56 protein-coding genes and 1 other RNA gene (1 of these 57 running past the window's edge) are annotated in these 57,457 nt (G+C 39.7%); 24 read left to right on the top strand and 33 right to left on the bottom strand.

The annotated features are described in order from the left end of the window. Nucleotides 1-111: 111 nt before the first annotated feature. From AACZ73_RS19445 to rpmH, 5 genes are all read right to left on the bottom strand, one after another. A complete protein-coding gene (locus AACZ73_RS19445) occupies nt 112-621 on the bottom strand; it encodes a DUF2480 family protein (protein ID WP_339880462.1) in 510 nt (169 codons plus the stop codon). Next, complete coding sequence (gene tsaB / locus AACZ73_RS19440; RefSeq protein ID WP_339880461.1) at nt 618-1,307, bottom strand: tRNA (adenosine(37)-N6)-threonylcarbamoyltransferase complex dimerization subunit type 1 TsaB; 690 nt, start codon at nt 1,305-1,307, stop codon at nt 618-620. Before tsaB ends, AACZ73_RS19445 begins: the two co-directional genes overlap by 4 nt. Before the next feature lie 5 nt (nt 1,308-1,312). After that, complete coding sequence (locus tag AACZ73_RS19435; protein WP_339880459.1) at nt 1,313-2,974, bottom strand: S41 family peptidase; 1,662 nt, start codon at nt 2,972-2,974, stop codon at nt 1,313-1,315. Between the two features lie 140 nt (nt 2,975-3,114). Then, entirely contained in the window at nt 3,115-3,537 is a 423-nt protein-coding gene (rnpA, locus tag AACZ73_RS19430) for a ribonuclease P protein component (protein WP_339880457.1), read from the bottom strand. 48 nt (nt 3,538-3,585) lie between these two features. Continuing rightward, nucleotides 3,586-3,744, bottom strand: a complete 159-nt coding sequence (gene rpmH / locus AACZ73_RS19425; protein ID WP_091698287.1) for a 50S ribosomal protein L34 — start codon at nt 3,742-3,744, stop codon at nt 3,586-3,588. A 138-nt stretch (nt 3,745-3,882) separates the two neighbouring features. Between rpmH and AACZ73_RS19420 the strand changes: the two genes are divergently transcribed. Continuing rightward, complete coding sequence (locus tag AACZ73_RS19420) at nt 3,883-5,529, top strand: M61 family peptidase (RefSeq protein WP_339880456.1); 1,647 nt, start codon at nt 3,883-3,885, stop codon at nt 5,527-5,529. 53 nt (nt 5,530-5,582) lie between these two features. Here AACZ73_RS19420 and AACZ73_RS19415 read toward each other — a convergent pair whose 3' ends face one another. The 11 genes from AACZ73_RS19415 to rimO all read right to left on the bottom strand — a co-directional run bounded on the left by AACZ73_RS19415 (nt 5,583) and on the right by rimO (nt 16,743). Beyond that, nucleotides 5,583-6,311: a peptidase, M16 family protein gene (locus AACZ73_RS19415; protein ID WP_339880455.1), complete on the bottom strand. Its 729-nt coding sequence runs from the start codon at nt 6,309-6,311 to the stop codon at nt 5,583-5,585. A 6-nt stretch (nt 6,312-6,317) separates the two neighbouring features. Continuing rightward, nucleotides 6,318-8,366: a pitrilysin family protein gene (locus AACZ73_RS19410; protein ID WP_339880454.1), complete on the bottom strand. Its 2,049-nt coding sequence runs from the start codon at nt 8,364-8,366 to the stop codon at nt 6,318-6,320. 27 nt (nt 8,367-8,393) lie between these two features. Then, complete coding sequence (locus AACZ73_RS19405) at nt 8,394-9,722, bottom strand: pitrilysin family protein (protein ID WP_339880468.1); 1,329 nt, start codon at nt 9,720-9,722, stop codon at nt 8,394-8,396. Nucleotides 9,723-9,924: 202 nt separating this feature from the next. Continuing rightward, nucleotides 9,925-10,920: an adenosine kinase gene (locus AACZ73_RS19400; protein ID WP_339880453.1), complete on the bottom strand. Its 996-nt coding sequence runs from the start codon at nt 10,918-10,920 to the stop codon at nt 9,925-9,927. A 213-nt stretch (nt 10,921-11,133) separates the two neighbouring features. Beyond that, the gene (locus tag AACZ73_RS19395) at nt 11,134-12,297 is read right to left on the bottom strand and encodes a hypothetical protein (RefSeq protein ID WP_339880452.1); all 1,164 of its coding nucleotides are present in this window, start codon (nt 12,295-12,297) and stop codon (nt 11,134-11,136) included. A gap of 140 nt (nt 12,298-12,437) precedes the next feature. Next, complete coding sequence (locus tag AACZ73_RS19390) at nt 12,438-13,112, bottom strand: LytTR family DNA-binding domain-containing protein (protein ID WP_339880450.1); 675 nt, start codon at nt 13,110-13,112, stop codon at nt 12,438-12,440. Beyond that, nucleotides 13,109-14,110, bottom strand: coding sequence for a histidine kinase (locus AACZ73_RS19385; protein ID WP_339880448.1), 1,002 nt, complete (start codon nt 14,108-14,110; stop codon nt 13,109-13,111). Before AACZ73_RS19385 ends, AACZ73_RS19390 begins: the two co-directional genes overlap by 4 nt. Nucleotides 14,111-14,119: 9 nt before the next feature. Next, the gene (locus tag AACZ73_RS19380; protein ID WP_339880446.1) at nt 14,120-14,719 is read right to left on the bottom strand and encodes a hypothetical protein; all 600 of its coding nucleotides are present in this window, start codon (nt 14,717-14,719) and stop codon (nt 14,120-14,122) included. 167 nt (nt 14,720-14,886) lie between these two features. Next, nucleotides 14,887-15,141 (bottom strand): type II toxin-antitoxin system RelE/ParE family toxin, encoded by a 255-nt coding sequence (locus AACZ73_RS19375; RefSeq protein WP_339880444.1) that lies wholly within the window; start codon nt 15,139-15,141, stop codon nt 14,887-14,889. Continuing rightward, nucleotides 15,141-15,350, bottom strand: a complete 210-nt coding sequence (locus tag AACZ73_RS19370) for a hypothetical protein (protein WP_339880442.1) — start codon at nt 15,348-15,350, stop codon at nt 15,141-15,143. The genes AACZ73_RS19375 and AACZ73_RS19370 overlap by 1 nt, the downstream gene beginning before the upstream one ends. 79 nt (nt 15,351-15,429) lie before the next feature. Next, nucleotides 15,430-16,743, bottom strand: a complete 1,314-nt coding sequence (gene rimO, locus AACZ73_RS19365; RefSeq protein WP_339880441.1) for a 30S ribosomal protein S12 methylthiotransferase RimO — start codon at nt 16,741-16,743, stop codon at nt 15,430-15,432. Between the two features lie 272 nt (nt 16,744-17,015). Here rimO and AACZ73_RS19360 point away from each other — a divergent pair, with 272 nt between their 5' ends. Further along, the gene (locus AACZ73_RS19360; RefSeq protein WP_339880440.1) at nt 17,016-17,273 is read left to right on the top strand and encodes a type II toxin-antitoxin system ParD family antitoxin; all 258 of its coding nucleotides are present in this window, start codon (nt 17,016-17,018) and stop codon (nt 17,271-17,273) included. Further along, the gene (locus AACZ73_RS19355) at nt 17,260-17,556 is read left to right on the top strand and encodes a type II toxin-antitoxin system RelE/ParE family toxin (RefSeq protein ID WP_339880438.1); all 297 of its coding nucleotides are present in this window, start codon (nt 17,260-17,262) and stop codon (nt 17,554-17,556) included. Before AACZ73_RS19360 ends, AACZ73_RS19355 begins: the two co-directional genes overlap by 14 nt. Nucleotides 17,557-17,669: 113 nt before the next feature. Here AACZ73_RS19355 and AACZ73_RS19350 read toward each other — a convergent pair whose 3' ends face one another. Beyond that, nucleotides 17,670-18,764, bottom strand: coding sequence for a hypothetical protein (locus tag AACZ73_RS19350; RefSeq protein WP_339880436.1), 1,095 nt, complete (start codon nt 18,762-18,764; stop codon nt 17,670-17,672). 320 nt (nt 18,765-19,084) lie between these two features. Between AACZ73_RS19350 and AACZ73_RS19345 the strand changes: the two genes are divergently transcribed. Continuing rightward, nucleotides 19,085-21,085 carry a dehydrogenase E1 component subunit alpha/beta gene (locus AACZ73_RS19345; protein WP_339880434.1) on the top strand — a complete coding sequence of 667 codons (2,001 nt, stop codon included), beginning with the start codon at nt 19,085-19,087 and terminating at the stop codon, nt 21,083-21,085. An 18-nt stretch (nt 21,086-21,103) separates the two neighbouring features. Here AACZ73_RS19345 and AACZ73_RS19340 read toward each other — a convergent pair whose 3' ends face one another. Continuing rightward, nucleotides 21,104-22,264, bottom strand: coding sequence for a cellulase family glycosylhydrolase (locus AACZ73_RS19340; protein WP_339880433.1), 1,161 nt, complete (start codon nt 22,262-22,264; stop codon nt 21,104-21,106). Between the two features lie 145 nt (nt 22,265-22,409). Between AACZ73_RS19340 and AACZ73_RS19335 the strand changes: the two genes are divergently transcribed. After that, complete coding sequence (locus tag AACZ73_RS19335) at nt 22,410-23,105, top strand: hypothetical protein (RefSeq protein ID WP_339880431.1); 696 nt, start codon at nt 22,410-22,412, stop codon at nt 23,103-23,105. Between the two features lie 24 nt (nt 23,106-23,129). Here AACZ73_RS19335 and AACZ73_RS19330 read toward each other — a convergent pair whose 3' ends face one another. After that, nucleotides 23,130-24,317 (bottom strand): hypothetical protein, encoded by a 1,188-nt coding sequence (locus tag AACZ73_RS19330; RefSeq protein ID WP_339880429.1) that lies wholly within the window; start codon nt 24,315-24,317, stop codon nt 23,130-23,132. A 473-nt stretch (nt 24,318-24,790) separates the two neighbouring features. Next, entirely contained in the window at nt 24,791-27,739 is a 2,949-nt protein-coding gene (locus AACZ73_RS19325) for an FAD-linked oxidase C-terminal domain-containing protein (RefSeq protein WP_339880427.1), read from the bottom strand. A gap of 190 nt (nt 27,740-27,929) precedes the next feature. On the opposite strand from AACZ73_RS19325, the gene AACZ73_RS19320 reads away from it, so the two are divergent. From AACZ73_RS19320 to AACZ73_RS19310, 3 genes are all read left to right on the top strand, one after another. Further along, complete coding sequence (locus AACZ73_RS19320; protein WP_339880425.1) at nt 27,930-28,700, top strand: YdcF family protein; 771 nt, start codon at nt 27,930-27,932, stop codon at nt 28,698-28,700. 25 nt (nt 28,701-28,725) lie between these two features. Continuing rightward, on the top strand, nt 28,726-29,610 hold the full coding sequence (locus AACZ73_RS19315) for a DUF72 domain-containing protein (RefSeq protein ID WP_339880423.1): 885 nt from the start codon (nt 28,726-28,728) through the stop codon (nt 29,608-29,610). 112 nt (nt 29,611-29,722) lie between these two features. After that, nucleotides 29,723-29,887, top strand: coding sequence for a hypothetical protein (locus AACZ73_RS19310; protein WP_339880421.1), 165 nt, complete (start codon nt 29,723-29,725; stop codon nt 29,885-29,887). A 9-nt stretch (nt 29,888-29,896) separates the two neighbouring features. Here the strand turns inward: AACZ73_RS19310 and AACZ73_RS19305 are convergent, their stop codons facing one another. The 5 genes from AACZ73_RS19305 to AACZ73_RS19285 all read right to left on the bottom strand — a co-directional run bounded on the left by AACZ73_RS19305 (nt 29,897) and on the right by AACZ73_RS19285 (nt 36,376). Then, nucleotides 29,897-30,637 (bottom strand): HipA domain-containing protein, encoded by a 741-nt coding sequence (locus tag AACZ73_RS19305; protein WP_339880466.1) that lies wholly within the window; start codon nt 30,635-30,637, stop codon nt 29,897-29,899. Beyond that, complete coding sequence (locus AACZ73_RS19300) at nt 30,637-31,197, bottom strand: HipA N-terminal domain-containing protein (RefSeq protein ID WP_339880419.1); 561 nt, start codon at nt 31,195-31,197, stop codon at nt 30,637-30,639. The genes AACZ73_RS19305 and AACZ73_RS19300 overlap by 1 nt, the downstream gene beginning before the upstream one ends. Continuing rightward, the gene (locus tag AACZ73_RS19295) at nt 31,191-31,526 is read right to left on the bottom strand and encodes a helix-turn-helix transcriptional regulator (protein WP_339880417.1); all 336 of its coding nucleotides are present in this window, start codon (nt 31,524-31,526) and stop codon (nt 31,191-31,193) included. The genes AACZ73_RS19300 and AACZ73_RS19295 overlap by 7 nt, the downstream gene beginning before the upstream one ends. A 143-nt stretch (nt 31,527-31,669) precedes the next feature. Next, nucleotides 31,670-35,554 carry an AAA domain-containing protein gene (locus tag AACZ73_RS19290; protein WP_339880415.1) on the bottom strand — a complete coding sequence of 1,295 codons (3,885 nt, stop codon included), beginning with the start codon at nt 35,552-35,554 and terminating at the stop codon, nt 31,670-31,672. Then, nucleotides 35,555-36,376: an SDR family oxidoreductase gene (locus AACZ73_RS19285; protein ID WP_339880413.1), complete on the bottom strand. Its 822-nt coding sequence runs from the start codon at nt 36,374-36,376 to the stop codon at nt 35,555-35,557. Between the two features lie 253 nt (nt 36,377-36,629). Here AACZ73_RS19285 and rlmD point away from each other — a divergent pair, with 253 nt between their 5' ends. Both rlmD and AACZ73_RS19275 read left to right on the top strand, forming a co-directional pair. Next, complete coding sequence (gene rlmD, locus AACZ73_RS19280; RefSeq protein WP_339880411.1) at nt 36,630-38,036, top strand: 23S rRNA (uracil(1939)-C(5))-methyltransferase RlmD; 1,407 nt, start codon at nt 36,630-36,632, stop codon at nt 38,034-38,036. Continuing rightward, nucleotides 38,033-38,410: a hypothetical protein gene (locus AACZ73_RS19275; RefSeq protein ID WP_339880410.1), complete on the top strand. Its 378-nt coding sequence runs from the start codon at nt 38,033-38,035 to the stop codon at nt 38,408-38,410. Before rlmD ends, AACZ73_RS19275 begins: the two co-directional genes overlap by 4 nt. Nucleotides 38,411-38,484: 74 nt before the next feature. Here the strand turns inward: AACZ73_RS19275 and AACZ73_RS19270 are convergent, their stop codons facing one another. Continuing rightward, a complete protein-coding gene (locus AACZ73_RS19270) occupies nt 38,485-39,777 on the bottom strand; it encodes an aminopeptidase P family protein (RefSeq protein ID WP_339880408.1) in 1,293 nt (430 codons plus the stop codon). Nucleotides 39,778-39,897: 120 nt separating this feature from the next. Between AACZ73_RS19270 and AACZ73_RS19265 the strand changes: the two genes are divergently transcribed. The 4 genes from AACZ73_RS19265 (at nt 39,898) to AACZ73_RS19250 (ending at nt 44,432) form a co-directional block, all read left to right on the top strand. Further along, nucleotides 39,898-41,127, top strand: a complete 1,230-nt coding sequence (locus AACZ73_RS19265) for a pitrilysin family protein (protein WP_339880406.1) — start codon at nt 39,898-39,900, stop codon at nt 41,125-41,127. A 2-nt stretch (nt 41,128-41,129) separates the two neighbouring features. Then, nucleotides 41,130-41,777, top strand: a complete 648-nt coding sequence (locus AACZ73_RS19260) for an O-methyltransferase (protein ID WP_339880404.1) — start codon at nt 41,130-41,132, stop codon at nt 41,775-41,777. Nucleotides 41,778-41,840: 63 nt separating this feature from the next. Then, a complete protein-coding gene (locus AACZ73_RS19255) occupies nt 41,841-43,421 on the top strand; it encodes a LysM peptidoglycan-binding domain-containing protein (protein WP_339880403.1) in 1,581 nt (526 codons plus the stop codon). A gap of 81 nt (nt 43,422-43,502) precedes the next feature. Then, nucleotides 43,503-44,432 carry a DUF3078 domain-containing protein gene (locus tag AACZ73_RS19250; RefSeq protein ID WP_339880402.1) on the top strand — a complete coding sequence of 310 codons (930 nt, stop codon included), beginning with the start codon at nt 43,503-43,505 and terminating at the stop codon, nt 44,430-44,432. Here AACZ73_RS19250 and AACZ73_RS19245 read toward each other — a convergent pair. Both AACZ73_RS19245 and AACZ73_RS19240 read right to left on the bottom strand, forming a co-directional pair. After that, the gene (locus AACZ73_RS19245; protein WP_339880400.1) at nt 44,429-44,932 is read right to left on the bottom strand and encodes a hypothetical protein; all 504 of its coding nucleotides are present in this window, start codon (nt 44,930-44,932) and stop codon (nt 44,429-44,431) included. The two genes, AACZ73_RS19250 and AACZ73_RS19245, sit on opposite strands and share 4 nt — an antisense overlap. A 71-nt stretch (nt 44,933-45,003) precedes the next feature. Continuing rightward, nucleotides 45,004-46,149, bottom strand: a complete 1,146-nt coding sequence (locus tag AACZ73_RS19240; RefSeq protein WP_339880398.1) for a DNA polymerase III subunit gamma/tau — start codon at nt 46,147-46,149, stop codon at nt 45,004-45,006. A 182-nt stretch (nt 46,150-46,331) separates the two neighbouring features. On the opposite strand from AACZ73_RS19240, the gene ssrA reads away from it, so the two are divergent. The 9 genes from ssrA to AACZ73_RS19195 all read left to right on the top strand — a co-directional run bounded on the left by ssrA (nt 46,332) and on the right by AACZ73_RS19195 (nt 52,604). Then, nucleotides 46,332-46,734, top strand: a transfer-messenger RNA (tmRNA) gene (ssrA, locus tag AACZ73_RS19235). A gap of 255 nt (nt 46,735-46,989) precedes the next feature. Then, complete coding sequence (locus AACZ73_RS19230) at nt 46,990-47,589, top strand: TetR/AcrR family transcriptional regulator (RefSeq protein WP_339880396.1); 600 nt, start codon at nt 46,990-46,992, stop codon at nt 47,587-47,589. A gap of 62 nt (nt 47,590-47,651) precedes the next feature. After that, entirely contained in the window at nt 47,652-48,413 is a 762-nt protein-coding gene (locus tag AACZ73_RS19225) for an SDR family NAD(P)-dependent oxidoreductase (RefSeq protein WP_339880394.1), read from the top strand. Nucleotides 48,414-48,435: 22 nt separating this feature from the next. Then, nucleotides 48,436-48,651 (top strand): DUF2798 domain-containing protein, encoded by a 216-nt coding sequence (locus tag AACZ73_RS19220; protein WP_339880392.1) that lies wholly within the window; start codon nt 48,436-48,438, stop codon nt 48,649-48,651. A gap of 21 nt (nt 48,652-48,672) precedes the next feature. After that, nucleotides 48,673-49,404, top strand: a complete 732-nt coding sequence (locus AACZ73_RS19215) for a hypothetical protein (protein ID WP_339880391.1) — start codon at nt 48,673-48,675, stop codon at nt 49,402-49,404. Beyond that, a complete protein-coding gene (locus AACZ73_RS19210) occupies nt 49,385-49,792 on the top strand; it encodes a PaaI family thioesterase (protein ID WP_339880390.1) in 408 nt (135 codons plus the stop codon). The genes AACZ73_RS19215 and AACZ73_RS19210 overlap by 20 nt, the downstream gene beginning before the upstream one ends. Before the next feature lie 42 nt (nt 49,793-49,834). Further along, nucleotides 49,835-51,073 (top strand): beta-ketoacyl-ACP synthase II, encoded by a 1,239-nt coding sequence (fabF, locus tag AACZ73_RS19205; RefSeq protein WP_339880389.1) that lies wholly within the window; start codon nt 49,835-49,837, stop codon nt 51,071-51,073. Between the two features lie 221 nt (nt 51,074-51,294). Further along, entirely contained in the window at nt 51,295-51,705 is a 411-nt protein-coding gene (locus AACZ73_RS19200) for an Rrf2 family transcriptional regulator (RefSeq protein ID WP_339880388.1), read from the top strand. 59 nt (nt 51,706-51,764) lie between these two features. Continuing rightward, nucleotides 51,765-52,604, top strand: coding sequence for an SDR family oxidoreductase (locus tag AACZ73_RS19195; RefSeq protein ID WP_339880387.1), 840 nt, complete (start codon nt 51,765-51,767; stop codon nt 52,602-52,604). 162 nt (nt 52,605-52,766) lie between these two features. Here AACZ73_RS19195 and AACZ73_RS19190 read toward each other — a convergent pair whose 3' ends face one another. The 3 genes from AACZ73_RS19190 to AACZ73_RS19180 all read right to left on the bottom strand — a co-directional run bounded on the left by AACZ73_RS19190 (nt 52,767) and on the right by AACZ73_RS19180 (nt 55,245). Further along, nucleotides 52,767-53,282, bottom strand: coding sequence for a DinB family protein (locus AACZ73_RS19190; RefSeq protein ID WP_339880386.1), 516 nt, complete (start codon nt 53,280-53,282; stop codon nt 52,767-52,769). A gap of 177 nt (nt 53,283-53,459) precedes the next feature. Then, nucleotides 53,460-54,377: a helix-turn-helix domain-containing protein gene (locus AACZ73_RS19185; RefSeq protein WP_339880384.1), complete on the bottom strand. Its 918-nt coding sequence runs from the start codon at nt 54,375-54,377 to the stop codon at nt 53,460-53,462. 106 nt (nt 54,378-54,483) lie between these two features. Continuing rightward, nucleotides 54,484-55,245 carry an SDR family oxidoreductase gene (locus AACZ73_RS19180; RefSeq protein ID WP_339880383.1) on the bottom strand — a complete coding sequence of 254 codons (762 nt, stop codon included), beginning with the start codon at nt 55,243-55,245 and terminating at the stop codon, nt 54,484-54,486. Between the two features lie 155 nt (nt 55,246-55,400). Between AACZ73_RS19180 and AACZ73_RS19175 the strand changes: the two genes are divergently transcribed. Then, complete coding sequence (locus AACZ73_RS19175; protein ID WP_339880382.1) at nt 55,401-55,613, top strand: hypothetical protein; 213 nt, start codon at nt 55,401-55,403, stop codon at nt 55,611-55,613. 62 nt (nt 55,614-55,675) lie between these two features. On the opposite strand, the gene AACZ73_RS19170 is transcribed toward AACZ73_RS19175, so the two are convergent. Together AACZ73_RS19170 and AACZ73_RS19165 are read right to left on the bottom strand one after the other, a co-directional pair. Continuing rightward, complete coding sequence (locus tag AACZ73_RS19170; protein ID WP_339880381.1) at nt 55,676-56,776, bottom strand: glycoside hydrolase family 130 protein; 1,101 nt, start codon at nt 56,774-56,776, stop codon at nt 55,676-55,678. 132 nt (nt 56,777-56,908) lie between these two features. Further along, nucleotides 56,909-57,457: the 3' portion of a phosphoglyceromutase gene (locus AACZ73_RS19165; protein ID WP_339880380.1), read on the bottom strand. 546 nt of this gene lie beyond the right edge of the window; 549 of the gene's 1,095 nt are visible here — the last part of the coding sequence; its start codon lies off the right edge, out of view — the gene reads right to left on this strand; the stop codon is at nt 56,909-56,911.

Below are 57,457 nucleotides of genomic sequence, written 5' to 3'. Positions count from 1 at the left end.
CACCGTCTGCGTCGTTTGGGAGTGCAAATATCTCCCTTTTTTATTTATGGGCAAGAACCACAACAAAGAAAATTGCAAAAAATTAAGTGAATTTACGCAATACTTTAATTATCAAGACTTTTGTTTTTTGTAGAGCGGCACTGTACTACAAGGCTCTCCGTACATTATGGATTTTGCACGGCTCTGTATAAGAGAAATTATTTTGCCGTAGGCGAATAAGGGAATCGGGAAATCACTACACCCTTTCACCACAACTGGCCTATCAATGAAAGAATCTAGATCTAATTTTCTCAAACAATCTTCAACAATCATTATTTCCAGCTCCTTCAAATCTCCAATTGCATAGCCGCGAGCAAAAGAATTTAGATAGGTTGCCACTAACATAAATGCCCAATTAGGGACAATAGCATCTGCAGTACAGGTGATTGCCACCCATTTATTTTGGTACTGAGACCAATCGATTTCTTTCAGAGCTGTCCTAAAATCTTTCTCTCGCAGAATTAATTCTTGAAAAAGAAATGGCTTGAGGTCAAAAATCACTCTTTCTTCTTTTGGATAAATCTCTTCCAGATTAATCGTTATGATAGGACTACTCGATACTCTATTTACTATATCACTCATATCAACAAGGGATTCTTTTTGGACTGAAGGGCTTTAAATTCTTTCAGATAATTTGGAACGAAATAAGCCAGATCGGCAAATTCTTCTTTTTGAAACTTCTCATGAGCTAATACCCCAACATAATTTGCAGAAATAGAAACATCAAGAAAAACAGCATTAGGATGATTAATTACTTCAGATACCTTCTGTATTGCATCCCCTACAAAATATACCTTGCCCTTTTCCAAAAAGGTGGAATAGGATTTTTCATCAATGATTTCTGAGTCGAGTTCACTTATTGTATTCAAATCGTAATCGAACACTTCACGATAAACTTCCATTCTCCTTGCATCCAGCATCGCTATGATAAGTCCAGCTTCCTCTACATGAGGCTTCGCGCCACAAGCCAAGGCTTTCAAAGTGCTGATTGCAATCAAAGGTATATCTCTGGCAAACGCCAATCCTTTGGCTGCTGAAACTCCAATTCTTAGTCCTGTATAAGACCCAGGCCCTTCAGAAACAGCAACAACATGTATGTCCTCAATGGAAAGCATGCATTCATCCAGAACTGAATCTATCATCCCCATTAGCTTTTCAGAATGAGCACCCGGGAGATCTAGTGACTTCTCCGCTAACATTATCCCATCTCGATGTAGTGCAATGGAACATATAGGTGTGGAAGTTTCAAAAGAGAGAATAATTGCCATACTCTTTATTTAGATGAGGCAGTCAAAACCATCTTGATTTTCTCAGGTTCTTTCAAATATTCTTTCGCAAGCATTACCTCTTCGTCATCCTGAAGTCCAGATTCTATCATGCCTTCTTGAAAATAATACCTAGATACAATTTCCTGCGAAAGGATTTTCTTAATCTCCTCTTTATTAGTTACCAAATCTTGTTCTTTGCTATGATTCACTCTCTTTTCAAGCGAATCAATCTGTGCTTTAATTTCATCGTAATAATCTACCTTTTCGGCATTCTTGCGCATATCCTCCACCGATTTTTCCAAGTAGGTAGTATAATCATACTCTTTGCCTTCCAACCATTTCACAAAACCTTTATAGTCAGCGTCTGAAATAGAAAACTTTGAAGGATCTGCAATCTCATCGTGCTCGTAGAAATATTTGGTTCCATAATCGAAAACATGGTTCCTAGCGACTAAGCTGTAAGAAATCGGCGCATAGCTTGTTTGCTCTACTTCTTCATCAGGTTCGATGCCAGCACCATCCAAAACCTTTCTACCATTCTTAGTATAAAACACTTTTCTTAATGAGTCTGGAACAGTAACCAACTCGTTATTTTCTCTACTCTGCAAATAATCAATCGCCTGGATGCATCTTCCACTTGGAATATAGTATTTGGCAGTAGTGACTTTCATCTGTGCATTATAAGTCAATGGAACGGTCGTCTGAACGAGCCCTTTTCCGAACGACTTTCTTCCTATCAAAACTGCCCTATCATAATCTTGAAGAGTGCCTGCTACTATTTCTGAAGCTGACGCACTGTGTTCATTTAGCAAAACAATCATTGGTATATCTTTATCTACCGGCGTTTTGGTGGTCTTATAAGTGTAATTGACATTTTCGAGCTTACCAATTGTCTTTACAACCTCTTTTCCTTTTGGGATAAAAAGATTTATAATCTCTACGGCTTCATTTACCAAACCACCCGGATTCTCTCTCACATCCAGTACCAGTCTATCCACTCCTTGGCTTTTCAAATCCAATAAAGCATTTCTCACTTCTGTAGAAGCATTGGTGGTAAATTCAGCCAACTTAATATATCCGGTATGCTCATCAAGTTTGCCATAATAAGGTACATTCTTAATAGCGATCTTCTTTCTCACTACATCAAATTCCAGTGTATCTTGATTTCTTTTCACCTGAAGATGAACTGGTGTATTTGCCGGACCTTTTAGAAGCGCCGACACGTCTGAAGTCCCTAAATTGGTCACATCAGTTGTATCTATTTTCAAAATATAATCGGCAATCTTCAAGCCGACAGTTTGTGCAGGAAAACCTGTGTAAGGCATAATTACCATACTTCCTTCCCCCCTATTTCCTATCAAGGCCCCTATCCCAGCATATTCACCAGTGGTCATCATTCGATAATCATCTGAATCCTCCTCCGGAACATAAGTAGTGTAGGGATCTAGCTCCTCAAGCATGGCATTGATCCCAATTGTAACCAATTCGTCCGGATCGATATCATCTACATAATAAGAATCCAGCTCCCTGATCAGGGTAGCGAAAATGTCAATGTTCTTAGCTATGGCAAAAAGCTTGTCATTTTTAGCTTTGAATGCAAAAAATCCAGTTAGTACAAGTGCTCCCAATAGAGATATTAGAAGGGATTTTTTCAAAGATTTATTCATAGGATTATTATTTATCTTCAAGGGACAAATCAAATTTGACATGGCTTAAAATCGTCCCTCTGTATGACTTTATACACGTGTTTAATTTCATGTATTTATAGTTTTACCTGAAAGGTCAAATAGAATCTTATACCAAGTAATCATAATAGTTTTTCACCATTTCGGTCATTCTCGATTTCATGCTGTTTTTGATTTTCGTTTACTATGCTGGCAAGTTTCTTTAAAGCCAGAGTAATTTTAGTCTGAATTTCCGGGAACTCCATCAACTCGGAACTTACATAAATTAAGCCAATTGACATAGCTGGAGCAGATGGTGGGATCAACGCTTTGTTAAGCCTATATGCCTCACGCATTCTTCGTTTTACAAAGTTACGCCCGACTGCCTTTTTGATCTTCTTCTTCGAAACGGAGAAAAGCACCTGAGTGGTTCCACTCTCCTGATCCTTTTTAACAAAAAATTGGACTTTAAATGGGTACAAAAAAAAAGAGGAACCTTCGTTAAAAAGTTCCTTGATAAGTTTGTCGGCATGAAGCCGCTCACTTTTTGGGAGTCTGTAATTCATCACAAGAACTATATTCGTACGTGAACATACGAAAATCAGTGCTAAGAATTACTTCTTCAATGTCTTTTCAGAAGAAACAGTAAGCTTGTGTCTTCCTTTAGCTCTTCTAGCTTTCAGTACTCTTCTACCGTTAGCAGAAGACATTCTTTCCTTAAAGCCGTGCTTATTTTTTCTTTTTCTACGAGAAGGTTGAAATGTTCTTTTCATGATCGAATATCTTTATCTAATTGCTTTCTATTTCTTTGTTCCCCAGGATCAACCCTGAAAAGGATTGCAAAGATAAGTACCATTTCTTTAAATGCAAACAAGCTAAAAAACATTTGTTTGAATTAATAACCCTAATCAATGATAAAATACCTAATAGAGTCCAATAACCCAGTATCTCAATTCATTCAAATCACCCTATATATACCTGTTAGGCATCTTTCGCAAGTGAGACTTCAACTTCCCGCTTGGCGTGCTGGACGCTATCAGCTAGCAAATTACGTCCAAAATATTCGGAATTTCAATGTAATATCCCCTACAGGAAAGTTGATCCCAAGCTCAAAGCTTACAAAAGACCTATGGGAATTCAGTCCCGATCATGTGGGTGAGTACCAAGTATCTTATGAATATTACTGTGCCAAGATGGATGCAGGATCTTGCTGGGTGGACGATGAGCAAATCTATCTAAACTTTGTTAATTGCTGCTTTGAGATAGTAGGAAGATCTGAAGAACGCATAGATGTAGAGGTCATCTCATCACAAGACTTCCAAATCTGCACAACCCTGCTTTCAGAAAACAATCAACTTTATGCTTCCAATTTCCAGCAATTGGCGGATAGCAGCTACATAGCTTCGCAAAATTTAACTCATGATTCATTTGAATTGGGAGAAACGATTTTCCATCTGTGGTTTAATGGAGAAGTCAGTTTTGATATTGCTGACTTTAAAACAGATGTCAAACAGTTTGCTTTGAAACAAATCCAGGCATTTGGAGAATTTCCTGTTGATGAATATCATTTCATTTATCAGCTTTTACCCTACCCGCATTATCATGGCGTAGAGCATCAGCGGGGGACGGTTATTACTTTTGGACCTGCTCAAAGTCTTGTAGAGCGAAAAAATCTCAATGAATTGATGGGAGTAAGCTGTCACGAACTTTACCATGCCTGGAATGTCTGCCAGATCAGGCCAGTTGAGATTTTGCCATATGACTTTTCGAAAGAAGCTTACCATGAAGCAGGCTGGATGGTAGAAGGTGTCACCACCTACATGGGAGACCTTTTTCTGTTGAAGTCAGGTTATTTCTCATTAGAGGAATACTTCGAAACTTTCGAAAAAGTACTGAACCGAGAATCAATAAACCTTGGCTGGAAAAATCAATCTATTTTGGAGTCCAGTTTTGACCTTTGGATCGATGGATATGTAGGAGGTATTCCTGACAAAAAAGTGAGCATTTATACGCACGGTGCTTTGATCGCTTTTTGCTTGGATGCCATGCTACTAGATGAAAACTCCTCTCTTCATCAGGTCATGAAAATCCTTTGGAAAAGATTCGGGAAACCAAAAATCGGATATACAATGGAAGAAGTTTGGGAAGTCATCCTTTCGCAAACTCACCACCCTATCTATTTCAATCAATTCTATGATGATTTCATCTTAGGAAAAGAGGATATTTTTCCACTAGTAGCAAAGCATCTCTCATCGCTAGGTTTCGAACTGGACGCCAAACCCAAGAGAGATCAGTTATCTTCTAATTACGGGATCATCAAAAACGACGAAGGCCTCATCATAAAAATTCACCCGGAAAGCGATGCTTACAATAAACTTATGCTAGGTGATATAATCAAATCAAAAACAGACACTTCAAACGGTGTTGAATTATCAATTGATCGTTTTGGTAGAGAGCTTCAGGTGGCTTTACTAAACTCAGAGATCCTTTTATATAAAGACTATTTTCTGGTTGACAGGAAAAGTAATCCCAAGAGGGGTGCTTGGATTAATGGCTAAAAAAAGAGGCTGTCTTCGCAGGCAGCCTCTTGATTGCTTTATTGGTACTAGATTTAGTTAAATACAGAATCATCCAAATCCTGATTGAACTTAATAGAAGTGACTTTCGCCTCCAATGGCATTGGAATCATGTTGTTTTTAATAACCATAGTCATTGGCATCATCAAGCCATCTACATCTTCATAATCCTTATAAAGAATAGTCCCTGCAATATCGGATTTGGTCTGAATTTTTAGGCCAGTGGCTACGCTGTAGTATTCAGTCGTATTACCATCTCCTCCAGTTTCAAAAGAAAGCTTATATGCTTCTTCTCCTTCTACTTCCTCAGTTCCCTCAAATACCGCTGTAACGCCTAATTCATCCAAATACAATTCCCGGAAGACGTAAACCTGATTTTTAAGAACCGCGGCTACTTGAGCCTCTGTCAAAGCTTGCTCCTGTCCCATAGCTGATACGGTTCCAGCGCCATCTTTCACAATTGTTTTTGAAACCACATTCCCATTCATTTCAGTCAAATTAGCCATCCGCTTATTTTCCTGATCTGTAACTCCTGAGATGACTAACTGCATGCCTTGAATCTCAGCCTCCATATTCATCTCCATATTGCGGATATCTTTCATCTTTGCCTCGCCGCCTATCGCTTTTACATAATTGTCAATCACTTCCTTGACAGAATTTTTGACAATAAGCTTAGGTGGAGATTCAATTCCTCCATCATTCGCTTGGGAGCACAAAGGCGAGATTAACAGGCCTAGAGCTAGTACTAAATTACTTTTTTTCATAATCAATTAATTAAAGTCCTCTTCTGTTAACTCTGGATTCAATTCCAAACTGGTCACCTTAGCTTCCAATGGAGCAGGGATCATAGCCGATTTGATTGTTACAGACATAGGAATCAAAACACCATTTTTCTCTTGGTAATCGCTGTAAAACGTATCTCCGGAAACAGGATTTTCATTTTTTACTTTCAAACCTGATTCAACTGAATAGTAATTATTCACTGATGCACCTAAAGGTGTAGCAACGATTATTTTATAGGCGGGCGTTCCTTCTACATCTTTGATTCCATCCAAAGTAAGTGTATATCCCATCGTTTCATAATATAACTCAGGTAGGAAATACGTCTCAAGTTTAGCAGCATCGACCTGCTCATCTGTCATCGCAATAGACTGTCCCTGTACTTTGGCTTCACCTTTTCCATCGATAATTCTTGAACTTTGCATTACGTTTCCTCCGACTAAGGTATTTTGGCCGTAACGCAAATTGGCATTGTCGAAAAACTGCTCAATTGTCAACTTTTGTCCCATAACGTCTGCTTCCATTACCACTTTTGCAGTCTTAATTAAGCTAGCGGCGCTTTTACCACCAATTGCTGCTATATAATTTTCAAGAACCTTTTCAGATGTCACATCAGCATCCACAGCAGCCATTTCTTTTGCTGGGAACCCCATGTTGTCAAATAACTTCACTTCTCCAAACTGAGCCAGTTTATCTTTGATCTCCGTGGCATTTCCCACTGCAGTGATATACAACTTGTCTGGATCAATCAAATCGTCCGCGGTTTTGTTGATATCCGCTACAGTCAGCGCATTCATTTTCTGCAAGTAAGTCTCATAGTAGTCTTTTGGAAGATCGTAGCGCTCAATATTCAATGCAAAACTTGCTATAGTAGCAGGGTTTTCAAGAGATCTGCCAAATGAACCAGCAAGATTTGATTTCGCTTTGTCCAATTCTTCTTGCGTTACACCATCTTCTACTAACCTGTTAATTTCGTGAATGAATTCATATACAGCAGAATCTGTCACTTCTGTACGGACAGAAGCATTGGCAGAGAATTGCCCTACAAGCTTATCCGAAGAAAAGGATGAATAAGCTCCGTAAGTATAACCTTTGTCTTCACGAAGATTCATGAAAAGCCGAGAGGAAGAGCCTCCACCAAAAATTTGATTCAATACTCTACTCGAGATATAATCCTCGTCACCAACTTTCAATTCAATCGGCTGAGCAATATCAATTACTGTTTGCACGGATGAACTACGATCAACCAATCCAACCATATTTTTATCCAGAGAAGCAGGATTTGGGTAAGTAAAAGTAGGAACGTCTCCTTTTTCCCAAGAGCTGAAATGCTCCTTTACTACTTTCTCAGCCTCAGCTTTACTCATATCTCCTACTATCGCTAAATAAGCAATGTTTGGCTTAAAGTAAGTTTCATAATATGACTTTACGTCCTCAACAGTGACATTTTTCAAAGTTTCTTCAGTTTCTACTTCGCCATATGGATGATCTTTTCCATACACAAGAGCACTTGTCAATCTGCTGGAAATTGCCCCTGGCTCATCTTTACTGGTAGCCAACGCAGTAAGCGATTGCTTCTTTAATTTCTCCAATTCTTCTTCCGGAAAAACAGGATTATACAAAACATCCGTCATCAACTGAAGTACTTTATCCTGATGTTTTTTAAGTGAAGATGCCGAAGCGGAAGTTGATGAAAATCCAAGGTTAGCGCCAATAAAATCAACTTCTTCATCCAGTTGATCTTTGGTCCGAGTGGTAGTACCTGCCATCATCATCTGACCCACATAGCCAGTCAATCCTGCCTTATCTCCTTCAAATAAAGGATCTCTTTCCAACACCAAAGTGAAAGATACACGGGGAAGTTTATCATTTTCTACCACAAAAACTTTAAGTCCATTATCTAGGGTAAAAGTTTCTGCTTCGCCAATTTTAATCACAGGCGCTGGCCCAGCTTTTGGAAACTGACTTCTGTCCACCTGAGCAAAGCTTGCGACAGACACCAAAAGGCTCAATACAAAGGATATCGTTATTTTTAACATGTTATTTCAATAGTTAAGGTGAATCAATTACTGAGCAGATTCAGCTGGTTTAGGCAAATAATACAATACTACACGACCATCAAGAGTTAAATACTCTTTGGCAACTCTTTGAAGATCTGCTTTGGTCACTTGACCATACATTTCCATTGTCTTATTGACATAATCAGTATTGCCATAGATCACATGAGCTTCAGCAAGATTTTCTGCAACTCCAGCCATGGAAGAATTTCCACTTACAATGTTGTTTTCCATGATGTTCTGAAGCTTCTCGAAGTCACGATCAGAAATTCCTTCATCCTGTACCTGCTTGATCAGCTTATCTATTTCTGTCTCCAGGTCCTGCGGTTCCACCCCCATATTGGTAATCCCATACATGATGAAAATACCACCATCTTCCAAGTCCAACGGGATAGCTGCAAGAGCCAAAGCTTTTTGTTGCTTATCTACCAGCTCTTTGGTCATCAAGGAAGAATTTCCTCCTGTCAAATAAGTCGAAAGCATTGACATCGCATAAGAATCCTTGTCTGTCTTTGGCGGAAGGTTATAGGCTTGAATTACAGCAGGAATCTGAATGTTATCATAAACTATATCTCTGATTTCTGCAGTTTTTCTTGGCTCCTCAACATCTGGTCTATAGATCTCCTTGGTTCCTTTAGGTATTTCGGAGAAATATTTTTTCACCCATTCTTCAGTCTTAGCATAGTCAATATCACCAGCGATGGTTAACGTCGCATTATTTGGCACATAGAAGTCTTTGTAAAACTGCTGAAACTCCTCGATAGAAGCTGCATTCAAGTCCTCGATGGAACCAATCGGTGCCCAACGATAAGGATGGTCTGTATATGCTCTTTTCAGCGTCTCAACCAGAATACTTCCATAAGGACGATTGTCAATACTTTGCCGCTTCTCCTCTTTCACCACTTCACGCTGCGTCTCTACACCAGTCTCGTCTACCTTGGAGTGAAGCATTCGCTCACTTTCCATATACAATGCTAATTCCAGTTCGTTGGAAGGGAGAGACTCATAATAGTAGGTAATGTCATTGGATGTGTAGGCATTTAAAGTACCCCCATGAGCCTGGATTATATTCATATATTCTCCTCGCTCAATATTCTCTGAACCTTCAAACATCAAGTGCTCAAAAAAGTGTGCAAAACCAGTTCTGTCTGGTTGTTCGTTTTTTGCTCCAACATGGTAAAGGACCGAAGTCACCACGATTGGTGTCGTATTATCCTGGTGCATGATCACATGCAATCCATTGTCCAAATCGAATTCCTTGAACTCAATTTTGTTTTGCGCAAGAGCGGGAACACTCAGCATTCCTGCCATTAGCCCCAATGCAGTAAGTTTTCTCATCATTGTATGTTGGATTATATTCTCAATATTTAAAAGTAAAAATAAGATTATTTAAGGAGGTCTTTCCAAAAGTCAAATTGTTCGCTGAACGTCCATTATCACAATCTTACCCTAAAAAAATACTTATTATTGTAATCTAAAAATTTAGGATAAAATTTTAATAAAAAATAAGGCTCTGAAAATTAACTTTCAGAGCCTTATTTTATGGATTTAGTCTAGCTAAAATATCTTTCGCTTCATGCCATTGAAGCCTCGGGCCAAATTGACTTACAATTTTCGAACTCGCCATGGATGCTAGCTTCCCGCTTGAGGCATAACTGTGACCGTTTGTAATGCCATACATAAAGGCTCCTGCAAACATATCTCCTGCTCCGTTGGAATCTATTGCAGTGGTTGCATAAGGTTCGATATCAATAAAAGTATCTCCATCGAAGATCATCGCGCCATTTTTCCCCTGCGTGATCACAAAGTGTTTGGCTACTTTCTTCAATTCCTCACGGGCTTCAAGCAAATTATCCTTTCCTGTGAAAATCATCGCTTCTTCCTCATTTGCGAACAGTAAATCCACGCTTGCACCGATTACCTCAGTCATCGGATCTTTGAAGTACTTCACCATCGCAGGATCGGAGAAAGTCAATGCTACTTTTACCCCATTATCTTCAGCAGTTTTCTTTGCATGCTTCATCGCTTGCTTGCCATTCTCAGAAGTGATTAGGTAGCCCTCGATATATAAATACTGAGAATCTTTAATCGCTGCTTCGTCCACGTCTGCAGTGGAATAGGTCTGTGTGATCCCCAAAAACGTATTCATAGTCCGCTCAGCGTCTTCAGTCACCATCACTAGGCATTTTCCAGTGATACCTTCCGCCAAACTGCTTTCATTCAAGTTGTGAGATACGCCGGCATCCTTCATGTCTTTCATGTAAAAGTGGCCAAACTCATCATTTGCAACACGGCATGAATAATAGGATTTACCTCCAAACTGAGAAATCGCAATCACAGTATTTCCAGCAGACCCACCACATTGTTTCTTGGCTTGCTCGGTATCGATCACTGTCATCAACGCATTTTGGCGCTCCTCATCTACCAAAGTCATCAATCCCTTCTCCACGCCATTGTCAGCAAAAAACTGGTCTTTTACTTTGAATTCTATATCTACTAGGGCATTCCCTATGCCGGTTACATCGTATTTTTTCATTTTTTTTCTGTATTGGAAAATTGAAATATTTTAAAATTGGAAGAATGGGCTCAGAAGTTAGCGAAACTTCATTATTCTAAATTCAGCATTCTTTATTCGATATTACTTTTGAAAGATTATGCTTAAAACGACTTCAAAGTCTAATTGGAAGAATATCTCAATAGCATAAAAAGATCTCGTAAATCATAAATCTCAAATCGTAAATGGCAAAGGTCAATCAAATATGCGGTGTCTTTCAAATGGCTTTTCTCGATCAAACAAATAGCGGTAGGTATGATGAGTCTTGTAAATATCTGCCAAAAGCTGTTCACAAACACGCATCATCTTTGGATTGAAATCGCCAATCCAGTTCATCTCGATGGTTTTGTATTGAAAATCAGGCTTGCCGCTCATCTTGTCGTAGGTGATGATCATCGCACTCTCCACCCCTTTCCCCTGATGCTCCGGCACTACACCAAACACCAGACCAAGCATTTTGTTGGGAGGTGAGAAGGTTTTGTACCAAAGAAATTTGAGTTTACCGATCAAGTCCATCTTGCCATTCACATGCTTGAAGATCTGGTTGATTTCCGGAATCTGAATAAAGAAGGAAACGGGCTCGCCTTTATAAAACCCGAAGTAAATCAGCTTTTCGTCAATGATCGGTTTCATCTTGGCAAACATCATCTGTGCTTCTTTTAACGCAAGTGATTTCCCCATGTGCCTTGCCCAAGCCTTATTATAGACAGTCATAAAGTACTCGGGAGCTTTTTCCTTCAGCTCCCTTCCCTTCAAGTAATGGAATTCATAGTCAGGATTATCCATGACCACCTTTGCTCTTGCTATCATTTTCTCATCAAAACCTAAGCCCTGAACATTTCTCGCGTACGTAAACTGCTTGAAGTAAATCTGGAAACCGTAATCCTCGAAGAACTTTTGGTAGTATTTGAAGTTCCACGGCATATTGTAATTCGGCTCTGTGAATCCATCCACGAGTAATCCCCACCATTTGTCGCGCTCTCCAAAATTGATTGGGCCATCCATGGCTTCCATTCCTTCACTTTCCAACCAAGCCTTTGCCGTATCAAAAAGCAAAAATGCTGCTTCTTGATCGTCAATACATTCAAAGAATCCTAACCCTCCTGTAGGTTGTTTTTCCTTCATCTTAGGATTGATGAATGCAGCTACGCGACCGATGGTTTCTTGTTTGTCATTTTGCAAAATCCAGCGCTTGGCTTTGGCTCCATTCCGAAAAAGCTTGTTGGTTTCTTTATGAAAAAGCCCCTCGATATCTGCGTCAAGAGGCCGGATCCAATTTTTTTCATTTTTATATAACCTCACAGCCATCTCGATAAACTCTTTTTGATGTGCTGGCGTGGTGACTTCGATCAATTGCATTCGGGTGATTTTAGAATGCTAAATTAGGTAGATCGTCTGAAAGGGCAAAAGGTGAGTTCTCCTGCTTCTCCAGAAGCTGGACTTAATTGGAGCTTGATGCTGCTTCTGGAGAAGCAGCATAACTGGTGATTATGTATACCTCAATTCAATTGCTTTAGCAGATTCTCACGGTAACGCATACCAATTGGGATCATTTTACCTCCGATCTTGATCTGATTCCCCTCGATAAATTCCACTTTGGAAGTGTTAATGATAAATGACTTGTGAGTTCGTACAAAAAGATCCTTCGGTAATTCTGCCTCCATTTTCTTCATCGTCGAAGTAATGATCAACACCTGATTTTCCAAATACACTTTAGCATAATCTCCGAAAGCCTCGAAAAATAAAACATCCTCAAAAGCTGTTCTGTAGAGCTTTTTATCCACCTTCAGCATAATAAACTCTGGAGAATCCTGCTGAGTCTTCAGGCGTTCTTTTACTTTCTGAATGGCTTGCAAAAAGCGGTCAAAGGGAATTGGCTTCATCAGGTAATCGACAGCATTAAGTTCAAAGCCATCCAAGGCAAATTCCGGATATGCTGTAGTGAAAATTACCAGAGGCTTATTTGATAAGCTTTTATAAAAATTGATACCAGAAAGCTTTGGAAGATTGATATCCAGCAGGAGCAAGTCAACGGGATTTGACTCAATTCCTGAGATTGATTCCAATGCATCTTTGTATTCCCCAGCAAGGATTAGATCTGGATGATCAGAGATGAATTGTCTCAATACATCCCGGCTGAGCGGTTCGTCATCTATGATTGCACATCGGATCATACAAGCGTCAAGTTAACTTGAAATTCGGATTTGGTTTTTATAATCTCAAACTCATGTGATTTTGGATAGATAAGCTCCAATCTTCTTTTCACATTTTCAAGACCAATTCCTCCATATTTCCCTTTTTCCATGTCATCGATCTGGCCCAGTTTATTCTTGATTGAAAAAGAGATAGCTGTATCCACTTTCAGCTTGATTTCTATAAATTCCTGTTCAGAATCATCTTTCATTCCATGTTTGAAAGCATTTTCCACCAAAGGAAATAATAACAACGGTGCAATCACCACACGTTCTAAATCACCTTCAATTGTAAACCCAACTTTGGATCCCTCCTCTAATCTGAGTTTTTGCAACTCGATGTAATTTTCCAGCATTTCCACTTCTTTCACCAATGGCACTTTATCCTCTTCCACCTCATAAAGCATGTATCGAAGCAAATTTGAAAGCTCCAAAACAGTCTCAGAAGTCTGATCGCTTTTGGTCAAAGCCTGCGAATAAATGCTATTCAGGCTATTAAACAGAAAGTGAGGGTTAATCTGAGTTTTCAGAGAATTGAGTTCAAGAGACAATTTCTCCTTTTCAACTTGCTGCAGTGTGTACCAGGATTTTGACAATTTGATAAGCGTAGTAAGAATCAGATAAATCAAGAAAATACTCACTAAAACCTGCCACTCTGTGAAGGAAACCATATAGAACTCAGAATCCAATAGCGGAAACATTACCTCAAACGTGAGTTCATGAATTATATACGTCGCCAATAAAAGCAACGGAATGCTCAAAAAGTAAAGCAGGTATTTTCCTTGGTCGAGAAACCAAGGAATCAGTACTCTTAAATTGAAATAAACCAGAAAGAACAGAGGAACATGAAAAAGCAATGCATAAAAAACATCAATAAACTTGAAGACACTCGATATCGAAAAATAATTTCCGATCGCATAAATGGAAAGAATCCAAAAAACCGGATGCTGAAACCATTTTGAGTTGATGAGCTTGATCATAAATACTGATTAGCTGGCTTTCTTGTAAGTCTCCGTATCCTCAAACACCGATTCGTCCTCAGAATATTTGTCAATAAATTTCTGAATTTCCTTAGGCTGAGCTGTAATTAGGATCGTTCCGTCCACATTTTCATGTCTCAATCGGATCAGATTGCTTTCAAAAAGCTTGTTCAATTTTTCCAAATCAAATGAAGTCAGGTATAGTTGCTTACCGCTGAATTTCAATTTAGCAAAAGTATGAACTGGAATCATGTTAGAACCTAAACCCTCAGCTGAATATAGATCGTCAGGATACAAGTCAAGAAATAAGTCGTCCCCTATTTTGGCAATATGGCCTTTGAATTTAATTAAATCCCCACCTTCCATAATCTCAATAGCGTATTCTTTATTTTTAGATAAGTCGGTAGATTCGGATGAACCAAAAAAACTAGGCCCGGAAGAAGTATTTCTAAATTCTATATAGTCTTCATCATCCATTTCCCAACGACCTAATAATTCCGGGAAATATACTAGCGTATCATCTGTGTAAATAGGAAACAGTGAATACACACAGGAATTCAATAAGACTACCAAAAGTCCAATTGCGAGAATTGATTTTGCTTTTTGCATAATTAGAATATTTGAGTTGTTGACAGGCTCAAATTGGCTAATTAACTAAGGTCGAGAAAAAAATCTCTATGAACACAGCGAATCTCCAGACGAACAAGGGATTTTGGCGATGAAGGCACTTTATATCTTTAAATTCTGAAGCCATTTAATAAGGCTTAGACAAGATATCATTCATAGATATCCTTTCGGTGACCAACTGCAATTACCTCTATCAAAAGAATTTTATCTTCGATTTCATAGATTACTCTATAGTCCGCGACACGAATTCGGTAGGCCTCTCGACCTTTCAATTTCTTGCAACCATTTGGTCTTGGGGCGTCAGCCAAATTAAAAATTGCTGTTTTTATAGTAGAAAAATAGGGCTCGGGTATCTTAGATAGAGACTTAATCGCTGTCTTCTTGATGACGATCTGATAAGCCATTATTCCCCTTTTCTAAGAGCATCTATCATTTCAAATGCCTCCTCAATTGGAATGGAAGGATCTTTAGAATTTTTGACTTGATCATAAAGACGAACATCATCCAAATCCTCAAGCATTTCCACTATCGTTTCAAATTCCTTCACTGAAAGAACCACGGAAATTTTATTTCCAACTTGATCAGTAATATACTTTGGATTGATTGTCAACATGATGAAAGATAATAATTTTGAAATACTCTCACTAATACGTTGATTTAGCTTTTTCTGTTATTTCAAATACAAATTCCAATTACTCCTCCACATCCGCATACAGATCAAACTCTGTAGCATCAGTTACTTTCACATTTACAAAGTCCCCAACTCGGCAATAGAATTTTGAAGCATCGATCAACACTTCATTATCCACTTCAACAGAATCGTATTCTGTACGGCCTACGAAGTGACCGCCTTCTTTTTTGTCGATCAATACTTTGAAAGACTTGCCGATTTTCTCCTGATTCAAATCATAAGAAATCTGCTCCTGAATCTCCATCAAGTTGTTTGCACGCTCCTGCTTCACTTCCTGAGGAATGTTGTCTTCCATAGAATAAGCATGCGTATTTTCCTCATGGGAATAAGTAAACACACCCAATCGCTCAAATTTCATTCGCTCCACAAAGTCAACCATCTCCTGGTATTCCTTCTCACCTTCTCCTGGATGTCCAGCAATTAGTGTGGTACGAATAGCGATATCAGGCAAAATATCACGGATACTGTGAATTAAGTTTTCTTGCTTTTCGCGAGTTGTACCTCGACGCATAGCCTTCAGCACATCTGTAGAACCGTGCTGCAAAGGAATATCCAGATAATTACAGATATTCTCACGCTCCTTCATCACCTCAATAACGTCCATCGGGAAACCTGTTGGGTAGGCATAATGTAGACGAATCCAATCAATGCCATTCACATCAGAAAGTCTGCGCATCAATTCGGCAAGATTCCTCTTTTTATAGATATCCAATCCGTAGTAAGTAGAGTCCTGAGCGATTAAAAGTAACTCCTTAGTTCCGCCAGCGGCTTTATGCTCCGCTTCCTTCACCAACTCTTCAATTGGTCTGGAAATGTGTCCGCCACGCATTATAGGAATAGCGCAGAAGGAACAAGGTCTATCACAGCCTTCGGAAATCTTCATATAGGCATAGTGCGAAGAGTGCGTCAACAAACGCTCTCCTACCAACTCATGCTTATAATCTGCTTTGAATTTCTTCAAAATCGCAGGTAAATCCCTGGTACCAAAAAATGCATCGACCTGAGGAATTTCCTTCTCCAGATCGTCTTTGTAGCGCTGAGAAAGACACCCTGTCACATAGACTTTGTCCACCAAACCTTGCTCTTTGGCATCCACATACTGCAAAATGGTGTCAATTGACTCCTGCTTTGCATTGTCGATAAACCCGCAAGTATTGATAATGATGATGTTATTGTCATCCGTTTCCGACTCATGACTGGCGTTGATGCCGTTACCTCGAAGCTGGGTAAGTAGCACCTCCGAATCCACAAGATTCTTGGAGCAACCCATGGTTACAATATTGACTTTGTCTTTTTTTAACGTTCTCGCTTTCACAGTTTCCCTACTATTTGAGGGTGCAAAGGTAGACAAAAAAGTGCGAAGGGAAATTTTGAATTGGAAAATTGGAAAATTAAAAGATTGAAAAATTCTTAGCTACCGACATCTGGAGGCAAGAAGCGATTTCTATTACAAACAGATCGCACTCACTAAACTAAAGTAAGGGTCTGCTTCAACTCCCATATTTACTAAAGATTGGAGTTTAAGAATAATATAAACAATGCTATATTGCACCAATAGTATGATGATCAACGTATATAAAGGTAACTATGGGGACAATACGAAAAACGCTAACCTTCACGGATCAGCAGGATAAATGGATAAAATCTCAGATAGAAGCTGGTGAATTCACCAACGAATCAGAATATGTAAGACATCTTATCCGCTCAGATCAAGCACGTAATAGTAAATTCATTGAATTAAAGGCTGCCATTCAAGCAGGCGTAGATTCAGGGATTAGCGAGAGAACTATTCCCGAAATCATGAAGGAAGTAGAGGAGAGAATGAAAGCTGATGGGCGCTTATAAACTATCCGCACGCTGTGATGAGGATATAGCCAACATATATGAATTTGGTATAGAACATTTTGGTCTAAAACAGGCCAAAGAATACATTTTTGGTTTACATGAATCCTTTGAGTCTATCGCAATGCAGAATTTCATGGGATTAGATGCCAGCGAATTAACACCAGAACTACGAAGGCTGACATTTAAATCTCATATGATTTTTTACTACACCACAGATTATGGTGCTTTTATTATCCGAGTTCTTCATCAAAGCATGGATTATCAAAGGCAACTTTCGAAATGAAGAACAATTCCAGCCTGTAATTTAAGTTTTAACTAAACCTCTGAGGTTTTGAAAACCTCAAAGGTTTCGCTTCTCTGATAGACTTTTTGCTTGTTTCAGAATTTCAAATTCTCTTAATATCCTGTAATCTCTTTCAGCAACTCGAAAAAACCCTTCTTTCGCTCAGAGTTAATCCCCCAATCAACCGGCACGCTTTGATAGCCATCCTCAAATCCCTCGTCTTTCATTCGGTAATCAAAATATCCCCAGGAAGCATAAGCGGAAACTGCAGCTGTAAAGTTGTTTTTGGGCTGGTCAAAATTGAAGTGATCGTCCTCGTTGAATAGAATCGGCATAGGTTTGTAGCTGGATACATTTCTGGTCTTCTCAACCATTTCCACAATTTTATCAGGATCAGAAACACCATTTCCGTGTAGCAATAAAAAGTCAGAAGCCTGAACGACATTTTCTTTTGGAATAGTACCACCTCCATAGCTCGTGCTAACCAATAATCTTCTCCCTCCTTTTTCTCTGCTTTTCACTAAATCAATCAACTCATGAACTCGCTCGGGCTGAAGAATCTCATGATCATAGCGCACATTACACTCATTGTTTACCTCAATCAAGACATTTGTATACCCCTTTTCCAAAATCCAATCCAACGAATTAGTTACAGCATTTTTAACAGCTTGTTCACTTGCTAAACGATCATCCTGCCCAAAATAAAACAACCCGATAATCGGCACCATCCCTAGTTCGTCAGCTTTATCCAATATCTTCTCCAGCCTCTTGAAATACTCAGATCTCAATTCCCCAGTCTCTGTGTAAGGAGAATTGATCCAAGGCTGTCCTTGGGAATAACCAAATGGACTTCCTCCTTGTAGATTTATAGTAAAAGATAACAGCCCGTATGACTTCCAAATCTGCATATTTGCCACGAATTCATCTGTATTACGATCTGCATCCCAAGCTTTCGTGTCTGGATATTCCCAGTTTGAAACTGTTTCCGGATTCAAATCATCGAAAATCCCCTGCACCATTCTAGAGTTCATTAGCAATCCCTCAATCGGATGTCCATTCCAATTTCTTTCAGCATAAGTCAATTCACCATTGATATAGAACTTATCAGTAGAGATGCTGACTTCTGTTTTTCTTGAAGTTTGGGAAAAGGAAGCAAAAGGAGAGAAAAGATAAAAACAGGCTAAAAAAACGGCGGACTTGAGGTTCATAAATTCAGGATTTTGGGTTTTGGTAATATTTCTAATTTCCAGTTTCTTTTGGACATCAGCCTATTATCATGCGATTTATTTTATTTCATAGTCCAATATTATCTAAAGATCATTTCCAGCAACATAATCTTAAACTAAGCTTAACTCGCTTTCTGAGTTGGAGCACCCCCTTTTTTCTACTTTTGAGACGTACAGCAAACTTTTTAACTCCTTGCATTTATTTTTCGCCCCGATTCACGTCGGGGCCTCTTTGCAGGGCGCGGATTCACACTTTGCCTTTTTGCTTCCTTCCTGTAACTTAGAATGGAAATCACCATTCCATGGAAACCACTACTCCAACTTTAGCTTTCGACCGAAAGAATCTAACCGATCAAAAACTGATCGAACTCTACGAATCACTCATCATACCTCGCAGGATCGAGGAAAAAATGATGATTCTATTACGCCAAGGCAAAATATCCAAATGGTTTAGTGGCTGGGGTCAGGAAGCAATTTCTATTGGAGTAGTAAATGCCCTGGACGAAAACGAATTTATCCTTCCCATGCATAGAAATCTAGGGATTTTCACTGGGAGAAATATGCCTTTGGAGCGGCTTTTCGCGCAGTTTCAGGGAAAGCTTTCGGGTTTCACCAAAGGCCGGGATCGCTCCTTTCACTTTGGGTCAATCGAGCATCATATCGTAGGAATGATCTCTCACCTTGGTCCTCAATTAGCAATCGCAGATGGAATTGCTTTAGCGGATAAGCTTTCGCAAGAGAAGAAAGTAACAGTGGTTTTTTCGGGAGATGGTGCAAGTTCGGAAGGTGATTTTCACGAGGGTTTGAATGTGGCAGCGGTCTGGAAATTGCCGGTGATCTTTGTGGTGGAGCATAATGGCTACGGGCTTTCTACACCGAGTGAAGAGCAGTTCGCTTTCAAGCACTTTACAGAAAAAGGCCCTGGATATGGAATGGAAGCTATTCGAATCCAAGGGAATAATGTACTCGAAGTATATACTGCCATCAAAAACCTAGCTGAAGATATCCGTCAAAACCCTCGTCCGGTTTTGGTAGAAGCCATCACTTTTCGGATGAGAGGACACGAGGAAGCTTCAGGAACCAAGTACGTTCCGAAGCAACTGATGGAAGATTGGAGCAAACTGGACCCCGTGGAAAACTACGAGAACTACTTGGAAGAATTAGGCGTGTTAGATGGGAAGTCAAAAGAACGAATTAATAAAAAAGTCAAAAAAGCCATAAATGATGGGTTGGATATTGCTTTCGCTGAGGAAGTCATTTCCCCAAATTTAGAAACTGAACTTAGGGATGTCTATGCACCATTTTCGCAGGAAATAATTTCACCTTCTCCAACCTCGCCAAAATCCGAAAAGCGACTAGTTGACGCAATCTCAGATGGGCTCCGTCAATCCATGGAAAAGTATCCTAATCTCATTCTCATGGGGCAAGACATTGGTGAATACGGGGGAGTTTTCAAAATCACAGATGGATTCAAAGCTCAATTTGGATCTAGTCGAGTTCGCAACACACCACTTTGCGAGAGCGCAATTATAGGAACTGGGCTAGGACTTTCTATCAGGGGCTTCAAAGCCATGGTAGAAATGCAATTCGCTGACTTTGTTTCTGTAGGCTTTAATCAAATAGTCAATAACCTGGCAAAAATCCATTACCGATGGGGACAAAATGCTGATGTAGTAGTAAGAATGCCAACTGGAGCTGGGATGTCTGCGGGACCTTTCCATTCGCAGTCCAATGAAGCTTGGTTTTTCCATACCCCAGGCCTTAAAATCGTCTATCCATCCAACGCTTACGATGCGAAAGGCCTGCTGAATGCGGCATTCGAAGATCCAAATCCATACCTCTACTTTGAGCACAAGGGAATGTATAGATCTATAAGCGCTGAGATTCCAGACGAATATTATACGGTTGAAATTGGCAAAGCAAATTTGGCAAAAGAAGGAGGTGAAGTTTCCATCATCACCTATGGAATGGGAGTTCATTGGGCATTGAAAGCAACGGAAGAACTGGGGTTGTCAGCCGATATTTTAGATTTGAGGACACTATTGCCTTGGGATAGCGAAGCAGTAAAAACTACTGTCAAAAAAACCGGTAAAGTTATATTCTTACAGGAAGATTGCCTGACAGGTGGAATTGGAGCTGAAATATGTGCTTGGATTTCAGAACAATGTTTTGAATATTTGGATGCTCCTATCATGCGGGAAGGAAGTCTGGACACTCCAGTTCCCTTTGCTTCGACACTTGAAAAACAGTTTTTGCCTATCGGAAGGTTTAAAAAGAAATTGGAAGAATTATCTTCCTACTGACTTCCTCTGCTCAAAATCTCAAATCTGAGCTCTTAGTAAACCCAGAAACTTTCGATCAAGTTTCTCACCGTACCAGTCTTCATATTCCACGTCTTTTCGCCCGGAATTCATCACTCCAAAAGCTCCTGAAAATTCCCAAATTCCAAACCCAATTCCATTTTCTTTCAGGACAGTCAGCACATCCCCAAACCAACTTAGAAACACCTCATGGGCCGTTTCATTATAGCAGCCGCATTCTCCGCAATGCACACCAATTCCCTGATCAACTAACGCTTTCCAAGGCGCATAATACCTTCTGATTTCCTCTATATCCAACATTCTTTCTCCCTGGCTCAAGGGCCAATCTACGGGAGGAACACTTGAAGGATCTTTATACACCCAACCTGCTTTATAATGCGATATTGGAAAAGGATGATACCCACGGCAACTTTGCGCCAGCTCCAAATCCGCCAATTCCGGTACAGCAATTCCTCCCCCACCATTTCCATCAGCTATTACTAATCTGGATTTTTTCACTGATTTGATTGTTTCCAAAGCAGCTTCGGCCACCCGATGATAATCCAATACATCTACCGGACCTCCAGGGCTATGCTGATTATTGGGATCTTCCCGTTGGAAAGGTTCATTGACCAGATCAAAGCTTAATTTCTTCTTTGAGATTCCTTTGTATCGCTTTGCCCACATTTCCCAGTGTGCACAGAATGCATCCTGAGCTTCCTGATCTTTCCAGAGATTATAGGGTTCTACAAAGCCTGCATTGATGCAAAAACCAGGCGCACGATGAAGGTTCAAACTCACATGTAACCCTTGGGAAATACAGCGTTCGACTAGTTCATCCACCTTTTCCAAACGACTTTCATCAAAGTTCAGTACTTCATCTGGACGAATCGGTCTTGAGCGATCTATATCCAGATAGCTTGGATAAGAAATTGGAATTCGCGCAAAATCAAATCCCCAATCAGCAATCCATTTTACGTACTCCGGTTTGGTAGGCCTTCCGCGATCTGGATGATCTGAGAAAAAGTCGAGTAGATTAAACCCTTTCCAAGCAGGTAACTTGTTTTTGGGCTTGGCTACTTCAGCAAAAGCCTGAAGCGAGGTGCCAGCGGCGAAACTTAGTCCTGAGCCAATCAAGGCAGATTTCTTAAGAAAATCCCTGCGGGAATCTGAGGTTTTCATGGGTTATTAGTGGATTAATATCATTAAGATACTAAAGTCAGTCAAACACAAAAAATACTATACCTAGGTGGTTTGTTCTTTATTTTTTAGAAATCACCAAACAAATTCCCCCATTCTTACCGTATGCATAGTTAACTATAGTCTCATGAGGAAACTCCTGCTCCTTCTTCTTTTTTTTATAACTGCGAAAAGTCTACAAGCACAGTTTTTTATAGGCGGAGGACATCTAAATGGTGGCTTCCCAGTTTCGAAATTGAAGGAAGAGGTGAATAAAACCATCTTCCCTACGCTTTCTGGAATTCTATTGTATGAATTTTATTCTCAACCCATTCAAATTGGATTGGAATTTAACTATGGTATCTATGGCACGAAGGTCGAAGTGAGGAATGATCTGTATCCAGGATTTTTAGATGATTATAGAATCAGAAGAAATAACAACTACGCTTCAGGGATGGCAGTATTTCGCTTCCTACCCTTCCATAATAGCAAATTGACACCCTTTATTGAGATTCAAACAGGTGCTAACTACCTTTATTCAAGATTCAAAATACGTCCATCTATCTTTGAAGAGACCGTAGAAGTCGGTAAAGACCTAGAAGACTGGGCAATTGCCTATAAGATCGGGGGAGGAATCCAATTTCCACTTCCAGGAATTGAGGGAGGAAAACTGGAGTTAAGAATCAATTATCAAGATGGAGGAAGTATGAGCTTTCTGACCAAGCCAGACACTAATTACTTACCTGATAAAGGCGATGGAGAATTTGAATACAATCCGAGACAAAGCCCTCTACAGCTGATTACTGGTTCAATTGGAATAGTGGTGTATGATGCATTTAGGTAAGTTTAATTCCTGCCTTTTTTAGTATCACTTCTCCACCAACCTTAATTTGTAAAACAAATTATAATCCCGCTCCACTTCTCCGTCAGCAGCTTTGACGATTAGAGCACCGTCAGGCAAACCCAGATTAACCGATCCTGCTACTGGAAACTCATTTAGAATTCCTATTTGCTGCTCTCCTTTGACAATAATATAACGGGGATTTCTATATTTTGCTTGGGCTTTTATCCATTCTGGATCTTGGTAGTAATTTTCACCTTTCGACCGAAATTCCATAAAAATATCCTCAGGTATTGCAGTATAAAAGATGGCCAACTGGTATTCCCCAAAGGTCTTGACATCACTAAAAGAAGGATAAAGCTGATTTTCACGGTCAACATCAGGAATTTCCTGATTACGATCAGGATGAGATAAGGACACAGCTCTTTCATTGATCAACGAATTCCCATCAAAATCATAAAGAAAAAGCTGATCTCCAATTGGAGGTAGAACGGCAGCCTTATTTCTCTCAATGTCAAATGATAAAAATGGAAAACTCTGTCCAATCCATCGGTTGGTATTGCGTGGCACCCAACTTTCAGGATATAAACTCAAATACCTGATAGAATCCTGATCGGAATCGTACAAAAAACCAGTCTTCACCTGACTATAAAATCCTCCACCTATTTTGTCAGGATCTACATCTCCAGGATTGTACGAATTAACTTCTTCTCCCAATATAAAATACTTTCCATCTTCTGTCCAGGGAGTGAACGTCTGCCGGAAGAATGAAATGAAAATACCTGCGCCAAAACCTACTGCGGGACCATTTATCTGTTCTAATTTTCGAAAATCCTGGTCAAAAACATGGAAATCCATTGTTGCCGATATTTCTTTAAAAATATATCTATGCTTTCCCAAAAACCTTCCTTCCAGAATAAACTGGATTTGATTTGGTCCTTCGCCCATCAGCTCCACATCTTTAATCACTGCCCCTTTTCCATCTACCAATAAGACTTTACCTCCTCGCTGCTCCTTCACTAAGTATTGATCAAGCTCCTCCTGATAATCTAGTATGATTACATTTTCCAACACATCCACTATAATGGAGTCATATACTTCAAACTGAAGTTCAGTGAAAGGATCTATCTCGGTTGTATCGGATTGATTTTCGTTGCAGGAAAAAATTACAGTAGCAAAAAGTGCAGTAAGGGTCAGACAATTTAATTTATTCATAGTGGAGAAGTAAGCTTTGAATATTAGTCGGTTAAATGGGAGGATATAGGACAAAAAGTTTAAAAAAACATTTAGGCTTTCGGCAAACTTCCCAGATAATAAAAATGATAAATCCGTCATTGTGAGAAATTTCAAGTCCATTATTGATGGTAAATAACTATTATTTCAGTGTCAGAGGAGAAAGACTTAATGAAAGGGAACCCCAAGAGAATTATAGGTAATCTAATTCTTACTGACACATTTTTTAATTTGCCTAGATAGTAGAGCGGGTTATAATAGAATGCCAATACCAGATACGGCTAAACTATTACTGCTATTTTCCTTATTTCTATTTAATGGATAAGAATAACTGACGGGGGGTTAGACAGTCTCAGATTTTTTTAAGGACCATTGTAGGGCTTTTTATTGCATCCGCATAGACTTACTCTAGAAAAATAAATAAGGTAGTAATATGTCCGACCTTATTTATTTTCTTAAGTGCCAAGTAGCGCCTCCCATAAAATCTCCACCGGATGCTTGGCTTTCCGACCTGTCCCATCAGCAATCTGATGCCTGCAGGAAGTTCCCGGAGCTGCAATGATGGTTTCAGAATCTGCTTTTCTCACCGCCGGAAATAGAACCAACTCGCCCACTTGCTGGGAAACTTCATAGTGCTCAGCTTCATAACCAAAGCTTCCTGCCATTCCACAGCATCCACTTGGGATAGTTTCAACAGAGTAATTTATTGGCAGAGAAAGTAATTTCTGCGTCCAGACCATGGAAGAAAGTGCTTTCTGATGGCAATGTCCATGCAGCTTTATCTTTTGACTTTTAGTGGTAAACAAATCTGAAGTAATATTCCCTGCAGCTATTTCCTGAGCCAGAAACTCATCAATTAACTTCACATGGAATTTCAGTTTCTTTGCAGCCTCTACTAATTCTTTTTTAACTATTCGAGGGTATTCATCCCGGAAACTTAAAATAGCAGACGGCTCCAAACCAATCAAAGGAGTATTTCCATTAATCAGCTTATCAAAAATTGTCACGTTAGCTTCAGCATGTTTCTTAGCTTTTGGAAGCAAACCTTTGGAAAGAGCAGAACGACCACTTTCTTCATGATCAACGACTTTTACATCGTATCCTAATTTCTTCAGCAGTGAGATCGCTTTTATCCCAATCGCAGTATCGTTGTGATTAGTAAATTCATCCACGAAGAAATATATGGATTTGATTTGCTTGGTAGAAGAAGGAAGCGATTGGTAGTTTTTCTTATACCATTTTCTCAAGCTGACCTTGCTGATTTCCGGCAAGTTTCTTTTTGGAGCTACGCCCAAAACTGACTTCATCATTCCTACAGTCAAGCTATTGCTTAACATGAAGTTTGCCAGTCCACCAGTTTTAGCACCCAGCTCATTCAGCTCATTGATGTAAGCAAAAGCTTTTGATCGAAGTGGAATTCCATTAGCTTTTTGGTATTGATAAAGGAATTCAGCTTTCATGCTCGACATGTCCACATTCGAAGGACATTCAGCCGTACAACCCTTGCATGAAAGGCACAAATCCATTGCTTCCTTAATCTCAGGATGGTTAAAGGCATTTTCCTTTTTGTCCATCGTGAGAAATTCACGCAAAGTATTAGCTCTTCCTCGGGTAGTATCCTTTTCATTCCGAGTTGCCATGTAGCTTGGACACATCGTGCCGCCAGAACCTGGAAGTTTGCGACAATCACCAGACCCGTTACACTTTTCAGCGAGTCGAAGAATCCCACCTACATTGAAGAAATCCATGATCGTGTCATGAGTAGGAGTTTCCATATCCGGCTCATAGCGCAAAAACTTATTCATCGGAGCAGCATCCACGATCTTCCCGGGATTGAAAATATTCTGGGGATCCCAAGAGAATTTGATCCTGCAGAAAAGCTGATAGTTCTTTTCGCCCACCATAAGAGGAATGAAAGCGGCCCGAACTCTTCCATCGCCATGTTCCCCACTTAAAGAGCCTTGATATTTCTTTACTAACTCAGCAGAAGCTTTCGAAATCTGATAAAACTCCTCCACGTCTTTGGACTTTTTCAAATCCAAAATCGGCCTTAAATGTATTTCACCGGCACCAGCATGCGCATAGTGAACAGGCTTTTGATTAAAGCCTTCCATCATCTCATCTACTTCATCGATGTAGTTGGCAAGATCCTCGATATCCACAGCCGTATCTTCTATACACGCCACAGCCTTTGCATCGCCAGGTATATTTGCCAATAGGCCCAAACCCGCAGAGCGCAATGCCCAAGCAGAAGTAACCATCGCTGGTTCTATGATGGGATATGCATAGCCTAGTCCTGTTCCTATCAAATCATCGACCAGCGCTTTCCCTTTGGCCATTGCTTCTTCCAACGTCTGTCCACGAAACTCCACCATCAAAATCGCCTCAGGATCTCCTTCTACGAAATATCGGTTTTTGCTGTATTCTATGCTTTCTTTGGTGCAGTCCAAAATGATTTTATCCATCAACTCAACAGCTGTAGCAGGATGCTTCATGGCAGTTTGGGCTGAAACCATACTTTCATGGATGGTTGCAAAATGCGCGGCAACGACGATTTCGATCGGCTCAGGAAGTGGATCAAGGCTGATTTTGATTTCTGTAGTGAAGGCCAAAGTCCCTTCAGAACCAGTTAATAGGTTACAAAAATTGAATTTTTCCTCCCCTTCAAAAATGTCCGACTTCAACAATTCATCGACTGCGTAGCCAGTATTTCTACGATGAATAGATTTTTTAGGGAATTGCGCATGAATCTCTTGCCGAGCTTCTTCATCACTCAATTCCTCCAGAACTTTCCTATAAATATCTCCTTCCAGTGATTGCAGCTTTGCTTTTTCTTCAAACTCATCCTTCGAAAGCTCCTCAAACTTCACCGGATTTCCATCACTCAAAATCGTATCAAGAGAGATAACTTTATCCCTAGTAACCCCATATACAATTGAGGTTGTACCAGAAGAATTATTACCAACCATCCCGCCAATCATAGCTCGGTTGGCCGTAGAAGTGATAGGACTAAAAAAAAGTCCATAAGGTTTCAGGTAGCGATTCAGCTCATCACGCACCACACCCGGTTGTACACGCACCCATCGCTCTTCTACATTCAATTCCAATATTCTGGTAAAATGTTTAGATACATCCACCACGATTCCATTACCTACACACTGCCCAGAAAGTGAAGTTCCTGCAGTCCTGGGAATCAGTGAAGTGCCATTTTTGGAAGCAAAAAGTATAAGCTTCTTTATATCTGATTCGCTTTTTGGAAAAGCTACCGCCAAAGGCATCTCCCGATAAACAGAAGCGTCGGTGGCATAAAGTGTCTTTGTTAATGAATCAAATTGCAGTGTACCTTCCAACTGGACGGAAAGTTCTTGAAGCAAAGGCAATAGGTTAGGTTGGTCTGAACTCATGTTCAAAAATAACCCGATGAGATGGATTTAAAGAAACGTTGGGGAAAAGAATTTGGAAATGGACAATGATCAATGAGCAACGCTCAATTTTCAAAGCCTTACACTTGACAATTTGTAAATTGAATTTGCTCATTGAAAATTGATTATTGATCATTTCCCTCCTTTCTTTGCTCCAAATCCTTACAATTTCATGTTTTTCTACCTCTCCCAATTTCTGAGTTTTCTGGCTATGCCACTAACAATTATCTCTGTTTTATGGGTTGTTGGACTAATCTACATCAAGCGAAAGTGGGGGCAAAGATGTCTTTGGATTGGTTTGATTTTACTCTGGTTTTTCTCCAACCAGTTTATATCAAATCAGGTGATGCTGGCTTGGGAACCTGATTTCAAAGAGTTTTCTGAGATTAAAAATCATGAAATTGGGATTGTTTTAACCGGCGTGACAAACTTAAGTAAAACTGCCTATGACCGCACTTTCTTCAACAAAGGTGCAGATCGGATCACTCATGCGCTCCAACTTTATAGAATGGGGAAAATCAAAAAAATATTGATCACTGGAGGACAAGGATTCAATCCTGTCAATCCTCAATCGGAAGCTGAGCTTTTAAAGCGATTTCTTATCATGGCAGGAGTTCCATCTGAGGACGTAATGATAGAAGATCTAGCACAAAACACTGCGCAGAACGCTTCTTTTACTAAAGATTTTTTTGAGAAAAACGGAATCAATACTCAGCAGGAATTCCTTTTGATCACTTCGGCATTTCACATGTATCGAGCTAAAGGTTGCTTCGACAAAGTCGGATTAAAAACAAAAACATTCCCTACAGATTATTATAGTCATGATACCAAATTTGACCTTCCTACATTTTTATACCCTAGTCCCTCTTCTATCGAAAACTGGCACAAACTGTCAAAGGAATGGATTGGAATTTTGGTATATAAGCTAGTCGGCTATATTTGAGATATAATCCTAAAACTAACCGACTATGAAATTTGGTAGAACAGATCACCCGGAGAAAATTGACTTCACCTTACCTCCTGATCATCCTGACACCGCAGAAATTTTGAAGAAATTCAAAAGTGATGATCCATTTGAAGTTTATGTGGGTTGTGCCAAATGGAATAAAGCAGATCTTAAAGGTTTCTATCCAAGAGGCACAAAAGATGAGTTGGCTTACTATTCCCGACAGTTTAATTCTATTGAACTGAATGCTACTTTTTATAATTCACCCGACAAAAATCAAGTCGTTACTTGGAAAGAGAAGACTCCATCGGACTTCAAGTTTTTTCCAAAAATTCCCCAAACTGTAAGTCACTATCGCAGACTTAATGATGTTAAGAATTTGACCGAAGATTTTGCTGACTCGGTAAGTATGTTTGAAGAAAAGCTCGGAATGGTGTTTCTGCAAATGATTGATAACTTCAAACCGAAGTTTATAGATCGGGTTGAAAGTTTTGCCTCAGAATTCCCAAAAGGTGTTCCTCTTGCGATTGAGGTTCGAAATGAAGACTGGTTTAATGGAGAAATCTTTGATGCTTATTACGATATCCTAAAGAAAAATGATATCACGAATATTATAGTGGACGCAGCAGCTAGGCGGGATATGCTTCATATGCGTCTATCGAATGATGCTGCTTTCATTCGGTATGTGGGAGCCAACCACAAAAGTGATTACTCCCGCCTTGAAGATTGGGTCGAAAGAATCAAAATCTGGAGATCTCAAGGTCTACGTAAACTTTACTTTTTCATTCATCAAAACATCGAGAAGGAATCGCCTCTCCTTGCAGAACATTTTATCAAACTTCTAAATGCTGAACTTGGACTATCTCTTAAAATCCCTAATTCTCCAGACAATCCCCTAGGATTTTAATCAGAATGCGATTTTTGCCAATTTTCAAAATATGCTGACACAAGCTCAATGAAATGTCTTTCGGGCAATTGCTAAAGAGGAACCACTGCAAAACCTACTTAGCAATGACTTTATGCAAAAACACAATCTGGGTGCAGCGAGCACAGTGAGTACGGCTTTGAAAGCTTTGGAAAAATTAGAACTGGTTATCAAAGACGAAGGCAGTTACTTGGTACACGAAGTACAGCTGGCGAGATGGATGGCTAGTTTAGAGCATTTGTACTGCCGATATCTGTAGCCGCTCGCATCACACCAAAAGTGTGGCTTTTATACCATCCCTTAGTGCAGAATCAACTCCGACTTCATCCGCAAATTCATTCCATTTATTTACAACTGATTTTACCTGAGCTATCTTTTCCTCAGGCTTTTTAATATTCATCTTTCTAGCTACTTCCAGAAAATCAGCTTCATCGATCCCTTCCCTTTTACCGTTTACAGTCAAGGACTGTGAACTTACCCAGAGACTTCCAGGGCGATATGCATAGCAAATATCATAGGCAGGTGACAGTGACCATTTCCCACTTTGATCCATCAGGAAGGCAAAATTCTTGGTATGATCATCACAATTTCTCGCCAAGACATTAAACACCATTCGAGTAAACATCTGCTCCGCCTCGGGGTAAGAAAGCCGTAGCATTCGCATAGTTTCAAAAACCTGCTCATAACTGTAAAAACCAACTTGATTGAAGTCAAAATGATGGATGCCACATAAGCTCTGCATATGGATTTTCTGACCATTATCCATTCTGTCAAATCTCTTCGTCATAAAGTGTGCACGCCCATTCTCCTCCAGCAACCTGCATTCACTCATTTCAATGCCAGCTGCCTTAGCCATTAAATAATAAGCCATTTCTACTCTCCCAAAACCCACAGTAGCACCAAATTGAGAATCATGAACTCCATCAAATTTGATGATCCAGTAAGAAAATCCAGTTGGAGCTTTCACTTGGCCACTTTTTACTTCGCCTGTTTTTGTATTGAATGCTATTACTGCCTTAGCACGCGCTCCACCTGCTGAAGTACCAATTTTGAGAATATCAGAAGAGCAGATTGCTCCTCACTTGTCAAATTTGATTGAAAATCAGCTCTGGAGTTAAGGATTTTTCCCGCAATATTAACCAAGCTGTCAATTTCCAAAGAGCTTGCTTTCATAGACTCAGACCGAAAAGAAGGTTTGATTTCCAATGCTCCCACTCCTCGCTTTCCAATAAAACATAGTTGTTCGACAGGATTCAGACTATCGATCGCTCTGTCGTTTTGAATTAGCCAAGCGTTGATCAGTTGATTTCCGTATTTGTCAGGTAACATATCTGCAGGCAAACCTGGCAACCCTTTAAATGTGTCAAAAACATCGCCTCGGGATTTTCTGTTTTCAGGGAATTGGTAAATCCTATTTCCTTGACTCAATGGCATTTTGATTGGAGAAATATCCAAACCCGAGGAAAGGAAATTTTGGTCAAACTCAAAACTTCCCATTTGCTCAGATTCATCCCAGAGGATAGCACCGGCAAGCTTATCCCAAATCCATATTTCGGCCGCTACTACCACTCTAAAGGTGGGTCTTCTGCCGCCATACCACTATTCCTGACACGTTGACGCTCATGCTTCTTTTGAAGCTTGATGTAAGTCATTGGACTTATTACAGGCTTTATTTCAAATGACTCTAGCCATTGCAATTGATTAAGGACTCTGAGTACCTGAATCAATGTGATCAAATTCACCTTTTCACCACGCTCCAAGAGACTCAGTGTGGATCTACTCACACCAGCTTCGGTAGCCAACTGATCCTGAGACTTGTTTTGCTCCATACGATGATGCTTGACAAAATCTCCTAGCTTTTTCAAAATTGCTAAATCGCTTATTTGGTTATAATCCATGACTTAAATATCATTCATTATCTACAAATATATGACTTAATGAGTGATTTATAATACAAAAATTAAATTAAAATCAAATGATAAATCATTCATTAAATAGAAAAAAATGACTTAACGAATGACTTATAACTCAATTTTACGATTTATTGATTAAAAAACAAATTTCTACTCCACTTCCAATCGTAATTCCACCCTTTTTGGGCAAGAAGAATCGGGTGGTAAGCCAAAGCGGCTTTAGCCGTGGAGGCATTAAAAAACCGTTGATCATCTGTAAGTATGGCTATCTTATCTCCATTTGAATCACCTGAAATCAAATCCATTACTACTGAGAGAACATCAGCTGAATAAGAATTACCACTCTTCAGAAGTCTATTTTTCAAGCTCCAATCAATTTCATAACCCTTTGAAATCGGCTCAGAAGCAGAAATTGAAGCATTTTCACCCTGAGCACGAGCAAAAGCCAAAAACTCCCGCAGTAAGACTAAACCTGCATTTTTAAGTTGACTAGGACGAAAATCAGCTGAATCAATACTCGAAATAACATGCATTTTTTTCCTAGCGCGGGTGATAGCCACATTCAATCTATTTTCAGCTCCAGACTTTCCAAGCAATCCAAAGTTTGTCACCAACTTCCCTTCAGGATTTGGAGCATAGCCTAAGGATAAAATCACCTGATCAAACTCATCGCCCTGTACATTTTCAATGTTTCGAACCTTGATTACACTATTTTGAAAACCAGCTTTCCAGAGCTTTTCCCGAATCAATTCCATCTGAAAATAATTTCCCGTTACAATCCCAATAGCATCTTCAGGATAAGAACCAACAATTGATTCCACCTTCAAAACCACAGCATCAGCCTCCATCTTATTCACCTGATTCACCCAGATTCCCTCCACCTTTTCCCAAGAGAAAGCAGGTTTTCCAGCCATTGAAGTTGCATAATCCGGTAAGGTTTCCAGTTGATTTTCGTAGAAATGACTATTGGAAAAATGTATCAATGCAGGATCAGAAGAGCGGTAATGCCCCTTGAGTTGGTGCTTTTCGAAGAAATTTCCAGCCAATTCCAGTAAAGATTCTGCTTCGTATTCCAACCCTTCTTCGTCAGACTCCCATTTAACCTGATAAAAATCTGAAGGTCTCAGCTGTTTGGAATCCCCTGCAATCACCACCTGCTTACCACGAAGCATAGCAGGCAAACCTCGCTCAACTTGGCACTGAGAAGCCTCATCAAAAATCACCAAATCAAACTCCTGATTTAAAGGAAACAAAGCTGAAACAGTCTCTGGGCTCGCAAACCAACAGGGCAACAAACGAAAAACCTCCTTTCCTATTTCTTCCACCAGTTTCCGAATCGGCCAGCGCTGCCGCTTTTTGCTTACCTGATGAAGCAAATCCCGATAAGTCAGTCGATTTCCTAAGCGGTTAAACTCCAAGTCAGAAGTAACTTGTTCTCGAAGTCTTAGCAAGGCAATGTGCCTAGCGATCTTCCTTTTTTCAAGAATCGAATCCTTCAATTCAGCCAACTCATGGACCATTTTTAGACTTCCAGCATCCGCTAAAACAGGATTCTTCACCTCCAATTGAGCTATCCAAGCCAAATACCAGGAATTCCAAAACACCAAAACCTGCTCACTTAAATTCAAGTCGGCAAATTCAGTTTCAAGCTTTTTTGCAAGTGCAAGAGTAACTGAGTCAGAGCTTTCCAAAAACCTATCAAAAGCAACTAACTCAGAAAATGTCTGATTAATCTGGATTTCAAACTTGTCAGTAGAAAAGTCATTTTTAAGAATTTCCAAAATTTGTTCAGCCCTCAAATATGCCCTCCAACTAGTAGAATTGAGCTGAAGCGATTTAGAGAATTCATCTAGTTTTTTGAGCAGCTGCATAAAGTCATCAGAATTCCAGTTTGCCACTGAATGAACTTCTGGCTGACTTTTCCATGATTCCACCCAATCCAAAATCGGGGTTATCAATTCAATCCCATTCTTCAACCCTTCAATTGAAAGCTCACTACTATTCAAACCTTCAATTATCGGAAGGCTTGAAAGCTCAATTTTCAAGGATTTGAGAATGTCTAATTCAGTTTGAATATTAGATACAGATGCTTCAGTAAAGCTTAGATCGGCTCTCTTCAGAATATCAAAAGTCAGTGGAAACTTACTTTTACTCAAGTTCACCTGAATTTTCCCAAGCCATGAATTTGCTTTAGGTTGTAACGAATTCAATTCATTTTCTAAAGCAGAAATAGTCTCATTGCTTGCCGATATCCCAAATGAAAGCTGTTGTAACTTACTAATAGCCTGATCATTCCAGTCTCTAATGGTAGTCAAGTCCTTTAAAATAGCAGGATCGAAAACAGCTGAAATACCTAAATCAGGCTTTTCCAGTTGCTTAAGGGAAGAACTTAACCGTTCTACCTTTTTGCAGAAATCACCTTCCGAAATTATTAGCTCGGATAGCTTATCAAAGTCAAATTCATTGTTCAGGTGAATAGTCTTTTCTCTAAACCCTGAAATCTCTTTCAGGACCTGATTGATCCTAGGGAAAACGGAGGGCTCAAAATGGGTAAAAGAAACTCTGTTTTCCCAAAACGAGCCAGCAAACTGGACTTTATAAGAATGGTGAATTTTATAATTCTTTTCAAAATCCAGAGCTGTCTGATAATCCAACTTTGTTAATTCCGAATGCTCAAAAAATGGCCTTTTCAAATCAGCATTCAAATACATTGCCTTTACTGGAATGCCAGCAGCATCGGTATCAAAAAGTGCAGATCTAAACCTCTCAAACTTATCCGAAAGCCTAGAAATCGTCTTGGAATACTGCGAAATTTCACGCTCAAGTTGTATTGAATCAATCCCTCGATTTTGCTCCTGATAAGCCTCTATAGATTCAATTTGAGCTTTTATATTCTGAAAGAGGACTTTCTGATCTGCCCGAAAATCATGCACCAATCCCAAGAAATCACCAAAACCAGCTTTCGATAATCTCTCAAACACTACATCCAACGCAGCTCTTTTTTGGGAGACCACCAATACTTTTTTCCCTCGGGAGCAATAGTCTGAAACCAGATTTGCAATCAATTGAGACTTGCCCGTACCAGGCGGACCTTCTACAACAAGACTTTTGCCTTGTCGAACTTTCACTAAAACATTTTCCTGAGAAGCATCAAGTGGAAAAACAGGGAAAAGCTGGTCTTCTCTGGGAATTGGCTGATTTTCATCGTTTGCAAAAAACTGAGTAAATAACTCTTCCAGACTTAACTCGCCAAATTCCTTCTCCAGCTTTTCGTAATCAGTGAAAAGAAAACTTCCTTTTTGAGCAAATAACCCTAACAAAGCATAGCTTTTCAAGGCAATCCTTCCATCCTGAAATTGATTAGAATCCAGACTAAGTTGGGAAACTGGAAATGGAGCCAACTGGTCTTCAAACAGCGATGAACTCAGTTGAATCGAGAAATGATCATTAAGAATCTTTGAAAACCGAGTTCGGAACTCAGTTGTATCTGCCGACAATTCCTGCAATTCTTGATTCAATGAATCCGCCTCTAATGCTTTTCCATATGCATGGCTATACGCCAAAAGAAATGCAGGATTCCATTGCCAACCGTCAGTTTTTGAAAGAAACCATTGCCCATTTTCAAGTTGCAACTTTACTCCCAAAAGCAGTAATGGCGCACGCAAAACCTGCCCATTAATAAGCTTCCCTTCGACAAATGGCCAACCAAGAAAAAGTGATTGTTCACCAGTCTCTTCTTGTGTCAATTGATCACGAAAGGAAAGTCTGGATAATGCTTTCGAAAGCGTATTTACACCCGCGATACGGGGATCAAATTCAGAAATTAATGTGATGGGTTTCTTAGATGAAATAGACTTCCTAATAATTTCAAAGCTATTTTCGCCATTTAAAAAATCTAATTCCTTCAGATCTACAACTCCAAAACCTTCTGACTTGGATAAATAAAGCGACCTGTTTTTGGAGGAAAGGTCAACAAGACGGTTTCGGTAAGTCTGAAAGATTGACTCAGGCATTTAATGAAAAGGTGAGTCTTTTTCCTTTTTCAATTGATTATACACAATATGATCCAACCTGCCCGGCATCCACTTATTAAGGAATTTCAACAGCTTTCCTTGGGTAGTAAGCGTCAAATCACGCTTCCTTTTCAGTGTAGCATTCAATATCTCTTCGGCAACTTCATCCGAGCTCATCATTTTCGATTCGTCCCTAGGCGATTCTCCTTGCGCAGTACCATGGGCTGTGAGTGCATTTTTCCGAATATTGGACGCAGTGAATCCTGGGCAAGCCACTAAAACATGAACTCCCTTTTTCATCACTTCTGTTCTAAGAGATTCAAAAAAACCATTCATTGCGTACTTACTTGCTGTATAGGCAGTCCGAGCTGGCGTACCACGAAATCCGTTGATTGAGGAAATGCCAATGACGGTTCCTTTATTCTCGATTATGGAAGGCAAACAAAACTTGGTTGCATAGATAGTACCCCAAAAGTTGGTTTCCATCACTTTATGAAACACTTCGAAATCAACATGTTCGAAAAGTGCACGCATAGAAATACCCGCATTGTTTATCAGGATATCTATTTTTCCAAATTCGGATAAAACGGTTTCCGCCATTCGCTTATTATCAGCTATCACTCCTGCATCAGCTAAAATCGCTAATACAGTTATTCCCTCTCCTTCCAATTTCGCCTTTGAGTCATTCAGCTTGTCCTGATTTCTGCCCGTTATAACAATTTTAGCCCCAACTTTTCCGAAGGCTAATGCGCAAGATTCCCCAATGCCAGATGTGGCACCCGTTATTATAACTACTTTATCTTTAAGACTATCTTCTTTCATCGATCGTGCAAAGATACTGAATTTGTAATTTTTAAATTTCAAGTTCGAGTATCGAAAAAACCTCTAGGATTGATTTATATTAAAAGTTCAACCAAACAGTAATTCCTAACCGAACAAGTTTTAACCAATATTTCGATTTTTAAGTTTTCGAAGGAAATATTTTTTTAAGCCACGGTTATAATTAACAACGATATAGATTTCAAGTTGGATCTAGGGCTCACTATTACGGGCAAATTTCCCTAATTTTGCGCCCATGTCGCGAAAAATGAAAAATAAAGTGATTACCAACCTACTTATCGAGCGTATTGCTTCGGAGGGAAAATGCTTGGGACATCATGAAGAAAAAGTGGTTTTTGTAACTGGCGTTGCACCTGGAGATGTGGTAGATGTAAGAATCACCAAAGGGAAAAGCTCTTTTATGGAAGGCGAGCCAGTAAAATTCCATGAATTTTCCAAAGAAAGAATTGAGCCTTTCTGCTCGCACTTTGGCACTTGCGGCGGCTGCAAGTGGCAACACATTAATTATGACTTACAGAAAACCTATAAGCGTCAGCAGGTATTGGACCAATTTCAGCGTATAGCCAAAGTGGAGATGCCTGAAGTACTGCCAACTTTGGGTTCTGAAAACACTCGATATTATAGAAATAAGCTAGATTTCACTTTTTCAAATAAAAAGTGGCTAACTATTGAGCAAATCCAATCGGGAGAAGATTTTGATAGGAATGCACTCGGCTTCCATATCCCAAAGATGTTTGATAAAATCATTGATGTGGATCATTGTTACCTTCAGGGAAGCATTTCCAATGATGTCAGAAATGAGTTGAGAGCTTTTGCCTTAGATAATAATTTAAGTTTCTACGACATTAGAAATCAAGTTGGACTACTTCGTAATCTTATCATCCGAACCACGAGCACAGACCAATTTATGGTCATCGTGCAGTTTGGTGAGGAAGATCCTGAAGGAATTCAAAAAGTGATGGAGTTCTTGCATGAGAAATTCCCTGAAATCACCTCACTTCTTTATGTGATCAATACCAAAGGAAATGAGACTTTTCATGATTTGGAATTGGTCACTTTTGCAGGTGAAGCATTTATTGAGGAGGAAATGGAAGGATTGAAATTCCGAATTGGACCGAAATCTTTTTACCAGACAAACTCCGAGCAGGCGTATGAACTGTACAAAGTCGCCCGCGATTTCGCAGACTTAAAAGGTGATGAAGTAGTATATGATCTTTACACAGGAACTGGCACTATCGCCAATTTCGTTGCCAAGCAAGCTAAGCAGGTAATCGGTATTGAGTATGTAGCAGCTGCAATTGAAGATGCAAAGCTCAACTCTCAAATTAACGGATTGGACAATACGCTGTTCTATGCCGGAGATATGAAAGACATGCTAAATGATGAATTCATTGCTAATCATGCCGCACCTGACTTGATCATCACTGATCCTCCAAGAGCAGGAATGGATGAAAAAGTTGTACAGATGCTTTTAAGATTGAATGCTCCCAAGATCGTTTATGTCTCTTGTAATCCTGCCACGCAGGCTAGAGACGTAGCTCTTTTAGATGAAAAATATAAAGTAGAAAAGGTACAGCCAGTGGACATGTTTCCACAGACTTACCATGTAGAAAATGTCGTACTCTTAACTCTAAAATCATGATTTCAGATTTCAACGATCCAGAATTAAGTGGAAAATACCTAGGAACCATCACCGCTGATTTTGTCAAAATCTCTGATGCATTGAAAGAGGCTTCCTACCAGATCAGAACTCGAAAATTCTCCGATTACCCGATTTTCCCTATCTCCAAAGAGATGCAGCCTATAGGCAAAATCTTTGTTGGAAAAGAAGAAAAAGATCTTGATTGGAATTACTTCATGACCTATGTCGATGAATTTGTCCAGCGCAAACTAATTGCGGAAGAATCACTTCCTGATTTTGAAAAAGCCTACAAGGACCCAGACGAATTCTGCTGCTTGTTTGTGATGGATGGAGCTTTTACAAGTTTTGTATACATCCCATATCCGAATGATTAATTCCAGATTTTAACAACAAAAAAGCTTTACCTATTAACTGGGTAAAGCTTTTTTGTTTTGGTGTAAAAATCCAATTAACTATTCATCAAATCTTCGATTTCCTCAGCTTCTATTGGAATATTGCGCATCAAGTCGAAATAACCTTTCTCTTCCTCAATCACGATGTTATTTTCCAATCTGATGCCCAAGCCTTCTTCCTGAATATAGATTCCTGGTTCTACTGTAAATACCATTCCTGGTTTTATTGGTCCATGCATCGTCCCTACATCATGCACATCCAGTCCCAAATGATGGGAAGTACCATGCATAAAGTACTTTTTGTAAGCAGGCCAAGCTGGATCTTGATTTTTAATGTCAGTTTGATCAATCAGACCCAAGCCTACCAATTCACTTTGCATGATAAGACCTACTTCCTTGTGGTAATCCTGAATGTTTGTACCAATTCTCAAAATATTAGAAGCCTCTTTCTGCACTCTCAAAACAGCGTCATAAACTGCTCGTTGTCGCTCTGTAAATCTCCCGCTTACTGGAATAGTACGCGTCATATCGGCATTGTAATTACCGTATTCAGCGCCGACGTCCATAAGCAGCAATTCACCTGCAAGACACTCTTTGTGATTTTCTATGTAATGAAGTACGCAAGCTGAATCTCCTGAAGCGATGATAGGCTGGTAGGCAAAACCATTGCTTCGGTTTCTCACAAATTCATGTAAATATTCCGCTTCGATCTCATATTCTGTAACTCCCGGTTTTACAAAAGGAAGGATTCTTCTAAAGCCTTTCTCCGTAATGTCACAAGCAATCTGTAGCTGGTCTATTTCTTCCTTTTCTTTCACACCACGTAGCTTATGCATGATCGGCGCAGAACGGTGATAGGTGTGAAGTGGAAATCTCTCCCTGCACTTTTTGATGAATCGTGCATCTTGCGTTTCTACTACGACACCAGCGCGTAAATGCTCATTGGTATTTAAGTAAATGTTAGCGCAAAGCGCCATTACAGTGTTAAAGACCTGATCGAAATTACTTAACCACTGAATATTCTTAATTCCCGAAGTTGCTTCGGCTTCCTCCTTTGTATATTTGTGACCTTCCCAAATAGCGATGTGCTCATTTGTTTCGCGCAGGAAAAGCACTTCACGCATGTTAGGGTTTGGACAATCGGGAGCAACTAGAAGAATGGTCTCTTCTTGGTCAATTCCAGTTAAGTAAAACAAATCGTTATTCTGACGAAAGCGCATCGTTCCGTCAGCGTTGGTTGGCATGATGTCATTAGAATTAAAAATCGCGACACTGCTTTCAGCAAGCTTGTAGCAAAATTTCTCACGATTTTTAATATATAGAGAACTGGAAAGGGGTTGATATTTCATAATTTTTTTCTGCTTCTAAGGTGGAAAGTTACAAATTCTCAAGCGAAAATCAGGTTTGAAATTCAGCTGGAACCATTTTCCTGCTTTACTTTGTATATTACCGAGAGGGTAAATTAAAGCATGGAATTAAACATTAAAGAACTAGGTAACGGCATTCGTATTGTTCATCAGGAAGTTACCCATACCAGACTAGTTCACTGTGGATTTATATTAGATATCGGAAGTAGAGACGAAAGCAAAGAGCAAGAGGGCTTAGCTCATTTTTGGGAGCATATGGCCTTTAAAGGAACCAAAAAGCGAAAAACCTTTCATATCCTTAACAGACTGGAATCTCTCGGTGGAGAACTCAATGCCTATACAACAAAAGAGAAAGTTTGCTTTTATGCCTCTATTCTAAAAGAGCATTACGGTAAAGCTTCAGAGTTACTTTTCGACATTACTTTCAACAGTACTTTCCCGGAAAAACAGATCGAAAAAGAGCGTCAGGTTATTCTGGAAGAGATGGCCATGTATCGCGATTCCCCAGATGACGCTATACAGGACGAGTTGGACGAACTGGTTTTTGAAAATCATGCGTTGGGAAGAAATATTCTTGGAACAGAACAGACGGTAGGAAGCTTCACACAACAGGATTTCTTTGATTTTATTTCCACTCGCTTAGATACTTCCAGACTGATATTTTCGGTTGTTGGAAATATTTCATTCAAAAAAGTCCTGCAAGGAATAGAAGGCCCTCTTTCTCAAATTCAAACCAAAAGAAGCCTCTATGTGAGGAGTAGTTTCAATAATTATTCTCCCAAAGTAAAGTCTCAAGAGCGGGACGTGAGTCAATCACTTTGCGCTATCGGCCGTCCAGCTTTTTCTCTTTATGATCCAAATCGATTTAAACTTTATCTCTTAAATAACATACTTGGAGGACCTAGCATGAATAGCCGGCTTAATCTGATGCTGCGAGAAAAACATGGCTATGTCTATAGCATTGAATCCAACTATCATCCATTTTCGGATGTTGGCTTCTTTGGGATCTATTTTGGTACAGAAGGAAAAACGCTAAAAAAAGCCCGGTCACTAGTGCTTAAAGAAATGAGCAAATTATCGAACGTAAAGCTGGGAACGCTACAGCTTCATATGGCTAAAGAGCAGGCTATTGGTCAAATGGCGATGGCCGAAGAAAATTACTCTGCATTGATGCTCGTGTACGGTAAAAGTCTTCTCGATCATGGAAAAGTAGATCCATTGGACAAAATTTTCACTCAGATCAAAAACACCACTGCAACAGAAATTCAGGATATCGCTCAAGATATTTTCAATCCTGATATGCTTACTTTCCTAACTTATACTCCTCAATAATCATGGAATTTATCGATCCATCACTTTTAACTTACTGTGAAGACCATACTTCGAAAGAAGACGATTTACTGATGAAAATCACTCGTCAGACACAGGCAAAAATCATGATGCCAAGGATGATATCTGGTCATTTGCAGGGGAAAATGCTGGAGCTTTTCACCAAAATGCAAAACCCCAAAGCCATTCTTGAAATCGGCACCTATACTGGCTATTCAGGTATTTGTATGGCGAGAGGATTAAGGACTGGTGGCAAATTGATTACCATTGACATCAATGATGAGCTTGAAACGATGGTTCGAGGATTTTTTGAAGAAAGCGGATTGACTAGTCAAATCGATTACCGACTAGGAAATGCACTGGAAATCATCCCGACACTTCCAGGACCTTTCGACATGGTGTTTATTGATGCTGATAAAATCAATTATAGAAAGTATTACGATTTGATCATTGACAAGATGAATTCTGGAGGAATTATCCTCGCAGATAATGTACTTTGGTCAGGCAAAATATTAGTAGAAAAAGGCCAGAAAATTGACAAGGATACTCAGGCAATTCTGGACTTCAATGCCATGATTCAAAACGATCCACGCGTTGAAAATATCTTACTTCCAATCCGGGATGGAGTGATGATGGCAAGAAAAATCCAGTAGATAACAAAAGGGGAACCATTTTTGCTAAAATGAGCCTGAAACTACGATGAAAGCCCTTTTCGAATGAAAATCAACAGTACAACCTACCTCTTTTTCATCCTAACACTTTTTACCAGCCATCACCTACTGGCTCAAATACCACAAGTTCCCGCTGAATTAGAGTTTGCTGATCTAATCGTAAGAATAAATCCCCAAGCTAGAAGAGAAATTCAGCTTGATGTGGATGCTCAATACCGAAATCCTTCTTATTTCAAAGTAAAGCAAGATCGTGTGAATCTTTACATGCCTATCATCGAGAGGGAGCTTAGAAATTCAGGAGTTCCCGTGGACTTGAAATACCTGGCAATCCAGGAAAGTGGCTTAATAGGAAATGCAGTATCCACTTCAAATGCGGTTGGCTTTTGGCAGTTCAAGCAAGGTACGGCTGAAGAAGTCTTTCTTAGAGTAGATAACCAAGTAGATGATAGAAAAAACATTGTATCCTCGACCAAAGGCGCTGCACTTTATCTAAAAAAGCAGAATAATTCCTTTGACAACTGGATGTGTGCTTTAGTCTCCTATCAAATGGGTTTGGGCGGAGCAAAAGCTTATTTTGGCACTCAATATAATGGAAAGCAAGTAGTGGATGTAGATAGAAATACACATTGGTATTTCAAGAAGTTTTTGGCTCACAAAATTGCATTTGGAAGCTCAAATTTCACACTCGCAGGCAGTGGACATTATTTGGTAGAAGAGCGTGTTCAAGGGCCGACTACGCTTAGTGCTCTAGCCAAAAAATATGGCGTATCAGAACAGCATTTAAAAGATTACAATCTTTGGGCCAATAATGGTAGAATCCCTGGAGATAGAATATATACGGTTATTTATGTAAAAGACGGTTCTCTGCCTGTGCAGCCGGCAATTATCACCGAGTCTCGTCCTAGCACCCAAAATTCAGGCTCTGCCACTTCATCACCCAGCTACACTCAGGCTAATTCTTATCCTAGAATTGGAGGAAATACAACTAAGGCCTCACTTCCTGATCAAATTACAGTTAACAACTTAAATGGAGTTCAGGCTGCGCAATCCACTACACAGCGTACTTTTTCTGACCGTGTTGGTATCAAAGAAAACAAATTCAGAAGGCTAAATGATTTGGATAAAGGAGAGCGGATTGAAGCTGGTAAATATTACTACACAGAGAAAAAGAATGCAAGTGCACAAGTTGCCACACACATCGTAAGGCCAGGTGAAACGCTTTGGAGTATTTCCCAGAAATATGGAATTAAGCTGTCTGCGCTAAAATCCAAAAACAGAATAAGAAAAGACAATGAGTTAAAAGCAGGAATGGTCTTGAATTTACAAGAGCATAGAAAGCGTGGAGATGAAATACCTAGAGTGAACTTAACTACACCTGCTCCGACGAGGCAGGTAGTCTCCTCTTCCCAGACTTCAACTGTTACTCAACCAGCTCCAGTCACATCCACTCAAAATAGTTCGGGAGCTTCTTCATCCAGAGTTACGCATACCGTTTCCAGTGGCGAGACGTTATATGCTATCAGTAAAAAATATGGCGTGACTATCAACCAATTGAAAGACTGGAATAATATCGGAACTCAAAACATCATATCCATTGGGCAGAAATTGGTTATCTTTCGCCCCTGATCTGCAATCCCCCACGCTTTTTAAATGTTAAAGTATTTCCTCATTTTTGGATTATTCACACTATGCTTTAGCCACTCTCTTATGGCTCAGGACAGGCAGTACATACCTGATACAGTCCTGATCAACGGTGATACTTTACTGATGTTGGGTGATTCACTTTTGATAGAAGAGCCGGTAAAAGAGATCTTTTGGAAAACTGGAGGAAACTATAATTTAAATATCCAGCAGGTTACTTTGTCCAACTGGGCAGCTGGTGGAGCCAGTACATTCGCACTGAATTCGGGTCTCACCCTATATGCCAACTATAAAAAAGACAATAAGGTCTGGGATACTCAGATGACAGTCAGCATGGGCTTCAATAGGCAGGACGACAGATCCTATAAGACCAGAAAGACTAATGACAATTTTACGTTCGTTAGTAATTATGGTAGGGAACTTTCGGAGTTTTTTTATCTCTCTACTCAGGTGGATGCAAGAACCCAACTGCTGGCTGGCTATAAATACACCACTGCAAATGACGTAGTTTCCAGGTCCAAAATATCTGACCTCTTATCACCTGGCTACATTCAGTCTTCCACTGGTCTTAATTATCGTAAAACTTATGAGGACAAAAGTAAAATATCCGTAATCCTATCTCCATTCACAGGTAGATTTACAATTGTGCTGAACGACTCTCTGAGTACGGCCGGAGCATTTGGTGTGGAGCCGGGAGAGAATGTACGTGCTGAAGCGGGGGTGTCCATTGCAGCCTCAGTAACAGATATAAAGCTAATGCAAAACGTCACCTGGAAATCTGACATCAACCTTTTCTCTAACTACGAGGTATTTGGAAATATGGTAGTCAACTTTAACTCCATGATCAGAATGCAAGTAAATAAGTTTATATCTACCCGTATAGAAACTGTACTAATCTACGATGAGGAGGTTTTCATAAAGCAAGATGATGGCACATCCAAGCAAGCTGTGCAGCTTCAAAACCTGATTAACTTTGGGATATCTCTGGATTTTTAGAAGTCAGTTTCCAAGCCAAACCTGCGCTGAAACTCTCCCAAAGCAGCATGCTTTTCCTTTAAAAAATTGAATTTATCTGTACTCGTATAGAGCTTATTTCTTTCGGATTCCAGCTCTTCCTTTAGCTCAATTTCTACTTTGAAATGATTAACATTCCCAATCTCCCTTATAATTCTGACTAATTCGGGTTTCATTTTTAATGCAAGTTCCTCTTGCACATGCCCCATCACATCGAGAACTACAGCATCGCCCTTCATCTTCATAGCTTGCCCAAGTATGGCCAGTTCCATGCTTTTACCAAGTTTCTGAAAGTGATCTTTTACCTGGCTGAACATGTCATCCAGGATTTCTTGATTTAGGTCTCTTCCTTCTACTTTCACCTCAATTACTTCCTCGCTTACCTGAGATCTCACCTGGTGAAGCTCTTCCTTTGCCTTTTGCTCAGCTAGTTGTTTGGTATGCTGAAGATTTTTTGGAATAGAAATAGTCTTCTGTAACAAACTAGGTTTGGCAGTAAAGGACGAGGTAGGAAGAGGAATGGGTTCTTTCAGTGGCTCAGGTACTGAGTCTGTCAGGCTTTTTTTTTTGCGTCTTCAACAGCCATCATCGATAAGCGAAAAGCCTGAGGAAGTTTTGCCATTTTCATCAAAGCCAACTCCACATGTAAACGCTGGTTCTTAGATGTCTTGTAATGAATATCGCATTGATTCGCGATGTTCAGAGCGGAAAGCAAAAAGGAAGCAGAAGCCGCTTCTGTCTGCTGCAAGTAGCGCTCTTTGGCTGATTCAGAAACCTCAATCAATTCCACTGTTGCGGGATCTTTAGCTACTAATAAGTCTCTTAAGTGCTCGCAAAGACCGACGATAAAGTTGTGTCCGTCAAAACCTTTTTTAAGGATTTCATCAAAAATCAGTAGAACTTTGGAAAGATCTTCACCGACCAAAGCATCCAGAACTTTGAAATAATAATCGTAATCGAGAATATGTAGATTGCCTATAGTCTCATGATAAGTCACTTTCTTCCCTGCGGAATAGGTCACAATCAAATCAAACATGGAAAGTGCGTCCCGTAAAGCACCATCAGCTTTTGTTGCGATCAATCGAAGAGCTTCTTCTTCATAATCCACTTTTTCCTTCTCAGCAATGTATTGGAGATGTCCGGCGATGTCTTTAATCTGAATTCTATTGAAATCAAAAATCTGACATCTGGAAAGGATAGTGGGGATGATTTTATGTTTTTCCGTAGTCGCCAATATAAAAATGGCATATTTCGGAGGCTCTTCTAACGTCTTCAAAAAGGCGTTAAAAGCCTGATTGGAAAGCATGTGCACCTCATCAATGATGTACACTTTATACTGTCCTTTTTGCGGAGCATAGCGTACTTGATCTACCAGATTTCGGATATCATCTACGGAGTTGTTCGAGGCAGCATCGAGTTCGTAGATATTGAAAGAACTGTTGTTTTGGAAAGAAACGCAAGACTCACATTTGCCGCAGGCTTCAAAATCAGCCTGAAGATCTTCACAGTTAATTGTCTTGGCAAGGATGCGGGCACAGGTAGTCTTCCCCACCCCACGTGGACCACAAAACAAAAAAGCCTGAGCTAGATGATTGTTTTTGATAGCATTTTGAAGCGTGGTGGTAATATGCTGCTGCCCAACTACGCTTTTAAAATCTGCCGGTCTGTATTTTCTTGCCGAAACGACGAAATTTTCCATCACCGCAAGATATAAAAAACTCTATACTCGGGAAGCCCAAAAACCTCCATTTTCAGACAATTTCCGCTAATACTTTGATTTACAAACCCATGAAAATTTAAATTCTTACATGTTTTTCAGCTGCTCGAAAACTATTCATTGACGGAACCAAAATTGTATTACTTTTGTCATCCTATTTAAATGGGGCTGACCGGTTTTGACAGTAAGTGTAAAGATCGGGCTCGCATGCAGGCTGGAGTATGTACGGCCTTGAAAAATTCATACGCACTATAAATGGCGAAGAATCTTACGCTATGGCTGCCTAATCTAACCTTTATCGGATAGATCACTTGAAGGGTTGAGTTACGAGAGTAATTCCCCGGCCACATCTCACCGCCCGTTGTCTGATCCGGGTGGATGTGAGGTGTCGACTTGATCGGACTGCTGCTTGTGATGCTATTATGCAAGCCTAAGATTCAGTAGCTAAGTCGGAACTAGGTGTGTTACCCAGCATATTTCGATCGAAAAACCAACCGGTAACTAAGCATGTAGACGGTACGTTGTTTCCTTATCTGGACGCGAGTTCGAATCTCGCCAGCTCCACCTGACGGCACAAATCCAAATTTGAAGGATTTGTGCCTTTATTTTTTGATAATAGTCCATTAATCATTAACCCCAAAGGATCACCCGTCAAGTTTTATAATTATCCTTTTTGGGACGTTCAATTTTATTAAGGAATTATTCAAAGAGCATTTTTCGATAAGTTATTTTCCCAATGTTGAAACTTTAACTCAAAATATACCGTTTGGTATATTAAATGCCTATCTTGCCTATCTATTCGATAAATGTCTTTCTAAAAACATGTCAAAAGCAGATCTTACTCGTCAATTCATTATAGAGAAAACTTCAAACCTTTTTAACAAAAGTGGTTATGCAGGTACTTCTATGACAGATATTACTTCTGCCACCGGTTTGACAAAAGGAAGCATCTATGGCAATTTCAAAAACAAGGAAGAGGTAGCAATTGAGGTGTTTAGGTACAATTCAGGTCGCTTGGCAGTGAAAATGAGTTCGGCAATTGGATCTGAAAAAAGTGCATATAATCAACTTGTTGCTTTCACTGATTTTTATAGAAACAACTGGGATTCAATGTTAGAAAAAGGGGGATGCCCGCTACTTAATTCTGCTACAGAGATGGATGATGCACTGCCTTTTATGAAAACAGAGGTATTACATTCATTTAAAGGACTTACAGAACGGATTACTAGAATAATTGAATTTGGTATCCAACAAAAGGAATTCAAAGAGAATATTAGTATTAGTAGTGCAGCATACGCCTCATTGTTTCTCATGCTGATAGAAGGAGGTATCCTATTGGCTAAAACCTTTGAGAAACAGGACTATCTTAATCAAGCTTTAGATAGAGTGCTCAAAATTATTAATGATGAAATAGTAAAGTAAAAAAATTTAACCTAAAATATACCGATTGGTATTTTATTTTAATTTTAATTAATCTCATACACATGAAAACAACAAACAACACGGTTTTAATCACTGGAGGAAGTGCTGGAATCGGATTCGAAATCGCAAAATTATTGTCTGAAAAAGATAATACGGTCATCATCACAGGAAGAAACTCTGAGCGTCTTCAACAAGCTGCGGCTAAACTGCACAATGTAACCACAATTGTCTCAGATGTAAGTATTTCAGAAGATGTAGACAAGTTGGTGGATAAACTAAAGTCCGACTACCCTAGCCTAAACATGGTGATTAATAATGCAGGACGGGCATTGCTATACGACTTGGCCGATACTGATAGCAATGCCTTTGCAAAAGCAGAAGACGAAATGCTGACTAATTACCTTTCAGTAATACGATTGAATGAAAAACTTTTACCCTTGTTGAAAAAGCAAGAATCCGCAGCCATAGTCAATGTCTCTTCTGTGGTTGCATTTGTCCCTGGTTTTTTGGCCACTTATTCTACCAGCAAAGCTGCACTTCATTCCTACACACAATCCCTTCGTTTGGCGTTGGAAAAAGACAGTAAAGTTGAAGTTTATGAATTGATGCCTCCATTGGTAGACACTGAATTTTCTGCTCCAATTGGTGGAAAAAATGGAATTTCACCTACAGTAGTGGCAGAACAATTTATAGCAGGATTGGAAGACAGTGTATATGAAATCCGGGTGGGAAATACAGAAGATTTATATCAGCTGTTTCTTTCTTCACCTGAAGAAGCTTTCAATTATATGAATAAGTCCAGGGTTCAGGATATTCATTCTTAATTTTAGAGTGAAGGTAAATTCAATGAAACAAAAAATTGCGTTTGCATTAATTATGGGGATAGTGACGACAGGAATCATTTCCTTCACCCTGATAGCCATTAATCTGGGTTGGCCTTTTATTTACCTAGGTATTTGGATAAAATCCTGGGGAGTAGCCTATTTGATAGTGATTCCTGCCATCCTCATAATTTCTCCTTTTGTTGAAAAATTGGTGCGCATTCTCCTTCCTGAAAAATAAATAGAAACTGAAAATAACCTCATGACACAAAGTTCGCCCAATTATATCATGCTCACGTTTGGGCTGACTACAATAGCCACCATGTTTCTGTTTTTTTGGACCGTTAGAAAATCCAGGTCTGAACTGACAAGAAAAAAAGGGCCGATCCTCATTTTAGCTTTGACGGGTTGGCTGCTCTTGCAGGCTATCTTCACTCTAAAAGAATTCTACACGAGTGAATTAATGTCATTTCCACCAAAAATCATGGTGCTGGGCATACTGCCGCCAATTTTGACAATCACCCTGTTATTTACATCCTCAAAAGGAAGAAGCTTCATTGATAGCTTGCCCCTCAAAAATCTAACTTATTTACATACTGTCAGAATTCCTGTAGAAATTCTCTTATACTGGCTTTTTCTAACTGGGATGGTACCGGAACTAATGACTTTTGAAGGCAGGAATTTTGACATCCTCGCAGGAATTACAGCTCCTTTCATGGCTTATTTTGTGTTTGAAAAGAAGAAGTTGGGCCGACAAACTTTGTTGATATGGAATTTCATATGCTTGGGGCTTTTGGCAAATATTGTGATCAATGCTTTGCTTTCAGCACCTTTTCCATTTCAGCAATTCGCCTTTGAACAACCCAACACTGCCATTTTGAACTTCCCATTCAGTTGGCTTCCCACATTTGTTGTTCCTATGGTGCTATTCGGACATTTAGTTTCCATTAGGCAATTGATCAAGAACGGATTAAATGACAACCTTGAAAAGTGATATGACCCCACTAGAGCATTTACAAAACCTGATTGGAAAAGAATTTACAGATTCACCTTCTCCATTTATGCGTTGGCTGAAGCCCGTGGTTAAAAGCGTGGAATTAGGTGCCATGGAATTTGAATATCTGATCCGGGCAGAATGGTTAAATCCAATAGGGAATCTGCATGGTGGCGTTACTGCGGCAATTGCGGATGATATTTTAGGAGCAACTATGTTCTCTCTGAATGAACGCTACTTCTATACGACCATCAATAATGTAATTGACTATTTCTCCACCGCCAAGTTGGGAGAAACCATCGTGGCGAAAACAAAAGTTCTCAAAAAAGGAAAGCAGTTTATCAATGCTGAATGCGAGATCTGGAATTCAGACCAGGCTGATTGCTAAGGGTTATTCCAATTTATTCAAAACCGAAGTAAAAAAATCTTAATGAAACGAGTAGTAGTAACAGGCTTAGGCACTATCAATCCTTTAGGAATAGATGTACCTACATTTTGGAAGAACAGCCTTGAAGGGAAAAGCGCCACGGGTATTATCACCCGTTTTGATGCGACAAAATTCAGGACCCAAATTGCAGCAGAAATTAAGGAGTTTGAACCCCAAAAATACTTAGATCGAAATGAAATAAAGCGCAGTGATTTATTCACGCAGTATGCTTTGTACAGTGCTTCTCAGGCTTTGGAAGATTCAGGATTAGATATAGGGAGCTTGGATCCTTTCGATATCGGTGTTATTTGGGGAGTGGGACAAGGCGGGATGGAAAGCTTTGAAAATGAGGTGGAAAATTATGTTACTGGAAACCACACGCCCCGCTTTAGTCCTTTCTTTATCCCCAGACTAATTGTGAATATGGCATCTGGTATGATATCGATGAAGTTTGGACTGCAAGGAATTAACTACACGGCAGTTTCTGCCTGTGCCACTTCCAATACATCCATCATGGATGCGTTCAATTATATCCGATTGGGAAAAGCCAAGGTATTTGTGACAGGGGGATCTGAAGCCCCTATTACTAAAGCATCTATCGGAGGATTTTCCGCTATGAAAGCGATGTCATCGAGAAACGAGGACCCGCTAACTGCAAGCCGGCCATTTGATAAAGATCGTGATGGATTCGTGATGGGTGAAGGGGCCGGTGCACTGATTTTGGAAGAATACGAACATGCAAAAAAGCGTGGAGCTCACATATATGCTGAGCTGGCTGGAGCTGCCATGACCTCCGATGCCTACCATATGACCTCACCTCATCCTGAAGGTTGGGGAGCTACCAAAGCAATGCAACTGGCTTTGAAGGAAGCCGACATTGATATTACAGAACTGGATTATTTGAATCTGCATGCTACATCTACGCCAGTAGGTGATATAGCGGAATTAAAAGCCGTGGACAAGACGTTTAAGGGATCAGATAAGTTGTGGGTGAGTTCTTCCAAATCCATGACTGGACATTTACTAGGTGCCGCCGGAGCTATAGAAGCCATTTTGGTAATAAAAACAATCAATGACAATATTATCCCACCTACCATTAATATTGAAAATCTGGATCCTGATATCCCCAAAAATATACACATTGTGATGAATGAGCCTTTAGAGAAAAATGTAAAAACTGCAATGAGCAATGCTTTCGGCTTTGGCGGGCATAATTCTACAGTAGTATTTCGGAAAGTATAATCCCTTAAATCTATTGAAAGAAGCCACTTCCTTTCTGATAATTATTACTCTTCCTCTTTACCTTTTATAAACTTTTAGAACATACAAAATTCAACTGTTCTGTCATAAAGAGCTGAGTAAATTCATCCAGAAAACCGCTCCAGTACCGAATCAAAAATCTACAAAATTTAATTGTAATAATATTTATTACATTAAGGATTACTCTTACATTTGTTACGACTATGAATAACACCAGATTTTCAACAGCCCTTCACATCTTAACCCTGCTCGCGGACAATGGAGAGGAATGGTTGAGTTCGGAATGGATTGCTGGAAGCCTCAATGTCAATCCGGTCATCGTTCGAAAAGAGCTTGGGGTATTGATTCAAGCGGCTTTAGTAAAAAGCAGGAAGGGTAAAATAGGTGGATACGCCCTTCTTAAAAGTAGCGCAAACATTACGCTAGCCGAGATTTACAGTCTAGTGAAAAATACCGATGTATTGGGTAAAAAGAATTTGCTACCCAATCCTAACTGTTCAATTGGAAAGGATATCAATCAAAAACTTGATGGATTATATTCTTCCATAGACCAATTGGTAATCAATGAATTACAAGGAAAGAGCTTGAAATACTTTGTAGAAACCTTTCACTGATATTTTTTTACCTTTTAATGTAACAGATTTTATTACAGTAACTATAAAACAAAACGATTATGAAAATTGGAATCACCGGAGCAACCGGACAACTTGGAGAATTAGTAGTAGAACAATTGAAAAGCAGAACCAATTCTGCAAACCTCATAGCGCTAGTTCGCTCCCCAGAGAAAGTACAAGGTATAGAAGCCAGGGCTTTCGATTATAACGAACCTACATCTATGGCAAAATCTTTGGAAGGTATTGAAGCCCTACTTTTGATTTCCGGAAATGAAATAGGACAAAGAGCCAGACAACATGGAAATGTGATCAATGCAGCTAAAGAAGCTGGAGTAAAGTGGATCGTATACACCAGTATTTTGAGAGCTGATTCTTCTACTATAAGTCTCGCAGCTGAACATCTGCAGACCGAAAAACTACTACAAGAATCCGGTATTCCATTTACTTTACTAAGAAATGGATGGTATACGGAAAACTATGCAGGTTCTATCCCGGGGGCAGTCGCAGCAGGAGCTCTTCTTGGAAGTGCCGGTACGGGCAAAATATCATCCGCAAGCAGGGCTGATTTTGCAGAGGCAGCAGCTGTCGTTTTGACAAGTGAGGGACATGAAGGAAAAGTTTATGAGCTTGCAGGTGATGAGTCTTTTACCTTAGCAGATTTAGCTTCTGAAATTTCCAAGCAAACCGGTAAAGACATCTCTTATCAAAACCTACCTGAGAAAGAATATAGTAAGACACTGAAAAGTCATGGATTACCCGAGATGATCGCAGACGGGATAGCCTCGTGGGATGTAAGTGCTTCCAAAGGAGATTTGTTTTCAGAAGATAAAACGCTATCCCAATTGATAGGACATCCTACAACACCTATGTCGGAATCTGTAAAATCAGTATTGGCCTGACCTGAGTCAAAATGCCACTTATAAGTAAGTGGCATTTTGACTTTTTAGAAAATTCCCTCTTGTCTTTTTCGCTTGCAGAAAATTCTAATTAATTGCATCGTGCACTCCAAACACAATCAACTGAATCCAATGCATATTTTCGGGAAGCTTTTGGGGAGTTATTTAATGGATGGATTCTAAAAAATCTTCAATTCGTTTCTTCTGTTTCAAATGGTGCCTCATATGCATTTCAGAATATTGAATCCACTCAAAACAATTTAAAAAACCAAGTCCGGGATGTTCTGATTTCCCGTACTTTGAGGTGTTTATAATTTTTCTCCAGATTTCGTTCGTGTCTTTTTTTAATTGCTCCATATCAGATTTCAGATTAGCCACTGTAGTTGGTTGCTTTACATTATCCGAAATTAGTGGATCAGATTGAATTCGTAAGTCCTCAAAGGAGCCCCTCTTGAACAGGATTTTAGCAGGATCTGAAGTCATTTTATCGATATTTATTTCATTCCCAAGAGTCGTTTCAAGCTGACTGTTGTACCAATTTGTTTCTTCAACCAGATGATTATAGAGCTGTCCGAGAGACCAACTTCTTTCATCTGGCTTGATTTTAAGTTGTCCAATAGTAAATCTAGATAGCTCGTCTATCCATATATCGATTGTCTCATTGAATTTTATTATTTCCATTTTCAAATGACTTATAATTGCTAACAGTTTCAGGCGTTGATTCCTATGCAGATCTCGGATAACGAATCTTCAATTTAACATTTTGCGTAATTCTAAAAATTGTTTTCCAGTGCTAATTTAGAGATACCTATATTAATTAAAACATATCCCAGATGTTGGCTTTTTTACCAACTTGTGTTATTTAAAACTCTCCCTAAAACCCAGTGGGGAAAGCTTGGTTTTACTTTTAAACAACTTACTGAAAGATTGGGGATGCTCGAAACCCAACTCATAAGCGATCTCACTAATTGATAGATCCGACGTGGAAAGTCTTTCCTTAGCTTTAGCGATCAACTTTTCATGGATGTGATTTTGGGTGCTTTGGCCAGTGAGTGATTTAAGTGAATTACTTAGGTAATTGGGAGAGACATTTAGCGAGTCTGCGACAAACTGAACAGATGGAAGGCCTTCTTGGTTTTCTCTTGCAAAAAATTCATCCAACACGACTTCCAGACGTGTCAGCAACTCATGGTTTTCTTTTTTTCGGGTGATGAACTGACGCTCATAAAATCGCTCAGCATAATTCAGTAGCAATTCGATCTGGGAGATAATTATGTTCTGGCTGAACTTGTCAATATTCGCCTGATATTCACGCTGGATATTCATTAAAATATCTGAAATGATTTGTTCCTCCTTATCAGATAAAAACAACGCCTCAGTCAGATCATAATCAAAAAATGTATACTGTTTGATTGTCTTTGCCAGTGATGTATTCCAAAGGAAATCCGGATGAATCAGTAAAATCCATCCGGATGGAGGAATGGGAGAGATATTCTCCACATACTCTATTGTCAAAATTTGATTTGGTGCAAAAAAAGACATTAATCCTTCATCAAAATCATAGTCTGACTGACCGTAACGATACTTTCCCTGAATGCCTTTTTTAAGCGATATGGAATAATATGTCTGCAGCCAGCTGATTTTATCATGATCAGGCAAATGAACTAAGGTGCTGTAATCTACCAAACTTACCAATGGATGGAGTGGTGGACGCAAGCCTCTCACTTTGTGAAATTCAGATATTGAATTGACTTTATATAGTTTATTGCTCTGCATGGCTTTTTTGAAGAAAACAGGAAATTCACCGTTCTGCATTCACTCCTTACAGAACGGCAATTTCCTATCAGTGTATATATAGTCTGTAAAATACAAACCCGGAATTTTATAAGAATATACCTCCCGAAACTTCAAGACGCTGGCCGTTGATCCAGCGGGAATCTTCTGAGCAAAGGAAAGCTATAACTCCACCGATATCTTCAGGCTCACCTACCCTACCAAGTGCTGTAGCTCCCGCTACCGCAGCTCTTTTCTGTTCATTAGTTTTGTTTTCCCCACCTCCAAATTCAGTGGCAATCGCTCCTGGAGCAACCACGTTTGCAGTGATTTTGCGTGAGGCAAGCTCCTTAGCCAAATATCTTGTCAACACATCTACACCACCTTTCATTGCGCCATAAGCTGATGAATTAGGAAAGCTGAATCTGGACAATCCTGAGGAAATATTGATAATTCTGCCTCCATCAGCAAGCAAAGGCACCGCCTTTTGAGTTAGGAAGTAAACACCCTTCAGATGGATGTTCGCCATTTCGTCAAACTGCTCTTCGGTAGTCTCCAAGAATGGGACATATAAACCCGTTCCGGCATTATTGATCAGAAAGTCAAAGCTTTCTCTCCCCTTCTCATTCTCTAAATAATCTTTTAGATCCGAAAAGAAACCTGCAAACGTTTTTACATCGCTGCTATCCAACTGCAAGGCTTTTGCTGTTTGCCCGAATTTCTCGATCTCAGCGACCACTTCATCAGCGGCGGATTTATTGGTGTGATAGGTGATCACCACATCATTTCCGTTTTTGGCAAGGTTGATTGCCATATCTCTCCCGAGGCCACGACTTCCACCTGTGACCAATGCAATTTTATTATTTGTCATAATCTTTGGTTTTTGTTTCTACAAATCTCCTTGAAAATGAGTTCATACACTTAGCCAAATCTATGCATCACGTAGCCGAAATAAAGAGAAACTAAATTTCGTAAAATTAAAACATGAGGTTTTGATTACCTTAAAACAAGATTAAATTGGAATGCATGAAACGACTGGCAAGTGTTACCCAACAGCTTCCCAATTTTTCACATCGAGCATACGTCAACTCAAATTATTATGTGAGAACTGGCAATACCATTGTGCTAAGCCCTGATGAGGCATACTTTAAAATGTATTGCAATGAGGCGGATAACAAAGACATTTGGCAACATCATCTTCCCTTACAATACTTTTATCTAGCTGATCGGCTTAAATAGAACAGAACTGAGAAGGCAAAATACAATGCACTCATCAAACTTCCCGTCATGCTTCAATTTACCTATTTCACTTCAGCAGATACAACTCCTACCATGCTATCTGCAGTCCCGTAATAAAGCAACCATTTGCCGTCGAAATACACCAAGCCTTCCAAAAAAGTCGTTCCCTCGGGGTATTGCCCAGATTTCTCAAAATCTAAAGTTGGCTGAATAAAAGGAGTTTCTACCCGATCGAGAAGTTTCCAAGGTTCGGTTGCGGAGAAAAGAGCTTGACCTCCAGTATAAACTCTGTTTCCTAGATTTTTTACCCCGACCTGTTGGGAGTTGCCAGCATTGTAGAGCACTACGATTCCATCCTTGGTAAGTACTGGAGGAGGGCCTGCTTCCACCAGCCAGGAATCAAAGAATCCTGGACGTGGACTCAGTACCGGAACCCGATTACCTTCATGGTTTTCTACAGGCTGCCAGTGGATCAAATCTTCTGATGTAGCTAGCCAAATGTGTGGCACCCCATAATACATCCAGTATTTCCCATCTATTTTGGCAGCAGTAAGCTTACCATCTATCAGTTCGGTAACAATAGCTCCGGATTTGGATTCAGTGTTGTGATATTTCCCATCCTTCCAATCTTTGAAAATCGGCCCATGTTTTTCCCAGTTTTCAAGATCTTTGGATGAAGCTACAGCCAGCCTTGGCACATCCCGATTCCACTGCGTATAAGTTAAGACATATAGCCCATCTGCTGTTTCGATGATTCTAGGATCCTCGGTTCCCCCTGTCCATTCAAACTCTTTTTGATTATCATCCTTTGGATAAAAGATAGGTTCGGACTCCCGCTCAAAGTCAAATCCATTTGAGGATGTCGCTAATCCTATTCTGGAAGTATGTCCTCCTATTTCTTTTTCTCCCAGTTTCTCCTCCGCCCGATAGAGCACATTTACCTTTCCATTGCGCACCACAGCAGCGGGGTTAAAGGTAGCCATGGACTCCCAAGCTACAGTCCTGCCAGTCATGGGGTCAGCAAAAGTGGTGTTACCCTGTGGAGCAATAATGGGTTTAGCTTCCTCAGGTCTAATAAAAGGGCCAAGCATCCATGATTTATCCTGAGCTTGGACAGATAGAAAAGTAATCAATAAAAGGAGGAATGAAATGGACTTTTTCATTTGAGTTGGGTTTATTATGCTCAAGATATACTCTTGTAAGCTTTGAAAAAAGTCCGCAGATTACCTATTTGGTAAATATTAATGCTACTTCTACCAATACACGCTAGTCCATTATATTCACTAAGTAAAATCTTACTTCATCATTTCCTTAATTGCCTTTCCAGCTTTTGCATCAGGATATTGCATACCTAGCAACTGAAAAATCGTACGTGCAATGCCAGCTGAATGCCATTGTCCTTGGGATTGTAATTCTCCGGTAGATGGTGTGTCCGGACCGATAGCAGCCATCCATATTTCTCCTCCTTCCGGCACGGATGAACCGTGATTTCTCCAAGAGGTTTTGGTGATGCCACGCCCGTGATCGGTAGTAATGATCATTGTTGTCTTGTCTTTATATTGAGCATGAGATTGTACAAAATCCCAGATTTCCTTGATATAAGCGTCCGTTTGCCGGGCAGACCAGATGTATTGATCGTAATGATTATCATGTGCCCAATCATCTGTTTCACCATAGGAAATGTAAAGTATTTTTGGCTTCTTATTTTTCAAAGCCGACATCGCATAGCTTTGCGTAAAAGCATCCAACCTCACACCATCCCATGGGCCACGGATTTCAGCTTGTAGTTTGTTTGTAAGAACTTCCTCAGGAGTAAGATTCTCTCCCTCAGCGGTGTCAAATCC

The sequence above is a fragment of the uncultured Algoriphagus sp. genome (assembly GCF_963974835.1).
GTDB lineage: Bacteria > Bacteroidota > Bacteroidia > Cytophagales > Cyclobacteriaceae > Algoriphagus.
Note: the sequence above shows the minus strand (reverse complement) of the source record. Positions and strands in the feature narration are given on the sequence as shown.

Excerpts from the sequence above, each read along its gene's own strand:
- AACZ73_RS19175 (WP_339880382.1), top strand. The coding sequence starts at position 55,401 with ATGAAACGACTGGCAAGTGTTACCCAACAGCTTCCCAATTTTTCACAT.
- AACZ73_RS19395 (WP_339880452.1), bottom strand. The coding sequence starts at position 12,297 with ATGCAATTGATCGAAGTCACCACGCCAGCACATCAAAAAGAGTTTATC.
- rlmD (WP_339880411.1), top strand. The coding sequence starts at position 36,630 with ATGTCGCGAAAAATGAAAAATAAAGTGATTACCAACCTACTTATCGAG.
- AACZ73_RS19270 (WP_339880408.1), bottom strand. The coding sequence starts at position 39,777 with ATGAAATATCAACCCCTTTCCAGTTCTCTATATATTAAAAATCGTGAG.
- AACZ73_RS19260 (WP_339880404.1), top strand. The coding sequence starts at position 41,130 with ATGGAATTTATCGATCCATCACTTTTAACTTACTGTGAAGACCATACT.
- AACZ73_RS19345 (WP_339880434.1), top strand. The coding sequence starts at position 19,085 with ATGGAAACCACTACTCCAACTTTAGCTTTCGACCGAAAGAATCTAACC.
- AACZ73_RS19170 (WP_339880381.1), bottom strand. The coding sequence starts at position 56,776 with ATGAAAAAGTCCATTTCATTCCTCCTTTTATTGATTACTTTTCTATCT.
- AACZ73_RS19400 (WP_339880453.1), bottom strand. The coding sequence starts at position 10,920 with ATGAAAAAATACGATGTAACCGGCATAGGGAATGCCCTAGTAGATATA.
- AACZ73_RS19285 (WP_339880413.1), bottom strand. The coding sequence starts at position 36,376 with ATGAAAGAAGATAGTCTTAAAGATAAAGTAGTTATAATAACGGGTGCC.
- AACZ73_RS19290 (WP_339880415.1), bottom strand. The coding sequence starts at position 35,554 with ATGCCTGAGTCAATCTTTCAGACTTACCGAAACCGTCTTGTTGACCTT.
- AACZ73_RS19415 (WP_339880455.1), bottom strand. The coding sequence starts at position 6,311 with ATGAAAAAAAGTAATTTAGTACTAGCTCTAGGCCTGTTAATCTCGCCT.
- AACZ73_RS19320 (WP_339880425.1), top strand. The coding sequence starts at position 27,930 with ATGTTTTTCTACCTCTCCCAATTTCTGAGTTTTCTGGCTATGCCACTA.
- AACZ73_RS19330 (WP_339880429.1), bottom strand. The coding sequence starts at position 24,317 with ATGAATAAATTAAATTGTCTGACCCTTACTGCACTTTTTGCTACTGTA.
- fabF (WP_339880389.1), top strand. The coding sequence starts at position 49,835 with ATGAAACGAGTAGTAGTAACAGGCTTAGGCACTATCAATCCTTTAGGA.
- AACZ73_RS19180 (WP_339880383.1), bottom strand. The coding sequence starts at position 55,245 with ATGACAAATAATAAAATTGCATTGGTCACAGGTGGAAGTCGTGGCCTC.
- AACZ73_RS19420 (WP_339880456.1), top strand. The coding sequence starts at position 3,883 with ATGATAAAATACCTAATAGAGTCCAATAACCCAGTATCTCAATTCATT.
- AACZ73_RS19225 (WP_339880394.1), top strand. The coding sequence starts at position 47,652 with ATGAAAACAACAAACAACACGGTTTTAATCACTGGAGGAAGTGCTGGA.
- AACZ73_RS19370 (WP_339880442.1), bottom strand. The coding sequence starts at position 15,350 with ATGTTGACAATCAATCCAAAGTATATTACTGATCAAGTTGGAAATAAA.
- AACZ73_RS19295 (WP_339880417.1), bottom strand. The coding sequence starts at position 31,526 with ATGGATTATAACCAAATAAGCGATTTAGCAATTTTGAAAAAGCTAGGA.
- AACZ73_RS19310 (WP_339880421.1), top strand. The coding sequence starts at position 29,723 with ATGCAAAAACACAATCTGGGTGCAGCGAGCACAGTGAGTACGGCTTTG.
- rpmH (WP_091698287.1), bottom strand. The coding sequence starts at position 3,744 with ATGAAAAGAACATTTCAACCTTCTCGTAGAAAAAGAAAAAATAAGCAC.
- AACZ73_RS19190 (WP_339880386.1), bottom strand. The coding sequence starts at position 53,282 with ATGGAAATAATAAAATTCAATGAGACAATCGATATATGGATAGACGAG.
- AACZ73_RS19240 (WP_339880398.1), bottom strand. The coding sequence starts at position 46,149 with ATGGAAAATTTCGTCGTTTCGGCAAGAAAATACAGACCGGCAGATTTT.
- AACZ73_RS19355 (WP_339880438.1), top strand. The coding sequence starts at position 17,260 with ATGGGCGCTTATAAACTATCCGCACGCTGTGATGAGGATATAGCCAAC.
- AACZ73_RS19315 (WP_339880423.1), top strand. The coding sequence starts at position 28,726 with ATGAAATTTGGTAGAACAGATCACCCGGAGAAAATTGACTTCACCTTA.
- AACZ73_RS19435 (WP_339880459.1), bottom strand. The coding sequence starts at position 2,974 with ATGAATAAATCTTTGAAAAAATCCCTTCTAATATCTCTATTGGGAGCA.
- AACZ73_RS19215 (WP_339880391.1), top strand. The coding sequence starts at position 48,673 with ATGACACAAAGTTCGCCCAATTATATCATGCTCACGTTTGGGCTGACT.
- AACZ73_RS19410 (WP_339880454.1), bottom strand. The coding sequence starts at position 8,366 with ATGTTAAAAATAACGATATCCTTTGTATTGAGCCTTTTGGTGTCTGTC.
- AACZ73_RS19360 (WP_339880440.1), top strand. The coding sequence starts at position 17,016 with ATGGGGACAATACGAAAAACGCTAACCTTCACGGATCAGCAGGATAAA.
- AACZ73_RS19405 (WP_339880468.1), bottom strand. The coding sequence starts at position 9,722 with ATGAGAAAACTTACTGCATTGGGGCTAATGGCAGGAATGCTGAGTGTT.
- AACZ73_RS19275 (WP_339880410.1), top strand. The coding sequence starts at position 38,033 with ATGATTTCAGATTTCAACGATCCAGAATTAAGTGGAAAATACCTAGGA.
- AACZ73_RS19385 (WP_339880448.1), bottom strand. The coding sequence starts at position 14,110 with ATGATCAAGCTCATCAACTCAAAATGGTTTCAGCATCCGGTTTTTTGG.
- AACZ73_RS19265 (WP_339880406.1), top strand. The coding sequence starts at position 39,898 with ATGGAATTAAACATTAAAGAACTAGGTAACGGCATTCGTATTGTTCAT.
- tsaB (WP_339880461.1), bottom strand. The coding sequence starts at position 1,307 with ATGGCAATTATTCTCTCTTTTGAAACTTCCACACCTATATGTTCCATT.
- AACZ73_RS19210 (WP_339880390.1), top strand. The coding sequence starts at position 49,385 with ATGACAACCTTGAAAAGTGATATGACCCCACTAGAGCATTTACAAAAC.
- AACZ73_RS19255 (WP_339880403.1), top strand. The coding sequence starts at position 41,841 with ATGAAAATCAACAGTACAACCTACCTCTTTTTCATCCTAACACTTTTT.
- AACZ73_RS19390 (WP_339880450.1), bottom strand. The coding sequence starts at position 13,112 with ATGATCCGATGTGCAATCATAGATGACGAACCGCTCAGCCGGGATGTA.
- AACZ73_RS19185 (WP_339880384.1), bottom strand. The coding sequence starts at position 54,377 with ATGCAGAGCAATAAACTATATAAAGTCAATTCAATATCTGAATTTCAC.
- AACZ73_RS19340 (WP_339880433.1), bottom strand. The coding sequence starts at position 22,264 with ATGAAAACCTCAGATTCCCGCAGGGATTTTCTTAAGAAATCTGCCTTG.
- AACZ73_RS19200 (WP_339880388.1), top strand. The coding sequence starts at position 51,295 with ATGAATAACACCAGATTTTCAACAGCCCTTCACATCTTAACCCTGCTC.
- AACZ73_RS19375 (WP_339880444.1), bottom strand. The coding sequence starts at position 15,141 with ATGGCTTATCAGATCGTCATCAAGAAGACAGCGATTAAGTCTCTATCT.
- AACZ73_RS19230 (WP_339880396.1), top strand. The coding sequence starts at position 46,990 with ATGTCAAAAGCAGATCTTACTCGTCAATTCATTATAGAGAAAACTTCA.
- AACZ73_RS19195 (WP_339880387.1), top strand. The coding sequence starts at position 51,765 with ATGAAAATTGGAATCACCGGAGCAACCGGACAACTTGGAGAATTAGTA.
- AACZ73_RS19380 (WP_339880446.1), bottom strand. The coding sequence starts at position 14,719 with ATGCAAAAAGCAAAATCAATTCTCGCAATTGGACTTTTGGTAGTCTTA.
- rnpA (WP_339880457.1), bottom strand. The coding sequence starts at position 3,537 with ATGAATTACAGACTCCCAAAAAGTGAGCGGCTTCATGCCGACAAACTT.
- AACZ73_RS19220 (WP_339880392.1), top strand. The coding sequence starts at position 48,436 with ATGAAACAAAAAATTGCGTTTGCATTAATTATGGGGATAGTGACGACA.
- AACZ73_RS19445 (WP_339880462.1), bottom strand. The coding sequence starts at position 621 with ATGAGTGATATAGTAAATAGAGTATCGAGTAGTCCTATCATAACGATT.
- AACZ73_RS19350 (WP_339880436.1), bottom strand. The coding sequence starts at position 18,764 with ATGAACCTCAAGTCCGCCGTTTTTTTAGCCTGTTTTTATCTTTTCTCT.
- AACZ73_RS19325 (WP_339880427.1), bottom strand. The coding sequence starts at position 27,739 with ATGAGTTCAGACCAACCTAACCTATTGCCTTTGCTTCAAGAACTTTCC.
- AACZ73_RS19250 (WP_339880402.1), top strand. The coding sequence starts at position 43,503 with ATGGCTCAGGACAGGCAGTACATACCTGATACAGTCCTGATCAACGGT.
- AACZ73_RS19335 (WP_339880431.1), top strand. The coding sequence starts at position 22,410 with ATGAGGAAACTCCTGCTCCTTCTTCTTTTTTTTATAACTGCGAAAAGT.